The sequence below is a fragment of the Spirillospora sp. NPDC052269 genome, from assembly GCF_040679435.1.
Lineage (GTDB): Bacteria > Actinomycetota > Actinomycetes > Streptosporangiales > Streptosporangiaceae > Spirillospora.
Map to the genome: position 1 here is coordinate 57,120 of NZ_JBFAUU010000023.1, position 56,512 is coordinate 113,631.

51 protein-coding genes and 1 tRNA gene (2 of these 52 only partly in view) are annotated in these 56,512 nt (G+C 72.3%); 15 read left to right on the forward strand and 37 right to left on the reverse strand.

Translation table 11 applies throughout. From position 1 onward, the window contains the following. Positions 1-371: the end of a right-handed parallel beta-helix repeat-containing protein gene (locus tag AB0L06_RS37255; protein WP_500235913.1), read on the forward strand. 1,387 nt of this gene lie to the left of the window's left edge; only the last 371 of its 1,758 coding nucleotides appear in the window; the start codon falls outside the window, past its left edge; it ends in the stop codon at positions 369-371. 25 nt (positions 372-396) lie between these two features. Here the strand turns inward: AB0L06_RS37255 and AB0L06_RS37260 are convergent, their stop codons facing one another. After that, the gene (locus AB0L06_RS37260) at positions 397-1,305 is read right to left on the reverse strand and encodes a sulfotransferase domain-containing protein (RefSeq protein WP_500235914.1); all 909 of its coding nucleotides are present in this window, start codon (positions 1,303-1,305) and stop codon (positions 397-399) included. Between the two features lie 47 nt (positions 1,306-1,352). Between AB0L06_RS37260 and AB0L06_RS37265 the strand changes: the two genes are divergently transcribed. Then, the gene (locus AB0L06_RS37265) at positions 1,353-2,744 is read left to right on the forward strand and encodes an O-antigen ligase family protein (protein WP_500235915.1); all 1,392 of its coding nucleotides are present in this window, start codon (positions 1,353-1,355) and stop codon (positions 2,742-2,744) included. Here the strand turns inward: AB0L06_RS37265 and AB0L06_RS37270 are convergent. After that, positions 2,685-3,749: a YncE family protein gene (locus AB0L06_RS37270; protein WP_500235916.1), complete on the reverse strand. Its 1,065-nt coding sequence runs from the start codon at positions 3,747-3,749 to the stop codon at positions 2,685-2,687. The genes AB0L06_RS37265 and AB0L06_RS37270 overlap by 60 nt on opposite strands. Positions 3,750-3,796: 47 nt before the next feature. Between AB0L06_RS37270 and AB0L06_RS37275 the strand changes: the two genes are divergently transcribed. Further along, positions 3,797-4,399 carry a dTDP-4-dehydrorhamnose 3,5-epimerase family protein gene (locus AB0L06_RS37275; protein ID WP_500235917.1) on the forward strand — a complete coding sequence of 201 codons (603 nt, stop codon included), beginning with the start codon at positions 3,797-3,799 and terminating at the stop codon, positions 4,397-4,399. A gap of 89 nt (positions 4,400-4,488) precedes the next feature. Then, a complete protein-coding gene (locus tag AB0L06_RS37280; protein ID WP_500235918.1) occupies positions 4,489-5,226 on the forward strand; it encodes a class I SAM-dependent methyltransferase in 738 nt (245 codons plus the stop codon). Here the strand turns inward: AB0L06_RS37280 and rfbD are convergent. The 4 genes from rfbD to AB0L06_RS37300 form a co-directional block, all read right to left on the reverse strand. Further along, positions 5,198-6,100, reverse strand: coding sequence for a dTDP-4-dehydrorhamnose reductase (gene rfbD, locus AB0L06_RS37285; protein WP_500235919.1), 903 nt, complete (start codon positions 6,098-6,100; stop codon positions 5,198-5,200). The two genes, AB0L06_RS37280 and rfbD, sit on opposite strands and share 29 nt — an antisense overlap. Next, positions 6,097-7,077 (reverse strand): dTDP-glucose 4,6-dehydratase, encoded by a 981-nt coding sequence (gene rfbB, locus AB0L06_RS37290; protein WP_500235920.1) that lies wholly within the window; start codon positions 7,075-7,077, stop codon positions 6,097-6,099. Before rfbB ends, rfbD begins: the two co-directional genes overlap by 4 nt. Beyond that, positions 7,074-8,141 carry a glucose-1-phosphate thymidylyltransferase gene (locus AB0L06_RS37295; RefSeq protein ID WP_500235921.1) on the reverse strand — a complete coding sequence of 356 codons (1,068 nt, stop codon included), beginning with the start codon at positions 8,139-8,141 and terminating at the stop codon, positions 7,074-7,076. Before AB0L06_RS37295 ends, rfbB begins: the two co-directional genes overlap by 4 nt. 132 nt (positions 8,142-8,273) lie before the next feature. Next, positions 8,274-8,771, reverse strand: coding sequence for a hypothetical protein (locus tag AB0L06_RS37300; RefSeq protein WP_500235922.1), 498 nt, complete (start codon positions 8,769-8,771; stop codon positions 8,274-8,276). A gap of 265 nt (positions 8,772-9,036) precedes the next feature. Here AB0L06_RS37300 and AB0L06_RS37305 point away from each other — a divergent pair, with 265 nt between their 5' ends. Continuing rightward, positions 9,037-9,948 (forward strand): ArsR/SmtB family transcription factor, encoded by a 912-nt coding sequence (locus AB0L06_RS37305; protein WP_500235923.1) that lies wholly within the window; start codon positions 9,037-9,039, stop codon positions 9,946-9,948. A 35-nt stretch (positions 9,949-9,983) separates the two neighbouring features. On the opposite strand, the gene AB0L06_RS37310 is transcribed toward AB0L06_RS37305, so the two are convergent. The 10 genes from AB0L06_RS37310 to AB0L06_RS37355 all read right to left on the reverse strand — a co-directional run bounded on the left by AB0L06_RS37310 (position 9,984) and on the right by AB0L06_RS37355 (position 20,220). Beyond that, positions 9,984-11,246 carry a sulfate adenylyltransferase subunit 1 gene (locus AB0L06_RS37310; protein WP_500236008.1) on the reverse strand — a complete coding sequence of 421 codons (1,263 nt, stop codon included), beginning with the start codon at positions 11,244-11,246 and terminating at the stop codon, positions 9,984-9,986. Positions 11,247-11,278: 32 nt separating this feature from the next. After that, positions 11,279-12,196 carry a sulfate adenylyltransferase subunit CysD gene (cysD, locus tag AB0L06_RS37315; RefSeq protein WP_500235924.1) on the reverse strand — a complete coding sequence of 306 codons (918 nt, stop codon included), beginning with the start codon at positions 12,194-12,196 and terminating at the stop codon, positions 11,279-11,281. Positions 12,197-12,240: 44 nt separating this feature from the next. Continuing rightward, on the reverse strand, positions 12,241-13,167 hold the full coding sequence (locus AB0L06_RS37320; RefSeq protein WP_500235925.1) for an inositol monophosphatase family protein: 927 nt from the start codon (positions 13,165-13,167) through the stop codon (positions 12,241-12,243). Between the two features lie 93 nt (positions 13,168-13,260). Further along, a complete protein-coding gene (locus AB0L06_RS37325) occupies positions 13,261-14,646 on the reverse strand; it encodes a sugar transferase (RefSeq protein WP_500235926.1) in 1,386 nt (461 codons plus the stop codon). Between the two features lie 198 nt (positions 14,647-14,844). Beyond that, positions 14,845-15,420 (reverse strand): aminoacyl-tRNA hydrolase, encoded by a 576-nt coding sequence (pth, locus tag AB0L06_RS37330; RefSeq protein WP_500235927.1) that lies wholly within the window; start codon positions 15,418-15,420, stop codon positions 14,845-14,847. 100 nt (positions 15,421-15,520) lie between these two features. Beyond that, positions 15,521-16,147 (reverse strand): 50S ribosomal protein L25/general stress protein Ctc, encoded by a 627-nt coding sequence (locus tag AB0L06_RS37335; RefSeq protein WP_500235928.1) that lies wholly within the window; start codon positions 16,145-16,147, stop codon positions 15,521-15,523. Positions 16,148-16,515: 368 nt separating this feature from the next. Next, complete coding sequence (locus tag AB0L06_RS37340) at positions 16,516-17,484, reverse strand: ribose-phosphate diphosphokinase (protein ID WP_500235929.1); 969 nt, start codon at positions 17,482-17,484, stop codon at positions 16,516-16,518. A 40-nt stretch (positions 17,485-17,524) separates the two neighbouring features. Then, positions 17,525-19,006, reverse strand: coding sequence for a bifunctional UDP-N-acetylglucosamine diphosphorylase/glucosamine-1-phosphate N-acetyltransferase GlmU (gene glmU, locus AB0L06_RS37345; RefSeq protein WP_500235930.1), 1,482 nt, complete (start codon positions 19,004-19,006; stop codon positions 17,525-17,527). A 180-nt stretch (positions 19,007-19,186) separates the two neighbouring features. Continuing rightward, positions 19,187-19,258, reverse strand: a tRNA-Gln gene (locus AB0L06_RS37350). A 77-nt stretch (positions 19,259-19,335) separates the two neighbouring features. Further along, positions 19,336-20,220 carry an ADP-ribosylglycohydrolase family protein gene (locus AB0L06_RS37355; protein ID WP_500235931.1) on the reverse strand — a complete coding sequence of 295 codons (885 nt, stop codon included), beginning with the start codon at positions 20,218-20,220 and terminating at the stop codon, positions 19,336-19,338. Between the two features lie 213 nt (positions 20,221-20,433). On the opposite strand from AB0L06_RS37355, the gene AB0L06_RS37360 reads away from it, so the two are divergent. After that, positions 20,434-21,438 carry an acyl-CoA desaturase gene (locus AB0L06_RS37360; protein WP_500235932.1) on the forward strand — a complete coding sequence of 335 codons (1,005 nt, stop codon included), beginning with the start codon at positions 20,434-20,436 and terminating at the stop codon, positions 21,436-21,438. Positions 21,439-21,491: 53 nt separating this feature from the next. Continuing rightward, the gene (locus AB0L06_RS37365) at positions 21,492-22,343 is read left to right on the forward strand and encodes a TetR/AcrR family transcriptional regulator (protein WP_500235933.1); all 852 of its coding nucleotides are present in this window, start codon (positions 21,492-21,494) and stop codon (positions 22,341-22,343) included. Between the two features lie 136 nt (positions 22,344-22,479). Here AB0L06_RS37365 and AB0L06_RS37370 read toward each other — a convergent pair whose 3' ends face one another. Both AB0L06_RS37370 and AB0L06_RS37375 read right to left on the reverse strand, forming a co-directional pair. Continuing rightward, a complete protein-coding gene (locus AB0L06_RS37370; protein ID WP_500235934.1) occupies positions 22,480-22,842 on the reverse strand; it encodes a VOC family protein in 363 nt (120 codons plus the stop codon). Between the two features lie 100 nt (positions 22,843-22,942). Then, positions 22,943-23,752, reverse strand: a complete 810-nt coding sequence (locus AB0L06_RS37375) for a trans-aconitate 2-methyltransferase (protein ID WP_500235935.1) — start codon at positions 23,750-23,752, stop codon at positions 22,943-22,945. Positions 23,753-23,827: 75 nt separating this feature from the next. On the opposite strand from AB0L06_RS37375, the gene AB0L06_RS37380 reads away from it, so the two are divergent. Further along, positions 23,828-24,325: a MarR family winged helix-turn-helix transcriptional regulator gene (locus AB0L06_RS37380; protein WP_500235936.1), complete on the forward strand. Its 498-nt coding sequence runs from the start codon at positions 23,828-23,830 to the stop codon at positions 24,323-24,325. Positions 24,326-24,328: 3 nt separating this feature from the next. On the opposite strand, the gene AB0L06_RS37385 is transcribed toward AB0L06_RS37380, so the two are convergent. The 7 genes from AB0L06_RS37385 to AB0L06_RS37415 all read right to left on the reverse strand — a co-directional run bounded on the left by AB0L06_RS37385 (position 24,329) and on the right by AB0L06_RS37415 (position 30,528). Next, a complete protein-coding gene (locus tag AB0L06_RS37385; protein WP_500235937.1) occupies positions 24,329-24,562 on the reverse strand; it encodes a hypothetical protein in 234 nt (77 codons plus the stop codon). After that, a complete protein-coding gene (locus tag AB0L06_RS37390; RefSeq protein WP_500235938.1) occupies positions 24,562-24,825 on the reverse strand; it encodes a hypothetical protein in 264 nt (87 codons plus the stop codon). The genes AB0L06_RS37385 and AB0L06_RS37390 overlap by 1 nt, the downstream gene beginning before the upstream one ends. Before the next feature lie 78 nt (positions 24,826-24,903). Continuing rightward, positions 24,904-26,688, reverse strand: a complete 1,785-nt coding sequence (locus AB0L06_RS37395; RefSeq protein ID WP_500235940.1) for an ABC-F family ATP-binding cassette domain-containing protein — start codon at positions 26,686-26,688, stop codon at positions 24,904-24,906. A gap of 7 nt (positions 26,689-26,695) precedes the next feature. Further along, the gene (locus AB0L06_RS37400; protein WP_500235941.1) at positions 26,696-27,613 is read right to left on the reverse strand and encodes a 4-(cytidine 5'-diphospho)-2-C-methyl-D-erythritol kinase; all 918 of its coding nucleotides are present in this window, start codon (positions 27,611-27,613) and stop codon (positions 26,696-26,698) included. A gap of 64 nt (positions 27,614-27,677) precedes the next feature. Then, positions 27,678-28,781: a glycoside hydrolase family 26 protein gene (locus tag AB0L06_RS37405; RefSeq protein ID WP_500235942.1), complete on the reverse strand. Its 1,104-nt coding sequence runs from the start codon at positions 28,779-28,781 to the stop codon at positions 27,678-27,680. Further along, entirely contained in the window at positions 28,732-29,685 is a 954-nt protein-coding gene (gene rsmA, locus AB0L06_RS37410) for a 16S rRNA (adenine(1518)-N(6)/adenine(1519)-N(6))-dimethyltransferase RsmA (RefSeq protein WP_500235943.1), read from the reverse strand. The genes AB0L06_RS37405 and rsmA overlap by 50 nt, the downstream gene beginning before the upstream one ends. Positions 29,686-29,724: 39 nt before the next feature. After that, complete coding sequence (locus AB0L06_RS37415; protein ID WP_500235944.1) at positions 29,725-30,528, reverse strand: resuscitation-promoting factor; 804 nt, start codon at positions 30,526-30,528, stop codon at positions 29,725-29,727. A gap of 252 nt (positions 30,529-30,780) precedes the next feature. On the opposite strand from AB0L06_RS37415, the gene AB0L06_RS37420 reads away from it, so the two are divergent. Next, positions 30,781-31,209 carry a hypothetical protein gene (locus tag AB0L06_RS37420; RefSeq protein WP_500235945.1) on the forward strand — a complete coding sequence of 143 codons (429 nt, stop codon included), beginning with the start codon at positions 30,781-30,783 and terminating at the stop codon, positions 31,207-31,209. Between the two features lie 42 nt (positions 31,210-31,251). On the opposite strand, the gene AB0L06_RS37425 is transcribed toward AB0L06_RS37420, so the two are convergent. Both AB0L06_RS37425 and metG read right to left on the reverse strand, forming a co-directional pair. After that, entirely contained in the window at positions 31,252-32,082 is an 831-nt protein-coding gene (locus AB0L06_RS37425; protein ID WP_500235946.1) for a TatD family hydrolase, read from the reverse strand. Then, positions 32,079-33,875: a methionine--tRNA ligase gene (gene metG / locus AB0L06_RS37430; RefSeq protein ID WP_500235947.1), complete on the reverse strand. Its 1,797-nt coding sequence runs from the start codon at positions 33,873-33,875 to the stop codon at positions 32,079-32,081. The genes AB0L06_RS37425 and metG overlap by 4 nt, the downstream gene beginning before the upstream one ends. Positions 33,876-34,082: 207 nt before the next feature. On the opposite strand from metG, the gene AB0L06_RS37435 reads away from it, so the two are divergent. Then, the gene (locus tag AB0L06_RS37435; RefSeq protein ID WP_500235948.1) at positions 34,083-35,714 is read left to right on the forward strand and encodes an ArnT family glycosyltransferase; all 1,632 of its coding nucleotides are present in this window, start codon (positions 34,083-34,085) and stop codon (positions 35,712-35,714) included. An 18-nt stretch (positions 35,715-35,732) separates the two neighbouring features. Here the strand turns inward: AB0L06_RS37435 and AB0L06_RS37440 are convergent, their stop codons facing one another. Then, a complete protein-coding gene (locus AB0L06_RS37440; RefSeq protein ID WP_500235949.1) occupies positions 35,733-37,526 on the reverse strand; it encodes a hypothetical protein in 1,794 nt (597 codons plus the stop codon). 249 nt (positions 37,527-37,775) lie between these two features. Next, complete coding sequence (locus tag AB0L06_RS37445) at positions 37,776-39,173, reverse strand: glycosyltransferase family 2 protein (protein WP_500235950.1); 1,398 nt, start codon at positions 39,171-39,173, stop codon at positions 37,776-37,778. Positions 39,174-39,484: 311 nt separating this feature from the next. On the opposite strand from AB0L06_RS37445, the gene AB0L06_RS37450 reads away from it, so the two are divergent. Beyond that, positions 39,485-41,116, forward strand: a complete 1,632-nt coding sequence (locus tag AB0L06_RS37450) for a hypothetical protein (RefSeq protein WP_500235951.1) — start codon at positions 39,485-39,487, stop codon at positions 41,114-41,116. Between the two features lie 301 nt (positions 41,117-41,417). Here AB0L06_RS37450 and AB0L06_RS37455 read toward each other — a convergent pair whose 3' ends face one another. Both AB0L06_RS37455 and rsmI read right to left on the reverse strand, forming a co-directional pair. Beyond that, entirely contained in the window at positions 41,418-41,720 is a 303-nt protein-coding gene (locus tag AB0L06_RS37455) for a hypothetical protein (protein ID WP_500235952.1), read from the reverse strand. Between the two features lie 116 nt (positions 41,721-41,836). After that, positions 41,837-42,697, reverse strand: coding sequence for a 16S rRNA (cytidine(1402)-2'-O)-methyltransferase (gene rsmI / locus AB0L06_RS37460; protein ID WP_500235953.1), 861 nt, complete (start codon positions 42,695-42,697; stop codon positions 41,837-41,839). Between the two features lie 189 nt (positions 42,698-42,886). Between rsmI and AB0L06_RS37465 the strand changes: the two genes are divergently transcribed. Then, positions 42,887-44,452 (forward strand): dolichyl-phosphate-mannose--protein mannosyltransferase, encoded by a 1,566-nt coding sequence (locus AB0L06_RS37465; RefSeq protein ID WP_500235954.1) that lies wholly within the window; start codon positions 42,887-42,889, stop codon positions 44,450-44,452. Positions 44,453-44,542: 90 nt separating this feature from the next. On the opposite strand, the gene AB0L06_RS37470 is transcribed toward AB0L06_RS37465, so the two are convergent. The 4 genes from AB0L06_RS37470 to AB0L06_RS37485 all read right to left on the reverse strand — a co-directional run bounded on the left by AB0L06_RS37470 (position 44,543) and on the right by AB0L06_RS37485 (position 47,759). Further along, positions 44,543-45,133 carry a DUF305 domain-containing protein gene (locus tag AB0L06_RS37470; protein ID WP_500235955.1) on the reverse strand — a complete coding sequence of 197 codons (591 nt, stop codon included), beginning with the start codon at positions 45,131-45,133 and terminating at the stop codon, positions 44,543-44,545. Positions 45,134-45,302: 169 nt separating this feature from the next. After that, on the reverse strand, positions 45,303-45,932 hold the full coding sequence (locus AB0L06_RS37475) for a DUF305 domain-containing protein (protein WP_500235956.1): 630 nt from the start codon (positions 45,930-45,932) through the stop codon (positions 45,303-45,305). 59 nt (positions 45,933-45,991) lie between these two features. Beyond that, positions 45,992-46,435 (reverse strand): DUF6153 family protein, encoded by a 444-nt coding sequence (locus AB0L06_RS37480; RefSeq protein WP_500235957.1) that lies wholly within the window; start codon positions 46,433-46,435, stop codon positions 45,992-45,994. A 112-nt stretch (positions 46,436-46,547) separates the two neighbouring features. Then, positions 46,548-47,759: an MFS transporter gene (locus AB0L06_RS37485; RefSeq protein WP_500235958.1), complete on the reverse strand. Its 1,212-nt coding sequence runs from the start codon at positions 47,757-47,759 to the stop codon at positions 46,548-46,550. A gap of 100 nt (positions 47,760-47,859) precedes the next feature. Between AB0L06_RS37485 and AB0L06_RS37490 the strand changes: the two genes are divergently transcribed. Then, positions 47,860-48,882, forward strand: coding sequence for a LacI family DNA-binding transcriptional regulator (locus AB0L06_RS37490; protein WP_500235960.1), 1,023 nt, complete (start codon positions 47,860-47,862; stop codon positions 48,880-48,882). A 9-nt stretch (positions 48,883-48,891) separates the two neighbouring features. Beyond that, entirely contained in the window at positions 48,892-49,923 is a 1,032-nt protein-coding gene (locus AB0L06_RS37495) for a magnesium transporter CorA family protein (protein ID WP_500235961.1), read from the forward strand. A 55-nt stretch (positions 49,924-49,978) separates the two neighbouring features. On the opposite strand, the gene AB0L06_RS37500 is transcribed toward AB0L06_RS37495, so the two are convergent. Then, entirely contained in the window at positions 49,979-52,924 is a 2,946-nt protein-coding gene (locus AB0L06_RS37500) for an AfsR/SARP family transcriptional regulator (protein ID WP_500235962.1), read from the reverse strand. Positions 52,925-53,052: 128 nt separating this feature from the next. On the opposite strand from AB0L06_RS37500, the gene AB0L06_RS37505 reads away from it, so the two are divergent. Beyond that, positions 53,053-55,923, forward strand: coding sequence for an AfsR/SARP family transcriptional regulator (locus AB0L06_RS37505; RefSeq protein WP_500235963.1), 2,871 nt, complete (start codon positions 53,053-53,055; stop codon positions 55,921-55,923). A gap of 231 nt (positions 55,924-56,154) precedes the next feature. Here AB0L06_RS37505 and AB0L06_RS37510 read toward each other — a convergent pair whose 3' ends face one another. Further along, on the reverse strand, positions 56,155-56,512 hold the final stretch of the coding sequence (locus AB0L06_RS37510; RefSeq protein ID WP_500235964.1) for a penicillin-binding transpeptidase domain-containing protein. 1,289 nt of this gene lie beyond the right edge of the window; 358 of the gene's 1,647 nt are visible here — the last part of the coding sequence; its start codon lies off the right edge, out of view — the gene reads right to left on this strand; the stop codon is at positions 56,155-56,157.

Consider the following 56,512-nt stretch of genomic DNA (forward strand, 5'->3'; position numbering starts at 1 on the left):
GGCACGCCCCCGACCCCGCGATGACCTGGCGGATCGGCCAGATCACGATCGCCAACAACCTCGTCGCCCTGGGCCGCGACGCCACGCCCTGCCTGCTCTGCGTCGAGGACACCACCCACCAGCGCGCCGCGTCCCAGATCGGCCTCACCGTCAACGGCAACGCCTACTCCCGCCGCGACGCGAGCCACCCGCGCGCCCTGGTCGTCTGGCCCACCGGCAAGGGCGACCCGAAGAGCTTCGACGACAAGGCCGCCTTCCGCGACGCCACCGGCCAGGAGCGGAGCAAGACCCCCCTCCCCCTCCCGGCCGACATCGCCAAGCTCCTGAAGAAGCCCACCGGTACCGCCCACCAGGGCGCCTGGCGCCCCTGATCCGGACGGCCCCTCGACCGGCCCGCTAGGGCTTGGTCCAGGGGAGGTCGCGTTCCAGGAGCCTCTCCAGGTCGGCGTTGAAGGGGGCGTAGTGCTCCGCGAGCGACCGGCGGGTGGCGTCCTTCAGGTCGGCGCTGGGGGCCGGGTTCCAGACCTTGGACGCGGCCTTGGGGAGCGCGGCCGCGGGGAGGCCGAGGAAGGCCGCGACGCCGTCGATGGCGCGCTGCTGGTCGGCGTAGAACTCCTCGGCGACCAGGACGTGGACGCGCTCGGGCGGGAAGTGCAGGAGCCAGCGGCGCAGGTGCGGGGCGTACTCGCTCTGCGCCCGGTACGACTGCTGCTCGTGGGCGTAGCTGCGGTAGCCGGGGACGGTGCGGATCTTCTCCTCCTCGCCCGCGAGCCGGTCGGTCTCGGCGGCGAGGGCGTCCTCGAAGGTCTCCAGCTCCTCGGCGTGCTGGCGGCGGCGCTCGCGGTAGTGCGAGAAGGCGCGTTCGACCGGGTCGCGGAGAACGAGAAGGATCTTGGTGTCCGGGACGTCCAGCCCGGCGCGCTCGGCGGCGAGCGGGTGGAACAGGTAGTAGGGCGAGCCCTCCCCCACCAGGACGGGGCCGCCCGCCCGCTTGGACGCGCCGCGCCGCGCGGCGATCGTCGGGAAGTGCGAGCGGTACCAGGCGTCGCCCTCGTCGTAGTGCGAGTCGAAGTAGTGGACGCCCTTGGTGTCGTTGCGCTTGGGCAGGATCCGGGCGCTCGGGAACAGCGGCATGATCCGCGGATGCTCGAGCAGCCCGTAGTAGAGCGAGGTGGAACCGCCCCGTTTCGCCCCGATCAGCAGGAAGTCGGGGCCGGGCCGGAGCGCGGCGGTCGTCATTCCGTACCGGCGGATCAGGGTGCGTCCGGCGCCGATGACCGGTTCGGGGAGGAGGTCGCGATTCACGCTGACAGCGTAGTTGCGCCCGCGGCCCCGCCTATCCTGTGGGAGCGATGCCTTCCCTTTTCCCCCGTCCGGCCGTGCGCCGCCCCGCCGTGGTCCTCGAACAGGGCCGCCGCTGGGCCGTGCTGCTGCCCATGGCGTTGATGCTGGCCAGCGACTACAAGCTGCGCAGCCGTCCGGTGGACGAGACGGTCGGCGGCAGCCCGGACCTGACGGTCTTCCTGGAGATCGCCGTCTACGGACTCGCCGCCCTGTACCTGTACCTCCGGTTCGGGATGCGGCCGCCGGTGCGCCGGACGACCGGGCTGCTCTTCGCCGCCTGGGCGTTCAGCGGGTACGTGGCGATGTCGGCGCTGTGGTCGCCGTTCATGTCCCTCGGGGCGGTCCGCGGCGTCCAGCTGATGGTCACGATGGCGCTCGTCCAGGTGCTCGCGACGCGGGCGACGGTCGCCGACCTGCACCGGCTGGCGCACGCGTTCGTGATCGTGGTGCTGGCGTCGGTGGTGATCGGCGTCGCGCACCCGTTCCCCCGGACGCCGCAGACCCTCACCCGGTTCAACTGGCTGTACGTGCACCCGGTGATCGCGGGCGTGTACCTCGGCGTCGCGGTGCTGCTGATCTTCGGGCTGCTGATCCGCAGCCGGGTGTACGGGGAGCGGGCGCGCGGCTGGCCGCCGCTGGTGTACGCGGGCGTCCTGCTGGTGCTGATGGGCGCGCTGGTCGCGACCGGGACGCGCGGCGCGGCGGCGGGCGCGGCGGCGGGGCTGCTGGTGCTGATGGCGACGGCGCGCGGCCCGCGCGGCCGGATCGACCTGGTCGTGGTGGGCGGGGCCGTCGGCGCGGTCGGCGTGCTCGCCTTCTCCGACAAGATCATGGGCTTCGTGGCGCGCGGCGAGACGGCCGACAAGCTCGCGTCGCTGAACTCGCGCACCGACCTGTGGACGCTCGCCATGCGCGCCTACAGCGAGAAGCCGATCTTCGGCCACGGGCTGGGCGCGTCCCGCGGGCTGTTCCTGCAGGACATCGGCCTCGGCGGCGGGCACAACGCGTTCATCAACGCCCTGGTCGACAACGGGACGGTCGGCACGGCGCTGTTCGTGGCGCTGCTGCTGACGCTCGGCACGGTGCTGCTCATCCTCGTCCGCCGCAAGGACCTGCGCGGCGACGCGGGCACGCTGCTCGGCATCCTGGCGTTCTTCCTGGTGGACGGCATCACCACCGAGGGCCTCGCGATGCCCGCGAACGTGTCCGGGATCTGGCTGCTGCTCCTGGTCGCCTGGACCGAGGCCCTGCGCCGCAGCCGCCCCTGGGCCCCGGAACCCGTCGAGCCCGTCGAGACGGGCGGGACGACCACGACGGGCGGGACGCGGATCATCGTGTCCTCAGTCGCGGACGCGTCGCCGCCGGCCCCGCAGGTAGAGTCCCCCACCCAGCGCCCCTAGCAGGGCGAGCCCGGCGAGCGACCCCATACCGAGCACGCCGCCCGGCATCGTCTCCTTCGCGGGGTGGTAGGCCCCCACGGGATCGGACACGGCCCGTCCGGCGGGCGCGCTGGACGTGCCCGCCTTCGGCCGGCCGCCGTCCGCGAGGGGCAGCGCGAGGACGCGCGGGTGCGCGCCCGCCTCGGCGATCAGCACACGGCCGCCGTCCGGCGCGACGGCGATCGCGTCGCCCTTCGCGGCCGTTTTGAGCACCTGGGTGACCCTGTCGCGGATCCCGGCGAGGACGCGGACGTCGCCGGAGCCGCGCAGGACGACCCGTCCGTCCGGGGCGAACGCGCCGCCGCGCACCCCGAACGGCAGCCGCCGCACCCGGGTCAGCCGGTTCACGACGCGCGAGCCGAGCGCGGCGGGCAGCGCGTAGACGGACGCGGCGGTCGCACTCCGGGTCACGACGTAGAGCCGCTGCTCGGCCGGGTCGCCGATGATCGTTCCCGCCTCGTGCGCGCCGTCCGGGTAGGCGACCTGGTACTTCCTGGCGGCGAGCGCGGCGTCCGCGAGCCTGGCCGGTTCCGGCACCCGGTACAGGGTGAGGGTGTCGTGCCGGGCGCCCGAGGCGTTCAGGTCGGCGAGGTAGAGCATGCCCGCGCCGCCGTCGCCCTTGACGACCGCGAGCGTGTCCCAGCCGCGCGTGCCCGGGACGGTGAAGGACGCCTTCGTCTTCCCGTCGTCGCCCACGGCGAACAGGCGGTTCCTGCGGGCGTCGAGCGTCCACCACACGTCCGGATGGGCGATGCCCCGCACCAGCGCCCCCGGGTCGGAGAGCCGCGCGTCGGAGGGGCGGAAGGCCACCGAGGCCTGCGGTGTGGAGGTCGGGACCGGGTTCGGTGCGGCGGCCGCCGGGGCCTCGACCGCGGCGACCAGCCCGGCGACCGAGACCGCCAGGGCGCCCGAGCGCAGCGCGGCGGACGTGCCGGTCCGCGCACCGGCGGAGGTGCTGGATCGCACGACGTGACCTGCCTCTCCTCGACCGACCGTGTGGCATTCTTGCGCATGTGGAACCACTTGGCATCAAGGGGGCGTTCATCGTTACGCCCCGCGTGCACGGCGACGACCGCGGCTCCTTCCACGAGTGGTTCCGGGCGGACGCCCTGCGCGAGCGACTCGGCCACGACCTGAGGCTGGAGCAGGCGAACTGCTCGGTCTCGGCGCGCGGCGTCCTGCGCGGCGTCCATTTCGCGGACGTCCCGCCGGGCCAGGCCAAGTACATCTCGTGCGTGCGCGGCGCGCTGCTGGACGTCGTGGTCGACCTCCGCGTCGGCTCCCCCACCTTCGGCCGGTCCGAGGCCGTCCGGCTGGACGCGGAGAACCGGCGCTGCATGTACCTCGCCGAGGGCCTCGGGCACGCCTTCGTCGCCCTCGAGGACGACACGACCGCGATCTACCTGTGCTCGGAGCCCTACAACCCGCCGCGCGAGCACGGCGTCCACCCGCTCGACCCCGACCTCGGCATCGCCTGGCCGGACGGCCTCGACCTCGTCCTGTCGGACAAGGACGCCGCCGCGCCGTCCCTCGCCGAGGCCCTGGCCGCCGGTCTCCTCCCCGACTACCAGGACTGCCTCGCCTACTACGACAAGCTCGGCGCCGCGTTCTCCTGAGCCGCGCCGCCGGCGTCCGGCAGGCCGTCGCGGGACAGGCCGTCGCGTTCCCCCCGGGTCGTCCGATAGGGGCAACTATGCTCCGAGCGGTGACCGAACGGACGAACGAGAACGCCATCAGACAGTGGAACGGTGTCCCTCGCGAGGCGTTGGAGGCCATGGAGCCGGACGGGGACCTCGCCAAGCGGCACCTCATCAACCCGGTGCTGCTGCGCCTGCTCGGCGAGGTGCGCGGCCGCCGGATCCTGGACGCCGGATGCGGCCACGGCTACCTCAGCCGCATGCTGGCCGCGCGCGGCGCCCGCGTGACCGGCGTCGAGCCGACCGACACGATGTACGGCTACTGCCTGGAGAGGGAGCGGGAGCTCGGCCAGGGCATCCGCTACGTCCAGTCCGACCTGGAGGGGCTGCCGGAGGTCGGTGACGGCTTCGACGCCGTCGTGTGCAGCATGGCGCTGCCCGCCATCCCGGACTGGAGGCCCGCCATGCGGGCCTGTGTGGACGCCCTGGGCCCCGGCGGGCTGTTCGTGTTCACTGTGAACCATCCAGCCTTCGAGATGCTCCTGACGTCATGGCGGGAGCACGGCGAGTACCGGCTGCGGCGCTATCTGGAGGAGTACGAGATCCCCCAGTCGTACGCCTCGGACTTCCACCGCCCGATCTCCGCCTACCTCAACGAGATGGCCGCGCTCGGCTGCCGCCTGCTGGAGCTGGCCGAGCCGGGCCTGAACCCGGAGGCCGCCCGCGAGGCCGCCGAGAGCACCCCCGGCATCGAGGGCTACGTCCACCTGCCGAACTTCATGATCGTCGCGGCCTCGAAGGGGTAGCGGCGGAGAAGGCCGGCGGCGGACGGGGGCAGCGGCCGAGGGCCAGATGCGGCCAGGCGGCGTGCAGCGCCTCGCGCCAGTCGCGCATCGGCTCCAGGCCCGCGCGGGCCCAGGCGCCGTGCCCCAGGACGGAGTTCATCGGCCGCCGCGCCGGACGCGGGAACCGGTCGGTCGTCGTCGGCCGGACCCGCTCCGGGTCGTGCCCGAGCAGCGTGAACACCTCGCGGGCCAGCCCGTACCAGGTCGTCTCGCCCGCGTTCGTCCCGTGGTAGTTCCCGTAGGGCGCGCCGGACGCGGCCAGCCGGACGATCTGGTCGGCGAGGTCGCCCGTCCAGGTGGGCTGGCCGATCTGGTCGTCCACGACGTCCACGAACTCGCGCTCGGCGGCGAGCCGGGCCATCGTGGCGACGAAGTTCCCGCCGTGCGCGCCGTACAGCCAGGCCGTCCGGACGACGTAGGTGGACTCGTGCTTGCGCGCGGCCTCCTCGCCCCACATCTTCGAGAAGCCGTACTCGTTGATCGGCGCGGTCTCGTCGTCCTCGTCGGAGGGCTCGTGACCGGGGAAGACGTAGTCGGACGAGATCTGCACCAGCCGCGCGCCCGTGGCCTCGCACGCCTCGGCGAGGAGACCCACGGCCGTGGAGTTGACGTTGAAGACCCGGTCGTCCTCCTCGGCGGCGTCCACGTCCGTCCAGGCGGCGCAGTTGACCACCACGTCCGGACGATGCGCCGCGACGGCCTCCTTCACGGCATAGGGGTGGCTGATGTCCAGGGACGCGCGGTCGAGCGCGACGACGTCCGCGCCCTCGGCGGCCAGGCGCGCGACGAGGTCGGTGCCCAGCATCCCCCGGGCACCGGTGACCAGCCATTTCACAAGGCTTCCCCGATCCGCTTCTTCAGCGGCTCCCACCAGTCGCGCCGGTCGGCGTACCACCGGACGGTCTCGGCGAGCCCGTCCTCGAACGCGATCTGCGGCGCGTAGCCGAGGGCGCGGAGCCTGGTGTCGTCCAGCGAGTACCGGCGGTCGTGGCCCTTGCGGTCCGGGACGCGCTCGACCCGGTCCCAGTCCACCCCGAGGGCGTCCAGCAGGTGCTGCGTGAGCTGGAGGTTCGTGAGTTCGGCCGTCCCGGCGATGTGGTAGACCCCGCCGGGCTCGCCGCGCTCGGCCACCACCTGGATGCCCCGGCAGTGGTCGGCGGCGTGGATCCAGTCGCGGACGTTCCCGCCGTCCCCGTACAGGGGGACGGACAGGCCGTCCATCAGGTTCGTCACGAACAGCGGGATGACCTTCTCCGGGAACTGGTACGGCCCGTAGTTGTTCCCGCAGCGCGTGATCGACACCGGCAGGCCGTGCGTGACGGCGTACGCCCGCGCGATCATGTCGCCGCCCGCCTTGGCCGCCGAGTACGGCGACCGGGGCGCGAGCGGCGCGGACTCGTCCCACGAGCCCTCGTCGACGCTGCCGTACACCTCGTCCGTCGACACCTGGACGACCCGGGACACGCCCGCGTCCAGGCACGCCTGCATGAGCGCCTGGACGCCCTGCACGTTCGTCCGGACGAACTCCCCGGCGCTCGCGATCGACCGGTCCACGTGCGACTCGGCCGCGAAGTTGACGACGACGTCGTGGCCGGGCACGAGGTCCGCGAGCAGCGCTTCGTCGCACACGTCCCCGAGCACGAACCGGTACCCGCCCGCGACCGGGTCCAGGTTCGCGAGGTTGCCCGCGTACGTCAGCCGGTCGAGGACGGTCACCTCCGCCCCCGCGAAGGCCGGGTACGCCCCCGACAGGACGTCGCGCACGTACTGGGACCCGATGAACCCGGCCCCGCCGGTCACCAGAATTCTCATTGTCGAATCTGCACCTTGCTGTGGTCGCCGAGGACGAGACGGTGGGCGCGGGGGACGTTCGGCGCGGGCGTCACCTCGGCCTCGCGGCCGATCAGCGAGCACTCGATCCGGCCCACCCCGTCGATGGACGCCCCGCGCAGCACGATGGAGTACTCGATCTCACTGTCGATCACCCGGCAGTCCCGGTCGATCGAGGTGAACGGCCCGAGGTAGGAGTCGCGCACCACCGACCCCGCGCCGACGATCACCGGCCCGACGATCCGCGACCCGGTCACCGTCGCGCCCGCCTCGACCACGACCCGCCCGATCAGCTCGGACGCGCCGTCCACCGAGCCCTCGACCGACGGCTCGACGCCCTCCAGCACCAGCCGGTTGACCTCGAGCATGTCGGTGACGTTGCCGGTGTCCTTCCAGTATCCCGAGATCACCGTGGACTCGACCCGGCGGCCCGCGTCGATCAGTCCCTGGATCGCGTCGGTGATCTCCAGCTCGTCCCGCCAGGACGGCTTGAGCCGCGCGACCGCCTCGTGCACCCGGGGCCCGAAGATGTAGACGCCGACGAGCGCCAGGTCGCTCTTGGGCTCCCGGGGCTTCTCCTCCAGGCCGACGACGCGTCCGGCGTCGTCCAGCTCGGCGACGCCGAACGCGCGCGGGTCGGACACCTGGGTGAGCATGATCTGCGCGTCCGGGCGCTCGTCCCGGAACCGCTGGACGATCCCGTCGATCCCGCCGACGACGAAGTTGTCGCCGAGGTACATCACGAAGTCGTCGTCCCCGAGGTACTCGCGCGCGATCAGCACGGCGTGGGCCAGCCCGCGCGGGGCGTCCTGGGGCAGGTAGGTGACCTCGAGCCCGAACCGCGAGCCGTCCCCGACCGCGTCCTCGATCTCGGCGGCCGTGTCGCCGACGACGATCCCGACCTCGCGGATCCCCGCGTCCCGGATCGCCTCCAGCCCGTAGAACAGCACCGGTTTGTTGGCCACCGGGACCAGCTGCTTGGCCGAGGTGTGCGTGATCGGCCGCAGCCGCGACCCCGATCCGCCCGCCAGCACGAGCGCCTTCACCTGACACCCCCGCCGGTCCAGGGGGGAACGAGACGGTTCAAAGTGGCTCCAGAGACCCCGAAGGAAACACCTTCGACATTACCGGCCCTCGGGACGACCCCGGCCGCGCTCACCCCTGGCCACAACCAGCCATCACACAGTGAGCACGGGGCTCGTGAGAGTGCGCATGATCCCCGACCGCGTGAACGCGGCGTTGGCCACGTGGACGCCGGACGCGATCGGGACGGACACCGAGACGCTCCAGGCCTTCCCGACGACCTGGTCGCAGGACGACGGCAGGTCGCCGAGGGCGACGCACAGCTCCATGCCGTCCACCGCCGGGCCGGACGCCGAGGCGGTCACGACGATGGCCGTCCTGGTCGTCCTGATGCACGTCCGCCCGGTGCCGCCGGGGAGGTTCAGGCTGCTGCACCCACCGCCGGCCCCCGCGTGCGTGTGCGCGTGCGCCGGACGGGCCGGGCCGGCGAGGGCCGTCATGGCCAGTGTGAGGGCGGTCGCGATCCCCATGGCCAGTTCCGCATGGCGCATGGCCGCCTCCATGGGGGCGGAACCGAACGGCGCGTTCGACGCGGGCATGGGCTGGGCAGGCCTCCAGCTCCAGCGTCCGAGGCCCCAGGGGATTCTGTCCATGGGACGTCCTCCAGTGGCCACCCGCGGACCCGCGAGGACGGCTCGGGCGGCCGCCACGTTGGCTCCGACGGCCGCCCGGAGCGATGTTCCCCGCTCAAACACCGCTCAGGAGCGAGTCTCCGGGGTGGCGGCACGCGCGGTCCATGGATTAGGGGCAGGGCCTAATACGTGGACATTTGCGTCCGGCCTGAAGTGGCCGCCCACGGAAGGGGGTCCATGGCGGATGATCTTTCCTGGGGGGATTCCCGGGGAGAGGAGTCCGGCGGTGCCGAGCATTTCCTTCGACGCGGCCGATCTGGCGAACACCCGGTTCGCCATCTCGCCGCTCGGACATCTGGTGCACGGGGTCCAGGGCAGCGCGTGCAGCGCCCGGTCGGGCCTGCGGCAGCAGTGGTGGCGGACGGCCAGGCGGCACGTCCCCGAGGGCAGCGTCCGGCTGGTCGCGCTCCTCAACGCCGACCCGACGAGCCTGCCCTCGTGGTCGCTGCCGCCCGCGATCGACGGCGTCCTGGAACCGACGTTCGACCAGGAGCTCGAATATCTGGAGTCGCTGGGGCCGTACGACACCCCGGGGCTGCTGGACGCCGTGCGCGCGCTGTTCCGGGCCTGCATGGCCGACGACTGGCCGGACATCCGGCGGCGGCTGCGCGCCGACCTCGGCCACCGGACGGAGACGATGCTCAGCGGTGGCCCCACCGCCGTCCTGAGCACGCTGCACCCGGCGATGACCTGGCAGGACGGCCGGCTGATCGTCACCACCAGCGCGTCCGGCCTGCGCCGCCACCCGGACGGCAGCGGACTGCGGCTGATGCCGTGCGCGTTCGGCCGGGACGGCCTGCACCCGATCATGGACGCCACCGAGCACCCGATCCTGGTGTACTCGGCGCTCCCGCAGGAGGCGCCCGCCCCGGCGCGCGACCGGGACCTGCTGGTCGTGCTGCTCGGCGCGGGACGCGCGCGGGCACTGCGGGCGCTCGCCGGGTCCCCCGCGTCCACCAGCGAGCTGGCGCGGCGGCTCGGGGTGTCCGCGCCGACCGCGTCCGTCCACGCGGCGACGCTGCGCGAGGCGGGGCTGACCGCGTCGATGCGCGACGGACGCAGCGTCCTGCACCACGTCACGCCGCTCGGCATCGGCCTGCTCGCGGCCAACCCCGTCCCGCAACTGGCCCGCGGCTAGCGGGCCGGGTCAGCGGGCCGGATCAGCGGGCCGGATCAGCGGGCGGAGATGATCATCCCCGCCGCGACGGTGTTGTTGGTGGCCTCGTCGATCAGGATGAATCCGCCGGTCAGCCGGTTGCGGGCGTAGTCGTCCACGAACAGCGGCTGGGTGACGCGGAGGCCGATCCGGCCGATCTCGTTCAGGCCGAGACCGTCCGCCTCCTCGTCGCGGTGCAGGGTGTTGACGTCCAGCCGGTAGTTCAGGTCCTTGACCATCGCGCGCGCGGTGCGGGTGCTGTGCTTGATGATCAGCTTGGTGCGCGGGGTGAGCCTCCGGTCCGGGGTCATCCAGCAGACCATCGCGTCCAGGTCCTGCGCGACCTCGGGACGGTTGTTCGGACGCGCGATCATGTCGCCGCGGCTGATGTCGATGTCGTCGGCGAGCCGCAGCGTCACCGACATCGGCGCGTACGCCTCGCGCACCGGGCCGTTCGGCCCGTCGATGTGCGTGATCGTCGTGGTCAGCCCGGACGGCAGGTGCACGACCTCGTCGCCCGGCTTCAGCACGCCGCCCGCGACCTGCCCCGCGTAGCCGCGGTAGTCGTGCAGCTCGGGGTCGGTGCTCTTGTGCGGGCGGATCACGTACTGCACCGGGAACCGCACGTCGATGAGGTTCCGGTCGGACGCGATGTGGACGTGCTCCAGGTGGTGCAGCAGCGAGCTCCCCTCGTACCAGGGCATGTTCACCGACCGCTCCACCACGTTGTCGCCGTGCAGCGCCGAGATCGGCACGAACGTCAGGTCGGTGATGTCGAGCTTGGCCGCGAACGCGGTGAACTCGTCGACGATCCGCTCGTAGACGGCCCGGTCGTAGTCGACCAGGTCCATCTTGTTCACCGCGACGACCAGGTGCGGCACCTTCAGCAGCGTCGCCAGGAACGCGTGCCGCCGGGACTGCTCCAGGATGCCCTTGCGCGCGTCCACCAGGATGATCGCGAGGTCCGCCGTGGACGCCCCGGTCACCATGTTCCGGGTGTACTGGATGTGCCCCGGGGTGTCGGCGATGATGAACTTGCGGCGCGGCGTCGCGAAGTACCGGTACGCCACGTCGATGGTGATGCCCTGCTCCCGCTCGGCCCGCAGGCCGTCGGTGAGCAGCGCGAGGTTGGTGTACTCCTCGCCCCGGTCGGCGGAGGTCCGCTCGACCGCCTCCAGCTGGTCCTCGAAGATCGACTTGGAGTCGAAGAGCAGCCGGCCGATCAGCGTGGACTTGCCGTCGTCGACCGAGCCCGCCGTCGCGAACCGCAGGATGTCCATGGGCTTCCCGGTCGCACCCATTGCAGCGCTCACTAGAAGTACCCCTCCTTCTTGCGGTCCTCCATGGCGGCCTCGGAGGCCCGGTCGTCGGCGCGGGTCTGCCCGCGCTCGGTGATCCGGGTGGCCGCGATCTCCTCGATGACCTGCTCCAGCGTCGACGCCGCCGACTTCACCGCGCCCGTGCAGGACGCGTCGCCGACCGTGCGGTACCGGACGGTCGCCTCGAACTCCGGCTCGTCGTCGCCGCGCCTGGCGAAGCCGGTCTGCGCGTCCAGCAGCATGCCGTCGCGCTCGAACACCCGGCGGGTGTGCGCGAAGTAGATGGGCGGCAGCTCCAGCTCCTCGCGCCGGACGTAGTCCCAGATGTCCAGCTCGGTCCAGTTCGAGATCGGGAACACCCGGACGTGCTCACCCTGCCGGATGCGCGTGTTGTACAGGTTCCACAGCTCGGGACGCTGGTTCTTCGGGTCCCACTGCCCGAACTCGTCGCGGAACGACACGACGCGCTCCTTGGCGCGGGCCTTCTCCTCGTCGCGGCGGGCGCCGCCGAACGCGGCGTCGAACCGGTGCTCCTCGATCGCGTCCAGCAGCGTCGTGGTCTGCAGCCGGTTGCGGGACGCGCGCCGGCCGGTCTCCTCCGCGACGCGTCCCGCGTCGATGGACTCCTGCACGGACGCGACGACCAGGCGCAGGCCCAGCTCCTCCACGCGCCGGTCGCGGTACTCGATGACCTCGGGGAAGTTGTGCCCGGTGTCGACGTGCATGACCGGGAACGGGACGGGTGCGGGCCAGAACGCCTTCTGCGCCAGGCGCAGCATCACGATGCTGTCCTTGCCGCCGGAGAAGAGCAGGACGGGCCGCTCGAACTCGGCGGCCACCTCCCGGATGATGTGGATCGACTCGGCTTCCAGCACGTCCAGTTGGGACAGCAGGTAATCGGAACGCTGCATGGGTGGCGACTTCCTGACTTCGGGGCGGCGCAGGTCGGGGCTGGTCATGAGGCGGTGTCCGGCAGGTCCCGGATGCCGTCCAGCAGCGTCGACGACGATCCGGGGTGGCACACCAGGATATCCGGCAGCCGGGGATCGGCCAGGTTGTAGACCAGTGGCGACCCGTCCACACGCGACGCGTGCGCGCCCGCCGCGAGCGCGACCGCGGCCGGGGCCGCCGAGTCCCACTCGTACTGGCCGCCCGCGTGGACGTAGCCGTCCACCTCGCCGAGCAGCACGGCCGAGATCTTCGCGCCCGCCGACCCGATCGGCACGAGGCCGAGCTCGACCGGCACGAGCTTCGCGAGCTCGTCGAGGAACGCGGGCGGACGCGACCGGCTCACCGCGATCCGCAGCCGCCCGGGCTCGGCGGGCTCCGGCACGACCAGCTCCCCCGCCTCCGCCCGCGCGGAACCGAGGGTGCCCGCCGTCCAGCCGGACGCCGCGGGGCCCGTGGGCAGGACGGCCGCGCCGGACGCCGTGGTGTGGAGGGTCACGCCTCGCGCGGGCAGCGCGACCGCGCCCGCCGCGAGGTGGTCGCCGGTCCAGAGCGCGACGTGGACGGCCCAGTCGAGCCGTCCCTCCTCGCTGAACTCGCGGGTGCCGTCGAGCGGGTCGATGATCCAGACGCGCGGCGCGGCGAGCCGGTCCTCGACCGCGGTGTTGGCGGTCGGCGCGGCGGACGATCCGGCGGACCGCTTGCCCGCGACCGACGCCCGTCCCTCCTCGGAGAGCACCGCGTCGTCCGGACGGCGCTCGGCGAGCCTCGCCATCAGGTACTCGTGCGCCCGCAGGTCACCGGTGTCCTTGAGCGTGCGCGCGTCGCCGAAGCCCAGCTCGTCGCGGACGGAGAGGAGCAGCCGCCCCGCCTCCGTCGCCAGCTCGGCCGCCAGCGCGTGGTCCGTCGTCCGGTCCGTTCCGAGGTCCGTCATCCCGTCCGTCCCCTATTCCCGACTCAGCCGATCAGTTGGGTCAACAATGCCATGTCCACCGGAACCGGACACATCTGGACCCATCCCAGCGGCTCAGTACGCGCCCGAACCCCTGACCACCGCCGACCACGTCTTCCACATGATCTGGAGGTCCATCGCCAGCGACCAGTTCTCCACGTACCGCAGGTCGAGCCGGACCGACTCCTCCCAGCTGAGGTCGGACCGCCCGCTCACCTGCCAGAGCCCGGTCAACCCGGGCCGGACCACCAGCCGCCGGTACACGTCGCCACCGTACCTGGCGACCTCCTCCGGCAGGGGCGGACGCGGTCCCACCAGGGACATCTCACCGCGCAGGACATTGATCAGCTGGGGCAGCTCGTCCAGGGAGTAGCGCCGCAGCAGCCGGCCCACCCGGGTCACCCGGGGATCGGAGCGGATCTTGAACAGGACGCCGTCGTGCTCGTTGTCGTCCATCAGCTCGGCCTTGCGGTTCTCGGCGTCCACGACCATCGTGCGGAACTTCAGCACGGTGAACTCGCGGCCGCCGCGCCCGACCCGGACCTGCCGGAACAGCACCGGCCCGCGGTCGGTCAGCTTCACCGCCGCGGCGACGGTCAGCATCAGCGGGCTCAGCACGAGCAGGGCCAGCCCCGCGCCGACCCGGTCGAGCAGCCCCTTGAGCGCCTTGCGGACGCCGTCCAGCTCCGGATGCTCCACGTGCAGCAGCGGCAGCCCGGACACCGGGCGGATCGAGATGCGCGGGCCCGCCACGTCCATCAGCGCGGGCGCGACGGCGAGCTCCACGTCGTCCCGCTCGATCTGCCAGGCCAGCCGGCGCAGCGCCACGCCGTCCATCTCGGGACAGGCCAGGACGGCGACCGAGTCGGCCCCGACCCGCTCCACGACCTGCGCGACCTGGCCGAAATCACCTTCGACCGGGACCTTGCGGACCGGGCCGCCCCGGTCGCTCGGCGGCAGGCACACCGCCACGACGTCCATGCCGTGGTACCGCTTCTGCCGCAGCAGGCGGATCAGGTCCGACAGCGCCGCGCGGTGCCCGACCGCGACGACCCGGCGCATGCAGTCGCCCTTCCAGCGCCGCCGGTGCAGCCGCTTGCGCAGCCGGAACCGCGCGACCAGGGTCAGGAGGACGCCGAGCGGCAGCGCGATCGCCACGTAGCCGCGAGCGATCTCGATCTTGAACGCGTAGGAGAGCATCGCGACGGACGCGGCGAGCAGGAACCCCGCGCGCAGCACGCGGTGGAACTCCTCGTACCCGACGCCGGTGTAACGCGGCCGGTAGGCCCGGCACAACGCGAGCCCGACCAGCCAGAACATCGGCAGGATCAGGCTGAACCCCAGGTAGGGAACGTCGTCATCGGACGGAACGCCGGGGAACCTCACCGCGAACGCCACACCCGCGCCCAGGAGCATGGCCAGCGCGTCGAGCGCCACCGCGGCCCGCTGGTAAGCCCGCATCCATCGCTGGACACCAGACCGTGCCCGGGCCGCCCCGGAGGACTCGGCTTCCGAGAGAAGCCCGTCCACCACGGTCATGCACTGATCACCGCCTTGCTCGCCTGCCCCGGAGAGTGGTTCACACCTCGGTGACGGCCGAATACCGCACGAGGTTCACATGCGCCCAGATGCACCACGTTGTGATGCATCTTACGGGCGTCACGAAACGTGGAAGACGTTCTGTGCGGCGTCCAGGCCGTCCGTGAGCAACGCCTCCACGGCGTCACCTGCGCGTTCGGCGTTCAGATCGAGTTCCTTGCGCTCGGTCGACGAGAAGTCCTTGAGGACGAAGTCGGCGGCGTCCATCCGGCCGGGCGGACGGCCCACGCCGAAGCGAACCCGCAGGTAGTCCTTGTCGCCGAGGGACTTGGTGATGGACCGCAGCCCGTTGTGCCCGTTGTCCCCGCCGCCCTTCTTGAGGCGGATCGCCCCGTACGGGATGTCGAGCTCGTCGTGGACGACGATCGTGCGCTCGAGCGGGACCTTGTAGAAGTCGCGCAGCGCCTTCACCGGGCCGCCCGAATCGTTCATGTACGAGCGCGGCTTGGCGAGGATGACGCGGGCGCCCGCGAGCCGCCCTTCCAGGACGTCCGCGCGCCCCTTGTGCGACTTGAACCGGCCGCCGACGCGTCCGCCCAGGACGTCCAGCACCATGAACCCGGCGTTGTGCCGGTTGCCCGCGTAGGACGGCCCGGGGTTGCCCAGTCCCACGACCAGCCACAGATCAGTGCTCACCACGGTTCCTCGGAGAAAAGGGCACGGCCCCTTCCGGTGCGGACGCACCGGAAGGGGCCGTGCTCAAAGTTGCTGAACGAGCGTCAGACCGGACCGGTCGTCACTCGGCGGCGGCCTCGGCGGCCTCAGCCTCGGTCGGCACCTCGGCCTCGGCCTCGGCGGCCTCGCCCTCGGTGTCGCCCGCGGACACCGACGCGTCGTTGATCTGCAGGATCAGCGCCTCGGTGTCGGTGACCAGCGTGACGCCGGCCGGAAGCTTCACGGCGGAGGCGAGCACCTGGGTGCCGATCTCCAGGCCGTCGATCGAGACGTCCACGGCGGACGGGATGTGGGTGGCCTCGGCCTCGACCGACAGCTGGACGGTCTCCTGGGCCACGACGCCGCCGGCGATGACGTCGCCGACCACGTTCACCGGGATGTCGACGTTGACCTTCTCGCCGCGCTTCACCGCGAGCAGGTCGACGTGCTCGATGGAGCCCTTGACCGGGTCGCGCTGGACGTCCTTCGGCAGGGCCAGCTCGGCGTCCTTGCCGTCGAACTGGATCGACAGCAGCACGTTGGCGGTCTTCAGGGCGAGCATGAGCTCGTGACCCGGCAGCGCGATGTGCACGGGGTCGGTGCCGTGGCCGTAGAGGACGGCGGGCACCTTGCCGGCCCGGCGGGTGCGCCGCGCGGCACCCTTACCGAACTCGGTGCGCGGCTCGGCGGCGATGCGTACCTCGGACACGGCGAAAACTCCTCGTTGTTGCGATCCACGGCCGACCACACGGTCGTCCGCTACGGACAGTGCGAAATCAGGCGTTGCTCGATGCGTCATGCGATGCGTCATGCGCCTCGAAGACTCGTTCGCGTTCCCCCGGGGAGTGCGGAACCTGCCCAGGTTCCACTGCCAGGGCCGCACTGAACCGACCCGGGGACATACGCGGATTCACAGAGTCTAGCCGATGGCCGGAACGCCTCAGTCCACCGGCCGCCGCATCGCGCGGGCGCCGGACGGGCCCATCGGGACGATCCACCCGTGATCGCCGGAGCGGCGGCCCGTGGAACGCGCGAACGCCCGGCCCGCGAGGCGGACCGGGCGTTCGTCGGGGTCGATCAGCTGTGACCGCCGAACAGGCTGGTCACCGAGCCGTCGGAGAACACCTCGTGGATCGCGCGGGCGACCAGCGGGGCGATCGACAGGACGGTCAGCTTGTCGAACTGCTTGTCCTCCGGGATCGGCAGCGTGTTGGTCAGCACGACCTCGGAGATCCGGGAGTTCTTCAGCCGGTCCACGGCCGGGCCGGACAGCACGCCGTGGGTGGCGGCGACGACGACCTTGGTCGCGCCCTGCTCGAACAGCGCGTCGGCGGCCTTCACGATCGTCCCGGCGGTGTCGATCATGTCGTCGACGACCACGCAGGTGCGGCCCTTGACGTTGCCGACGACGTCGAAGACCTTGACCTCGTTGGCCACGTCCGGGTCGCGCTTCTTGTGGATGATCGCCATCGGGACGCCGCCGAGGCGGTCCGACCAGCGCTCGGTGACGCGCACCCGGCCGGCGTCCGGCGCGACCACGGTGACCTGGGACAGGTCCAGCTTGTCCTCGAAGTGGTCGGCCAGCAGGTCCAGTGCGAACAGGTGGTCGACCGGGCCGTCGAAGAAGCCCTGGATCTGCGCGGTGTGCAGGTCGACGGTGATCAGCCGGTCCGCGCCCGCGGTCTTGAACAGGTCGGCCATCAGCCGGGCCGAGATCGGCTCGCGGCCGCGGTGCTTCTTGTCCTGCCGCGCGTAGCCGAAGAACGGCGCGACCACGGTGATCCGCTTGGCGGAGGCGCGCTTCAGCGCGTCCACCATGATCAGCTGCTCCATGATCCACTGGTTGATCGGCGCGGTGTGGCTCTGCACCACGAACGCGTCGCTGCCACGGACCGACTCCAGGAACCGGACGAAGGTCTCGCCGTTGGCGAAGTCGTAGGCGGAGGTCGGCGTCAGCTCGACGTCGAGGTTCGCCGCGACCTCTTTTGCCAGTTCCGGGTGGGCGCGGCCGGTGAAGAGCATCAGCTTCTTCTGGCCGCTGGTCATGATCCCACTCACTTGGACGACTCCCCCTCAGTTGCGCCGCTCACTCGCCGGCCTCGCTCTCGTCCCGCTCCGGGATCTCTTCCCGCTCCGGGTCCGCGTTCTCGCGGGCCCGGCGGGCCGCCTCGGCGTAAGGGGTGCCGGAGCGCCTGCGCTCGACCCACCCCTCGATGTTGCGCTGCCGCCCGCGGGCGACGGCGATGGCGCCGTGCGGCACGTCACTGGTGATCGCCGACCCTGCGGCGGTGGTCGCCCCGTCGCCCAGCTCGACCGGTGCGATCAGCACCGTGTTGCTGCCGACGAACGCGCGGGTCCCGATCACGGTCCGGGACTTGGTCACGCCGTCGTAGTTGGCGAAGATCGTGCCCGCGCCGATGTTGGCGCCCGGCCCGATCTCGGCGTCCCCGGCGTAGGTGAGGTGCGGGACCTTCGCACCCTCGCCGACGTGCGAGTTCTTCATCTCGACGTACGTACCCGCCTTGGCCTTGCGGTCAAGCCTGGTGCCGGGACGCAGATAGGCGTAGGGCCCGACGCTGGCCTCCGGGCCGATCTCGGCCTCGACGCAGACCGCGTTGACCACGCGGGCGTCCTCGCCGACCGTGGTGTCGGTGAGGGTGCAGCCGGGGCCGACCTCGGCGCCCGCGGCGAGCCGGGTGGCGCCGTGGAGCTGGGTGTTCGGGTGGACGACCGCGTCCGGTTCGATGGCGACCTGGACGTCGACCCAGACGGACGCGGGGTCGACGATGGTCACCCCCGCGCGCATGAAGCCTTCCAGGAGGCGGTCGTTGAGCTGGCGGCGGGCCTGGGCGAGCTGGACCCGGTCGTTCACGCCCTGCGTCTCCACCCAGTCCGGGACGAGATGGGCGCCGGCGCGGTGGCCGTCCCCGCGCAGGATCGCGACGACGTCGGTGAGGTACTCCTCGCCGCTGGCGTTGTCGGTGCTGACCCGCTTGAGCGCGTCGGCCAGCAGGGCGCCGTCGAAGGCGTACATGCCGACGTTGATCTCGCGGATCCCGCGCTGGGCGTCGGTGGCGTCCTTGTGCTCGACGATGCCCGTGACCGCGCCGTCCTCCTCCCGGAGGATGCGGCCGTAGCCGGTGGCGTCGGGCATCTCGGTGGTCAGGACGGTCACGGCGTTGCCCTCGCCCTCGTGCGTGCGCACGAGCTCGGCGAGGGTCTCGCCGCGCAGCAGCGGGTGGTCGCCGTTGGTGACGACCACGGTCCCGTGGAGTTCCCCGGCGTGCTCCAGCGCGGTGCGGACGGCGTGACCGGTGCCGCCCTGACGCTCCTGGACGACCGGGACGGCGTGCGGCGCGGCCCCCTCGAGATGCTCGGTGACCTGCTCGCGCCGGTGGCCGACGACCACGAGCGTCCGCTCGGGGTCGAGGGCTCCCGCCGCGGCCAGGACGTGGCCGAGCATGGAGCGCCCGCACAGCTCGTGCAGGACCTTGGAGGTACGGGACTTCATCCGGGAGCCCTCACCTGCGGCGAGGACGATGACGGCAGCCGGGCGGCTGGCACTCACTAGGAGGCTCCTCGGCATCGCGGACGGGTGTCGTGTCGAGATGCGCGCCTGCGCTCGTTCACCTGCCGTCGACCGGGATCCGGAGAACGGCGGGGCAGGTCAGAGCGCACCCGACACCCGAAGGATACCGTCCGGCCCGGATCTGTCAGCCAGCACCCGAGCCGGGAGGAAGCCGGTCAGCTCCGGCGCAAGGATTCGAACCTTGTCTAAGGGCACCAAAAACCCTTGTGCTGCCACTTACACCACGCCGGATCGCCCGGCGGGGACGACCGCCCCGCCGATCAGCACAAGGATACCGAAGCCGGGCCCCGCCTCCGGTACCCCTTTTTTCAGGCCCCGAGCCATTCGGGCAGGGGCTCCCGGGCCTCCAGCCACGCCGCGGGCGGGGCCGTCCGGACGCCCAGGATCCCGCCCACGATGGCCGCGGTGGTGTCCATGTCGCCCCCGACGGACGCGCACGCGCGGACGGCCCGCTCGTATTCGCCCAGGTGGGTGGCGACGACCCACAGGCAGAAGGGGACGGTGTCCTGCGCGGAGATCCGGGAGCCGTTCCCGAGCTCGTGCGCGGCCTCCTTGGGCGCATCCGCCGCCGTCCGGTGCAGCAGGTTCAGCGCGCGCCGCAGACCGCGCCGGACGTACTGTCCGGAACCGGGCGTGTGGTCGAGAGCGATTTCGATCACATCTCGGGGGGACGGGTCGTCCGCGCGGGCGACGTGGGCCGCCGCGACCGCGACCGCCACGGCCCCGGCGACGCCCTCCGGATGGACATGGGTGACCTCCGCGGACAGCTCGGCCTCCTGGGCGGCGCGGTCCGGGTCGTCCGCGAAGTAGGCGCCGAGCGGGGCGACGCGCATCGCCGCGCCGTTGCCGTAGGAGCCCTTGCCCTCGAAGGAGTCGCAGGCGGCGACGCGCCAGTCGTGGCCGGACCGGACGCGGGTCAGCAGTTCGGCCGCGCCGACGCCGTACCGGCGGCCGACGTCCATGCGCTCGGCGAAGCGGGCGGCGAGGTCGTCCTGCTCGATCCGGTCGTGCCGGGCGAGGACGTCAACGATCGTGCAGGCCATCTCGGTGTCGTCCGACCAGCCCCAGGGCGCGGGCGGCAGGTCGCGGTCGGGTACGAGGTCCCGGTTGTCGAGCTCGAAGAAGCGGTCGCCGAAGGCGTCGCCCACCGAGAGTCCGTCCAGGGACGCGAGGGCGCGGGTGAGGGGTGCCATGCGGGCTCCGTCCGGGTGAGGGGTCCGAGCGTGCGGGCTGCCCTGATGGGCGGGTGCGGCGCGGGGTGACCACATGGTGACCGTAACGCGACTTTCGGGCGCTGTGAGCGATTTTACTTTCGGGCGCTGTTTACTTACGGGAGCGTAGGTTACGTTGACGTAGGTAGGCGCTCCAGGAGAAAGCGCTCTCTGAGCAGGAAGAAGTGGTGACGCATGTCCTCAGCCCCCGTCGTCGACGCAACGGAGCGACGCAAGGCGCAACCGGAATTCGACGCCGAGCCCCAGGGGACGGCGGAGAAGGTTCTGGTGGCGGTCTTCACCGGTGTCCCCTTCCTCGCGCTCTTCGCCGCGGTCCCGATGCTGTGGGGCAGCTTCCTCGGCTGGACGGACGTCGTCCTCGCCGCGATCTTCTACGTGCTCACCGCCGGCGGGATCACCGTCGGGTACCACCGGTACTTCACGCACGGGTCCTTCAAGGCCAACCGCGGCCTGAAGATCTTCCTGGCACTGGCCGGCAGCCTCGCCATGGAGGGCCCGGTCATCACCTGGGTCGCCGACCACCGGCGGCACCACAAGCACTCCGACATGGAGCTCGACCCGCACTCGCCGTGGCGGTTCGGCTCGGACTGGAAGGCCCTCACCAAGGGCCTCGCCTGGGCGCACTACGGCTGGCTGTTCGACGGCAACCGCACCAACAAGCGCCGCTACACCCCCGACCTGCTCAAGGACCGCGACATCGCGGCCCTCCACCGCTGGTTCCCGGGCCTGGTCGCGGTGACCCTGATCCTGCCGGGCGTCCTCGGCGGCCTCATCACCTGGTCCTTCCAGGGCGCGGTCACCGCGTTCTTCTGGGCCGGGCTCGTCCGGGTCACCCTCGTCCACCACGTGACCTGGTCGATCAACTCGATCTGCCACACCTTCGGCGCCGAGCACTTCGAGTCGCGCGACAAGTCCCGCAACGTGTGGTGGCTGGCGATCCCGTCGCTGGGCGAGTCCTGGCACAACCTGCACCACTCCGACCCGACGTGCGCGCGGCACGGCGTCCTCAAGGGCCAGATCGACATCAGCGCCCGGATCATCTGGGCGTTCGAGAGGCTGGGCTGGGCGACGAACGTCCGCTGGCCCAACGCCGAGCGCCTCGCCTCCCGCCGCCTGGACCGCTCCGCGATCGCCGAAACGGTCGCGGATGCCGCCCCGGGCGGCGAGAGGGCCGCGTGACCGTCACAATTGACGACGTGACTGAACCCGCCCCAAGGTCGCGCAGGAAGCGCATGACCGGCAAGGAAAGACGCGAGCAGCTCCTCACGATCGGACGGACGCTGTTCGCCGAGCGGGGCCTGGACGGCACCTCGGTGGAGGAGATCGCCGCCGCGGCGGGGGTCTCCAAGCCCGTGGTGTACGAGCACTTCGGCGGCAAGGAGGGCCTGTACGCGGTCGTCGTGGACCGCGAGTTCGAGCGGCTGCTCGCCCTGGTGACCGACGCCCTGAACTCGGCGGTCCACTACCGCTCGAAGCTGGAGAAGGCCGCCCTCGGGCTGCTCGAGTACATCGAGGAGAGCCCCGACGGGTTCCGCATCCTGGTGCGGGACTCGCACGGCGGCACCGGCACCGGCTCCTACGCGAGCCTGCTGAGCGAGATCGCCGGTGAGGTCGAGCACATCCTCGCGCAGGAGTTCAAGCGCCACGGCTACGACGACAAGGCCGCGCCCATGTACGCGCAGTCGCTCGTCGGGATGGTCGCGCTGACCGGCCAGTGGTGGCTGGACGTGCGCAAGCCCGGCCGCGAGGAGGTCGCCGCCCACATCGTCAACCTCGCCTGGAACGGCCTGTCCGGCCTCGAACCGCGCCCCTTCCTCGACCCGAGGCAGCGCCGCAAGGAGCAGGAGCGGATCGAGAGGCTGCGGGAGAAGGCCAGGGCCAAGGCCGACAAGGCCGAGGCGAAGGCCGGACGCGCCGAGGAGAAGGCCGCCGCGAAGGCCGAGAAGGCCCAGCGCAGGGCCCGCCGCGAGGACGGCTCCGACGACGAGGGCGTCCCGCCGGAGACGGACGAGACCGCGACCGAGACCTCGACAGAGGCCGAGATCGTCAGCGACCCCTTCCTCGACCCCGCGGCCACCCACTGAGGCGCGCCCCAGACGAAAGGGCGGCCCCGCACCACGCGGGAGCCGCCCTTTACTTTTTCTTTGCCATGCACCGTCCGGCCGTCACGCGGACCGGAGGAACGCGCTCATGCTCCGCGGCATCACGCCCGTCCGGCCGTCACGCGGGTTGGAGGAACTCCAGCCGGTTGCCGGCGGGGTCGGTGGCGTAGAAGCGCCGGTAGCCGGGGAACAGGCCGTCCGGGATCACCTCGTGACCGGCCGCGCGGAGGACGTCCGCCAGCGCGTCCAGGTCGTCCACGAGGAAGGCGGGATGGGCCTTCTTCGGCGCGCGGAACTCCGGGTCGGCGCCGACGTGCAGCTCCAGTCCGGGACCCCGGAACCAGGCGCCGCCGCGCTTGGCGAGCTCCTCGGGCTTCGGGATCTCGGTGAACCCCAGCACCCCGGCGTAGAAGGCGCGCATGGCGTCCTCGGATCCGGCCGGAGCCGCGATCTGGACATGGTGGTAGCCCTTGATGGCCATGGGGTTCTCCCTGGAAGGTATGGGACGCCGTCCGCCGTACGGGGTGACGCACCGCAGGGGAACGGAATCGCTTCCCCCGTCCGGCGGACGGCATCCTGCTCTAGGGATCGGCGCGCTTCGCGGCGACCACGAAGATGCGCCGGAAGGGGAACACCGTTCCGTAGGGGGTCCGCGGGTACGCCTCGCGGAGCAGGTCCCGGTACTCGCGGGCGAACCCGTCCGCGTCGGACGGGCTCAGGGCGGTCAGGACGGGCCGCAGCGCCGTCCCCTTGACCCACTCCAGCACCGGGTCGTCGCCCTGGAGCACCTGCGAGTAGGTGGTCTCCCAGGCGTCCACGCGGCAGCCGAGCCGGGCCAGGACGTCGAGGTAGCCCGACGCGTCGAGGACCGGGTCGGGCCGGACGATCCCGCCGAGCCGGTCGCGCCAGCGCGGCGACTCGCACAGCTCGCGCAGCAGGACGTGGCTCGGGGCGCCGAAGTTGCCCGGCACCTGGAAGGCGAGGACGCCGCCGCCGGTCAGCGCGTCCAGCCAGCGCGGGAACAGCTCCGCGTGCTCCGGGACCCAGTGCAGGACGGCGTTGGCGACGATCAGGTCGACCGGACGCTCCGGACGCCAGTCCGCGACGTCCCAGACGCCGAAGGCGAGCCGTCCGGGGATCTCGTGCGCGCGAGCGGCCTGGATCATCTCCAGGGAGCTGTCGTAGCCGTCGATCACGGCGTCCGGCCAGCGGGCCGCCAGGGCGGCGGTCAGCTCGCCCGGACCGCAGCCGAGATCGACCACGTAGCCCGGGCGCTCCAGCCCGGCACGCGCGACCAGCTCGAAGAACGCCCTGCCGCGTTCGCCGCCGAAGGCCCCGTACTGCTCGGGGTCCCAGACGGCCGCGGGCGGGCGACGCATATCTCTCGACATCAAGACAGATGATGCCCCGCCGCTATCTTGATGTCAAGAAAGTCGTCTCGATATCAAGACAGGTAGGGTGACCTCATGCACGACGAGGTCGATCGGCTCGTCGAGTCCTGGCACACCGAGCGCCCGGACCTCGACGTCTCCCCCCTGCTGGTCCTGAGCCGGGTCTCCCGCCTGGCCCGCCACCTGGACCGCGCCCGCCGCGCCGTGTTCGCCGAACACGACCTGGAGTCGTGGGAGTTCGACGTCCTCACCGCGCTCCGCCGCGCCGGAGCGCCCTACGAGCTCTCCCCCGGCCGCCTGCTGCGCGCCACCCTGGTCACCTCGGGCACCATGACCAACCGGATCGACCGCCTCACGGCCGCCGGCCTGGTCGAACGCCATCCGGACCCGGCCGACAAGCGCGGCGTGCTCGTCCGGCTGACCGACGCGGGCCGCACCCGTGTGGACGCCGCCTTCTCGGCCCTGCTGGAACGCGAGCACGAGTTCCTGGACGGGCTCAGCACCGCCGACCGCGAAACCCTCGGCGGGCTGCTGCGCACCCTCCTGGTGCCCTTCGACACCGACCAGGACTGACCGCTAGGCCCGCTCGATCTCGTACAGATAGACGTCCAGATCGTCGCTGATCGTGAAGCCGATCACGTGATCGCCCGCCCGGAGGTGCCAGGAGCCTTCGCCGTCCGGCGTCGCGGAGTCGGGAACGCCCTCGCGCATGATGGCGATGACGGCCCGGGCGACCTCGGCCTGCGCTGCTTTGGAGAGCTGCTCGTAAGCCTGATGGGCCAGCCGCTCCCACTCAACGTAGTAGGACACTAGGAGTCCGCCTCGGCCCGGGCCGCCCGCCCGTCGGCGATCTCCGTGAGCAGTTCCTCGCGGACGCCGTCGGGAAGGTTCGAACCCTCGACGAACTCCTCCGCGCTCATGCGGATGACCTCGCCGCGCCCCCTCCGCCGTTCCGTCTGGATCGCGTTCTTGCGCAGCCGCCGGTACTCCTCCAGGGGGACGATGACGGCGGACTCGCCGCCGAGACGGATCACCTGGTGGTCGTCGCCCTCGGGCAGCACACGCTCAGCCATGAGTCCCATGCTAGGTGCCATGGGGTCGACGCTAGGGGAGGCGGCCCTGTTGCGACTCAGGAATGCCTTAATGTCCGGTTATTCGACGTCCTCGGCGAGCATGAGCCACTCTTCCTCGACTTCGGCGGCTTCGGTCTGGAGGGCCTTGAGCTCGGCGTCGAGCTCCTGGAGCCTGCCGTAGTCGGTGGCGTGCTCGGCGAGCTTCTCGTGCAGGGCGGCCTGCTGCTTGGCCAGCTTGTCGAGGCGGCGTTCCAGGCGGTCGAGCTCCTTGCGGGCCTTCCAGTCCTGGCTGCTGCTCTTGGGCTTGGCGGCGGGCTGGGGCGCCTGCGCGGCCGCGGCCGCGGCGCGGACGGCCTCGGCGGTCTTGGTGGTCGCCCCGCCGGACGCGCGCCGGTCGAGGTACTCGTCGATGCCGCCCGGCAGGAACGAGATCCTGCCGTTGCCCAGGAGGGCGACCACGTGGTCGGTGACGCGCTCCAGGAAGTACCGGTCGTGGCTGACGACGACGAGGGTGCCCGGCCAGCCGTCGAGGATGTCCTCGAGCTCGGTGAGGGTCTCGATGTCGAGGTCGTTGGTCGGCTCGTCCAGCAGCAGGACGTTCGGCTCGCCCATCAGCAGGCGCAGGACCTGCAGGCGGCGGCGCTCGCCGCCGGACAGGTCGCCGACCGGCGTCCACTGCCGGTCGCCGCGGAAGCCGAGGCGCTCCAGCAGCTGGGACGCCGTCCACTCGCGCTTGCCGACGGTGATCCGGCGCTTGATCTCCTCGACCGACTCCAGGACGCGCCGGGACGGGTCGAGCTCGTCCAGGTTCTGGGAAAGGTGCGCCAGCTGGACGGTCTTCCCGCGGACGACCTTGCCGGACGCGGGCTGGACGTCGCCGTCCAGCAGGCGCAGGAGCGTCGACTTGCCGCTGCCGTTCACGCCGACCAGGCCGAGCCGGTCGCCGGGCCCGAGCTGCCAGGTCAGCCGCTCGAAGATGTCGTTGCCGCCGACCGTGACCGTCACGTCCTCGAGGTCGAAGACGGTCTTGCCGAGGCGGGCGGTCGCGAACTTGGTCAGCTCGACGGTGTCGCGGAGCGGCGGCTCGTCGGCGATCAGCGCCTGCGCGGCGTCCACCCGGAACTTGGGCTTGGACGTGCGGGCCTGCGGGCCGCGGCGCAGCCACGCCAGCTCCTTGCGCAGCAGGTTCTGCCGCTTGGCCTCGGTCGCGGCGGCGATCCGGGAGCGCTCGGCCTTCGCCAGGACGAACGCCGAGTAACCGCCCTCGTACCGCTCGACCTTGCCGTCCACGACCTCCCAGGTGCGGTCGGTGACCTCGTCCAGGAACCAGCGGTCGTGGGTGACGACCAGCAGCGCGACCCGGCGCTCCTTCAGGTGCCGGGCCAGCCAGGCGATCGCCTCGATGTCCAGGTGGTTGGTCGGCTCGTCCAGGACGAACAGGTCGGACTCGGGGACCAGCAGGCGCGCGAGGGCCACCCGGCGGCGCTCACCGCCGGACATCCCGGCGATCGGGGCGTCGAGCGGCAGGTCCGACAGCAGGCCGGAGAGGATCTCCCGGACCCGCATGTCGCCCGCCCACTCGTGCTCGGCCCGGTCGCCCAGCACCATGGAGCTGACGGTCGCGCCCTCCGGGAACTCGTCGCGCTGGGTGAGGTAGCCCATGCGGAGACCACGGGTGTGGGTGACGCGGCCGTCGTCCGGCTCCAGAAGGCGGGCGAGGATCGCGACCAGGGTGGACTTGCCGCCCCCGTTGCGTCCGACGACGCCGATCCGGTCGCCCTCGTCCAGGCCCAGGGACACCCCGCTCAGAAGCGGGGACGGTCCGTACGACTTGCTGATGTTCTCAACATTGATCAGATTCACGGCGGTCTCAGACTACCGTCGCGCCGGGAACGGGACCGTGCGCGCGGACGACCTGCCGGGCCACGCCCGTCTGGGCGAGCGCGGCGGCCAGGTCGGCCGCATGGCCGGACGACTCGGCGAGGAACGCCGTGGTCGGGCCGGATCCGGAGACCAGCGAGCCGATCGCGCCCAGCTCCCGGCCCGCGTCCAGGGTGCGGCGCAGCGAGGGGCGCAGCATCAGCGCGGCGGGCTGGAGATCGTTGGTCAGGGCCGCGCCCAGGGCTCGGGCGTCCCCGGCCGCCAGGGCCTTCATCAGCGCCTCGGACGGCTGCGGCCATGGCACCGGCTCGTCCAGCGCCGCGCGCATCCGGTCGCACTCGCCGTAGACGGCCGGGGTGGACAGGCCGCCGTCCGCCGTCGCGAACACCCAGTGGAACGTGCCGGACGTCTCGACCGGCGTGAGCCGCTCGCCCCGGCCGAGGCCGATCGCGGTGTCGCCGAGCAGCGCGAACGGCACATCACTGCCGATCTTGGCGGCCAGGTCCGGCAGGGTCGGGAGGGCGAGGTCGGCCTTCCAGAGCCGGGCGCAGGCCAGCAGGGCCGCGGCGGCGTCGGCGCTGCCGCCGGCCATGCCGCCCGCGACCGGGATCGCCTTGCGGATGCGCAGCTCCACGTTCGGCTCGACGCCGAGGCTCTCGGCCAGCAGCCGGGCGGCGCGCAGGGCCAGGTTGTCGCCGTCGACCGGGACGTCCTCGATCGCGACCTGCGCGTCCGGGGCGGCCTCGACCGTCACCACCGGCGCGTCCGCGGGGAGGGCCGTCACCTCGTCGAACAGCGACACGGCGTGGAAGACGTTGACCAGGTCGTGGTAGCCGTCGTCGCGGAGGGGCCCGACGCCGAGCTGGAGGTTCACCTTCGCGGGGACGCGCACCGTCACTGGAGTCACGCTTACCGAGCGTACGGTAAGCGCGACCCGCCCCGAGCCGTCAGGCCCCGGAACCCGGGGCCTTTCAGGAGCCGGGGGTGACGGGGAGGTTGCGGGGGTTGAAGAACGGCATGGTCGCCAGCTCGCGGAGCGCCGAGACGGCCCGCTTGTCGCCGGAGACCGAGAACCGGTGCGCCTGGTCGCGCGGCTCGCTCGCGTCCTCGTCGGAGTCGTAGTAGGCGACGGCCTTCACCTGCGGGTGCTCCTGCAGGTACTTGCTGGCGTTGCGCAGCCACTCGGCCCGCCGCGAGCCGTAGGACGCCGGGACGCCGAACTCGCCGATCATGACCGGGCGCGGGTGGTGCTGCGCCCACTCCAGGAACTTGCGGGCCGCCTCGGACAGGTCGCGGTACTCGTAGTCGGCGCCGGGGTAGACGTCGGCGCAGACCCAGTCCACCTCGTCGTCGCCCGGGTAGTAGTCGGGCGCGACGTCGGGGAAGCCCCGCGCGGACGGGCACCAGACCCACGCGACGTTGTCGACCTTCTCCTCGTTGAAGATCAGCCGCAGGTGCTTCCAGGCCGCGACGTAGTCCACCGGCTCGTGGATCTTGGCCGCGGCGGCCCGGTCCATGTCCCGCTGCCAGCGCAGGAACACCGGCTTGCGGGCCGCCTTCAGGGCCCGGGCGCGCTGCCGGACCATGTCGTCGAATTTGCCCTCGAGGATCTGCTTGGTGTCCCCGGACGACCAGCTCAGCAGCAGGTACCGGTCACTGGCCAGGACGGCCTTGTCGGCGTCGTCCGGGAAGTCGGCCTTCCAGCCGTGGTAGCTCTGCGCGATGTCCAGCTTGCGGCCGAGCTGCTGCTCGAAACCCTCCAGCGCGGTGATCGACGCCGTGGACGAGGACGACTCGTCCGGGCTGGCCGTCGCCGACTTCGTCGGGCTCGGGGCGCCGCTGGGGAGCGCGGTGCGCTCGTCCGGGGAGACCCAGGCGCCGAAGTAGGCCCCGCGCTGCGGCGGGGTCGGCGCGACGCCCTGCTTGACCGTGGTGGTGATCCGCGGTGTGGCGCGGGCTCCGTCCGAGCAACCCGCCGCGGCCAGCGCGAGCACCGCCGCGACCGCCGTCCCCGTCAGGACGCGGTCACGTGCCCGCACCGCCCGGTAGGCCCCCGTCACCCGCGCGCTCAGCATGGTCCTCCGCCTCTTCCGGTTCCGGCGAGCGCCCCTGGCCGCGCGTCTCGCCCACAGGACGATACTGGGCGATGCGGGCGAACGCGGCCACGTCGAGCTGCTCGCCCCGGGTCTTCGGGTCGACTCCGGCGGCGCGCAGGGCCTCCTCGGCGGCCGGGGCGGAGCCCGCCCAGCCCGCCAGCGCGGCCCGCAGCGTCTTGCGGCGCTGGGCGAACGCCGCGTCCACCACGGCGAACACCTCCTTGCGGGAGGCGGTGGTCTCCGGCGGGGACGTCCGGGTGAAGGCGACCAGCCCGGAGTCCACGTTCGGAGCCGGCCAGAAAACGGCGCGGCCGACCGGACCGGCCCGGCGGGCGTCCCCGTACCAGGCCAGCTTCACCGACGGCACGCCGTAGATCTTTCCGCCGGGGGCGGCGGTCATCCGGTCGGCGACCTCGGCCTGCACCATGACCAGCACCCGCCGCAGCGACGGCAGCTTCTCCAGCAGGTGCAGGACGACCGGGACGGCCACGTTGTAGGGCAGGTTCGCGACCAGCGCGGTCGGCTCCGGCCCCGGCAGTTCTGTGATCTTCAACGCGTCCCGGTGGACGACCTCCAGCCGGTCCGCGAGATCCGGCTCACGCGCCGCGACGGTGATCGGCAGCGCGCGGGCGAGCGCCGCGTCGATCTCGACGGCCACCACGCGCCGGACCTCCGGCAGCAGCGCCAGCGTCAGCGAGCCGAGGCCCGGCCCGACCTCGACCACCACGTCGTCCGGCGCCAGCTCCGCCGACCGGACGATCCGCCGGACGGTGTTGGCGTCGATGACGAAGTTCTGGCCGAGCGTCTTGGTCGGCCGGATGCCGAGCGCCCCCGCCAGCTCGCGAATGTCGGCCGGGCCGAGAAGTCCCTGAGATTCCCCCACGTCCCCAAGTCTTCCAGGTGCCCGGGGATGCTCCGGCGCTCAGGAGAACAGGAAGTGCCCGCAGTTCGGCCACTGGCCCTGCCAGCGGCCGCCCACGCGCTTGTAGAGCAGCTGCGCGCGGTAGGTCTGCTCGGCGGCCGGCGCGTCGCTCGGCTTGCCCGAGCCGCCCACCGACGCCCAGGACGGGAGGGAGAACTGGTAGAGCCCGTAGTACCCGGCCGGGTTGACCGAGCGCGGGTTGCCGCCGGACTCGCATTTGGCCAGTCCCGCCCAGTTCAGCTTGGCCGCGTCCCCGCCCCCGCCGCTCTCCGGCCCGACGCCGAGGATCCGCGGGACGGCCTTCTGCTTCAACTTCTGGAAGATCACGGCCTTGACCTTCTTGCCCTTCCGCTTCACCCACGCGGTCTGGACGATCTTGATCTCCGGCTTGCCCTTCCGCAGCTCCTTCTGGCTGAACGGCGCCAGCGACGACATCTTCTTCTTCACCGTCGGCGGATCCGTCGTGACGGTCTTCGTCTGCGGCTTCGACAGCAGCCGCGTCACCTTGATCGTGTTCTCGGGAGCGGCCGTCTTCGCCGGATTCACCAGGTCGAACCGCCCCAGCGCGATATGCGCCTGGTCCAGCACCTGCTGGACGGTCTGCCCGGTCGTCATGACCTCGGTGCGGGCCGTGTCCACCATGATCACGATCTTCTTCGGCGGCGGCCCGGACGGCGACGCGGCGTTGTCCCCCGCCGCGGCCTTCGCGGGCGGAGCGGCCTTCGACCCGCCTCCTCCGCCGCACGCGGCGGCGAGCAGGGTGACGGCGGCCAAGGGCACGACGAGACTCGAGGGACGGCGCACGAGGATCTCCTCCGGGGGGCGGGACGGTCGTTCGAGGGGTCGCCGCGTCCGGACGGCTCTGAGGGGGGCGTCCGGCACGGCCTTGGGGGGGGTGCCGTCCCGATGGGCGAGAACCTAGCGCCACCATCGCCCCACACGCCACCACTAGCCCGGAACATCACCCCACATTCCAGACCGAAATCCCCAAAACCTCTCCACTGTCGTGGCGGTAGCCTTCGTTCTCATCCGATTGCGGACGTCCTGAGGAGCCTCATGCGCGCGCTGCGTTCTCGGGCCGCGGTGATCCTCTACGTGGCCGCCCTGGCGTGCGCCGTCTGGCCCGTCGCGGTCGGGTACACGGTGCTGGCAGGCGAGAAGGCCACCGCGCGCGTCCTGTCCTGCCATCGCACGCACACCGGCCGCGTCCACAACACGACCTGCACCGGCGCGTGGGTCGCGTCGGACGGCTCCCCCGGCGAGGGCGAGATCTACAACGTGGACGAGCACGACTACGGCCACGACATCACGATCCGCCTCGGCCCGTTCGGGCCCTACGGGCACGGGTGGGCACGGCACGTCCCGCCCGCGACCGCCGGCTTCGGCCTCGGGATCGCCGCCTGCCTCGGCGTCCTGGTCATGCTCGTCCTGGACCGCCGGAAGAAGGACGCCGCCGCCGCGTGGCGCGCCTCCCAGAAGCGCTGAGCCCAGCGGTGAAGACCTGGGGTGCCTGTCGGCTCTTCGGGGCTACCAGGGGCCGAAGACGCGTTCGCCGTTGGCGGCGATGGCGTGGCAGAGGTCTTCCAGCCGGACGCCCTTGTAGTCGGCCATGAAGCGGACCGTGTGCGGGATCAGGTAGGACGCGTTCGGCTTGCCCCGGTTCGGGACGGGGGTGAGGAACGGGGCGTCGGTCTCGACCAGGATCAGCTCGAGGGGCGCGACCATCAGGGCGTCCCGCAGGGACTGGGCGTTCTTGAAGGTGATGTTGCCCGCGAAGCTCATCACGTAGCCGCGCTCGGCGCAGATCTCGGCCATCGCGGCGTCGCCGGAGAAGCAGTGGAACACCGTCTTCTCGGGCGCGCCCTCCTCGTCCAGGACGCGCAGGACGTCGTCGTGCGCGTCGCGGTCGTGGATCACCAGGGCCTTGCCGCTGCGCTTGGCGATCTCGATGTGCGCGCGGAACGAGCGGTGCTGGTCCTCCTTGGGGGCCCAGTCGCGATAGTAGTCGAGCCCGGTCTCACCGATCGCGCGGACCTTGGGACGCCGCGCCAGGTCGGCGATGTCGTCGAGGACCGCGTCGGTGATGCCGGTCGTGTCGTTGGGATGGATCGCCACGCCCGCGTACACGTCGTCGAACTCGTCGGCGGTGTCGGCGCACAGCCGCGAGGACGGCAGGTCGACCCCGATCGTGACGATCCGGGCGATGCCCGCCGCCTTCGCGGACGCGACCTGCTCCTGGACGGGCAGCCCGACCAGGTCGAGGTGGCAGTGGCTGTCGAAGACGTCCACCGGCAACCGGTCGGGCAGCGGCGGGAACGGGCGGGCGGCCTCGCCGTTCCCGCCCGCTCCCCCGCTCACTCGCCCTCCAGCCGGGCCAGCTCCTCGGTGACGACCGAGTCGTCCAGCTTGGTGAACAGCGGGGTCGGCTTGGTCAGCGGCACGCCCGGGGTGATCGGACGCGACTCCCAGACGGCCTTCTCGACGGTGTAGTCGCCGGTCAGGATCGGGTAGTCGGGGCCGCCGTCCTCCGAGACGGTCTCCAGCCGCGGCTGCGCGGCCCACACGCCGTCGCCGCCGAGCATCTCGTGCACCTTCTGCGACGAGGACGGCAGGAACGGGGTGAGCAGCGTCTTGGCGTCGTCGACCACCTGCAGCGCGGTGTGCAGGATCGACTGGACGCGGGCCGGGTCGTCCTTGAGCTTCCAGGGGGCCTGGTCGGACAGGTACCGGTTGGCGTCGCGGACGACCTCGAGCGCCTCGGTGATGCCGTTCTTGAACCGGGACCGCTCGAGCTCGGCGCCGACCTTGCCGAACGCCTCGCGGCTGCGCGCGAGCAGCGCCCGGTCGGTGTCGTTCAGGTCGCCCGCCTCGGGGATGGCGCCGTAGTTCTTGGCGGCCATGTTCACCGACCGGTTGACCAGGTTGCCCCAGGCCGCGACCAGCTCGTCGTTGTTGCGGCGGACGAACCCCGACCAGGTGAAGTCGGTGTCGTTGTTCTCCGGCCCGGCGACCGCGATGTAGTACCGCAGCGCGTCGACGTCGTACCGCTCGAGGAAGTCCTTCACGTAGATGACGACCTGGCGGGACGAGGAGAACTTGCGGCCCTCCATCGTCAGGAACTCCGAGGACACGACCTCGGTGGGCACGTTCAGCGCGCCGAGCGAGCCGGGCGTGCCGCCCTTGTCGCCCTGGCCGTTGTAGCCCATCAGGATCGCCGGCCAGATCTCGGCGTGGAAGACGATGTTGTCCTTGCCCATGAAGTAGTAGGACAGGGCGTCCGGGTCCTGCCACCAGGCGCGCCACGCCTCGGGGTCGCCGGAGCGGCGGGCCCACTCGACCGAGGCCGAGAAGTAGCCGATGACGGCGTCGAACCAGACGTACAGCTTCTTGGAGGGGTTCTCGCGCCAGCCGTCCAGCGGGATGGGCACGCCCCAGTCGAGGTCGCGGGAGATCGCGCGCGGCTGCAGGTCGTCCAGCAGGTTGAGGGCGAACTTCAGCACGTTCGGCCGCCACTGGCCCTGCTTGGACTTCAGGTACCGGCCGAGGACCTCGGTGAAGGCCGGGAGGTCGAGCATGAAGTGCTCGGTCTCCACGAACTTCGGGGTCTCGCCGTTGATGCGCGACACCGGGTTGATCAGGTCGATCGGGTCGAGCTGGTTGCCGCAGTTGTCGCACTGGTCGCCGCGCGCGCCGTCGTAGCCGCAGATCGGGCAGGTGCCCTCGATGTAGCGGTCGGGCAGGGTGCGGCCGGTGGACGGCGAGATCGCGCCCATCGTGGTCTTGGGGAAGATGTACCCGTTGTCGTACAGGCCCTTGAAGACCTCCTGGACGACCGCGTAGTGGTTGCGCGTGCTCGTCCGGGTGAACAGGTCGTAGCTCATGCCGAGGCCGCGGAGGTCCTCGGCGATGGCGAGGTTGTAGCGGTCGGCCAGCTCGCGGGGGGTCACGCCCTCCTTGTCGGCCTGGACCTGGATCGGCGTGCCGTGCTCGTCGGTGCCGCTCACCATGAGGACCTGGTTGCCCGCCATCCGCTGGTAGCGGCTGAACATGTCGGCGGGCAGCGCGAAACCGGAGACGTGCCCGAGGTGGCGGGGCCCGTTGGCGTACGGCCAGGCGGGCGCGGTGAGGATGTGTCGGCTCGACGAGGACATGGTTCAAGGGTAGAGGGCCCGGTCGGGCCGTCCGAACGGATATCCCCGCCTGTGGATGACCGATTCCGAACGCCTGATCACAGAGGGGCGGACGCTTGCTGAAAGGTCACTGACGGTTCGGCGTCGTCGCGGGCCCTCGGCGGCGGGGTCCCGCTACCCTGCAGAACTGGCCGATGACGTGCGGAGATGCTGGAGCGGAGCAGGGTTTTGGTAGACGCGGAAACGGCCCCCACGGCCGTCTCTGGGGCCCCGGCCGACACTCCCCGGGCGCGCGCGGGGGGCTGGCTGCGGCGGCACCGGCTGGTGCTGGCCCTGATCGCCCTGGTCGCGGCCTGCGGGGTGGGCCTCCAGTACGTCCTGATGGTCCCGCCGTTGTACTTCGACCCGTACTACGTGTGGCTCGCGGCCCGCGACTGGCCGAACGTCCCCCTTGAGCAGTGGCCGTTCTCCGAGGTCCCGCACCAGGTGACGCGGGTCGGGCTGGTGCTGCCCGCCCGGCTGGCGCAGGAGGTGCTCGGGCCGGGGCAGATCGCCTACTTCACGGTCACGGCGCTCGGCGTGGCGCTGTTCCTCGTCGGCTGCTTCCTGGCCGTCCGGTCGCTGTTCGGGAACCTGGCGGGGCTGGCGTCCGTGCTGGTCATCCTGGTGAACCCGCTGTTCACGATGACCAACCCGTTCGGGCACGAGCTCGGCTGGTCCACCGGCGTGATGCTGCCGGACATGCCCGGCGCGGGCCTGTTCTCGCTCGGCATGGCCGCTCTGGTCACCTCGTCCCGGCGGACGGGACGCGCCCAGACGCGCTGGCTTCTCACCGCGGGCGCCTTCTACGGGCTGGCGTTCCTGAGCCGCGAGTTCGTGGCGTTCATGTTCGTCGCCATCCCGATCTTCCTCGTCCTGCTGCGGATCCCGTGGCGGCGCAACGTCACGGTCGGGATCCCGATGGCCGTGATCCTGGCGGCCGACCTCGTCCACAACCAGATCGTCTGGGGCAATCCGCTCGCCGGGCTGATCTCGGCGGCCGAGCACGGCGGCCTGTCCCGCGACCACGTGACGCGGAAACTGGCAGCCGAGTCGTTCACCCGCGCCTTCCACGACTGGAGCGCGCTCGGTTCGGTCTTCATCGTCGCGATCGCGCTCGGGGTGGTCGGCTGGCTGGTCACGCGGGACCGGCGGCTGCTGCTCGCGCTCGTCTGGTTCCTGGCCCTCGCCGTCCCGATCACGCTGCTCTCCGGGGTTCTGGACCCGAAGTCGATCTCGCTCCGCGCCTGGCTGCCCCGCTACTGGGACGCCGTGCTCCCCGCGATCCTGGCGGCCGGGTTCGGCACGATCGCCCTGTTCTGGCGGCGTGTCCCGGATCGTTCCAGGCGCCGCCTCGGGCCGTCCGCCGCGGTCGTCGCGGTCGCGGTGGCCGCCGCGTACGTGGTCGTGTGCGTCCGGGCCGTCCCGGACCTGCCGCGCGACACCGCCTGGAACGAGCTGCGGACCTGGCTGCGCGGACGGAACGACATCACGACGATCTACTCCGACCGGCGGCTCGCCCAGACGCTGACCTTCTACGTCCGCGACCCCTGGGGGAAGAGGACCTGGGACGGGCGGATCGAGTCGTGGCCCCACGACCACTACAGCCTGCCGGTCGAGGCGTTCAGCGCCCCCGTCCTGTGGACGCGCTGGCGCGGCCAGGAGTCGCAGGTCCTGGGCGGCTGGCGGCCCACGCAGACGAAGGGGTGGCAGCGGCTCTGGAAGTCGTCCGACGGCGTCCTGCAGGTCTGGGACCACCCGTCCACGCTGGGCCGGACCCCGCCGGTCATCACCCCGCCGGACCGCTCGGACCTCCACTGATCCAGGCCGGACGGGGCGTCAGCCGTGGCGCCAGGCCACCCAGCCGCCGTCGGGGCTGGTCCGGGTCGTGACGATGTGCCAGCCCGCCGGGGGCGTCCCGCGCCGCCAGGACCTCTCCGGCGGGGTCTTCCCCGTCCAGCCCATGATGATCAGGTCGGCGCGGCCCGCGGGCGGCTTGTGTCGTTTCCCGTCGAACTCGACGGTCCTGTGCCACCAGACGTCGTAGATCATCGGCAGCCGGAGCTTCCACGGGACCTGCCAGTCCACCGCGACCCGCTCGTGCGGCGCGGCCAGGCCGTCCAGCCGGGCGATCGGGGTGAACTCGCGGACGAGCGGCCGGGAGATCTCCGCGGTGGCCGTCCCGGTCATGCCGAGCTCGACCGCGACCAGCGTCCCAGCGAGGACGATCATGGCCTTCCGCCCGCGCAGCGCCCACACCACAAGGACGGTCAGCAGGAGCAGCAGCAGCCCGGCGGCCGTGGCCCGCCACAGGTGGAACCGCTGCCAGTCCAGGGTCAGGAAGGACGTCTCGGGGAAGTCGAACGGCGTGAAGACGTACTTGGCCAGGCGGTCGCCCGCGTACAGGAAGACGGCCGCGCCGGACACGGCCGTGAGCGCGGCCGTCCCGCCCACCGCGAACGCCAGCGTCCGCCGGGACGCCCGGACGAGCACCGCGATCCCGGCCCCGACCAGCAGCGGCGCGAAGCAGGCCAGGTAGCGCCCGTACACGTAGTTCCCCACGCGGATCTCGTCGGGCAGCGCCGCGGACGTCGCGATCGCGATCCCCGCGATGGACGCCAGGACGCCCAGCGCCAGCATCCGCAGCCGGGCCTCGGTGCCGCGCCGGAAGGCCAGGGAACCGCAGCCGAGCAGCCCGATCCCGGCCAGGCCGCCCGTCCCGACGATCAGGTACCACAGCTGCCCGACGGCCAGCGAGAACGTCCAGGCGAGCCCGTCCGCGCCGGTCAGCCGCTGGCGCAGGTTGCCCGCGAGATCGTTGTCGCCGTTCGGGTAGAGCACCTCGAAGAGATGGTCGTTCAGCCTGCTCCCGGCGAGGAAGAGCGCGCCCAGCACCAGCGCCGCGAGCGCCGTCTGCCAGAAGGGACGCCACCGCAGCACGGCCGCCACCAGGAGCAGAACGGCGTGGACGGCGATGATCACGATCCCGCGCGAGTGCGCGGCGCACGCGTACCCGGCCAGCAGCGAGGCACCCACCGCCGCGGCGGCCTGGACACGCGGGCTCCCGCCGGTGAACCACGTGTGCGCGAGGAGCAGCCAGCCCAGCACCACCACAGGCAGGATGGCGTCGGTCAGCACGAACTCGCTGTAGAAGACGGTGGCGGGCAGCAGCGCGACGACGTTCGCGAAGAGGAACGCCCGTCCCGGGGTGAGCCCGAAACGCCGCAGAAGCACGTATCCCAGCGGCAGCACCAGCGCCCCGATGAGCGCGTTCACCGCCAGGCACAGCCGGTAGACCGTCTCCGGGTCGTGGACGAGCTCGAACACGGGCATCAGGAGCACCGGATAGCCGCCCCGGTACACCGTGCCGTAGGACATGTCGGCGGGCGGACCGCCGGTCAGGACCCGCGCGGCGAACAGGTAGCCCGTCTCGTCCGGTGTGGCGACCGGCATCGACTGCCCGCTCGCGAACGCCAGCCGGACCGCGACCTGGACGACCCAGGCCACCACGAGGAGCAGCCCCCAGCGTCGTCCTCCGGAACGCCCGGCATCCGCGTCGGCGGACGTCCTGGACGCCTCCGGCCGCGCGGCCTTCGCAGTGGTCTCGGCCGCGGCGGCGGGGTCGGTCAGCATGGGACCCGGGGCCTGGCGCGGACGGTCGCAAACGGTTGATCCATTGCCCCATCAGGCTGCCACAACACCGCGAATGCGACGTCTTCGGCCAGGAAACACTCAGCAACTTCTCGGCATAAGCGACGATCGTCCATCCGGCCGTCACCGGGCCGTCATCTCCGGGACGCGAACGAGCCCCGGGCCATGGGCCCAGGGCTCGTCAGGGGTGTGAGATCGCGCGGCGTCGAGTGCCGCGCGCGGCGCGGAGGGTCAGGCCTCGGACTTCTCCGGGTCGCCCTTCTCCCCGTCGGCGGACACCTCGGCGCCCTCGCCGGCCTTCGCGGTCGCCTTCGCCCCGGCCTTCGCAGCGGGCTTGGCCTTCGCCGCGACGCCGACCTTCTCGACCGCCTTCTCGGCGTTCGCCTCGGCGGCCTTCTCGGCGGCCTTGCGCTCGACGGCGACCTTCTCGACCGCGGCGTCCACGACGCCGGCGGCCTCGTCGGCGACGTCCACCAGCGGCGGGGCCTGACGGCGGCGGATGCCGAGGATGGAGACGAACATCGCACCGAAGATCGTCTGGAAGCTCATCACCAGGGCGGTCGCGGACGGCACGACGATGCGCAGCGAGTGCCGCGGGTCGAGCTCACCGAAGTTGTTGACCCGCCAGTGCATGACCGAGGCGACCAGGCCGGCCAGGCCCCCGACGGCCAGCAGGCCGCCGATCACCAGGCCCTTCTCCATGCTCAGCCAGGACGTCAGCTTGCGCACCCGGTTGTCGGTCGGCAGGAAGCCCTCCTGCGCCGCGTACACCTTGGTGAGGATGGCGAAGATCACCGCTTGGAAGCCGATCACCATCGCCGCGCCCGCGCCCACGAGGGTGTCGACGTCGAAGGCGATGTCGCCGATCCGGACGGGACCGAACGCCAGTGCGATCCCGGCGACGAGTCCGAGCGTCATGAAGACGAGACCCGGGATCAGGAACAGCCAGCGCGGACTGTAGAGCATGAGGAAGCGAAGATGACGCCAGCCGTCCCGCCAGGTGTTCAGGTGCGGAGGACGCGACCGTCCGTCCTGCGAGAGCGTGGTCGGCCGCTCGCGGATGTCGAGCTTGGCGAGGGTGGCCTTGACGACCATCTCGCTGGCGAACTCCATGCCGCCCGTCTGCAGGCCGAGGCGCAGGATCGACTGCCGGTTGAAGGCGCGCAGCCCGCAGTGGAAGTCGCCGACCTTGCTGCCGAAGAACAGCCGGCCGACGAAGCTCAGCACCGGGTTGCCCAGGTAGCGGTGCAGCGGCGGCATGGCGCCCTCGGCGACCCCGCCCTGGAAGCGGTTGCCCATGACCAGGTCGGCGCCGTCGCGCAGGTCCTCGAGGAAGGGCCCGAGGGTGGCGAAGTCGTACGAGTCGTCGGCGTCGCCCATGGCCACGTACTTGCCGCGGGCGGCGCGGATGCCGCCCATCAGGGCGTTGCCGTAGCCCTTGTCGGCGACCGGGACCACGCGGGCCCCGGCCTCACGGGCGATCTGCTGACTGCCGTCGGTGCTGCCGTTGTCCGCGATGACGACCTCGCCATCGATGCCCTGCTCCTCGAAGAACGCCAGCGTCTTGCGGATACAGGTCTCGAGGGTCTCGGCCTCGTTCAGACATGGCATCACTACGGAGAGTTCCACGCGATCTCCTTCGTTACCCCTGGTGACCGTCTGCGGCACTTTCAACTACTCTCGACGTGTTCCGCGGGACGGCGTGTCATCGTTCATGATGCCCGCCGGAGACGGATGTTGCGGGCCACAAGGTCCGAGAGCGCCCGTATCGTGTTGCCTGTCGGCAACTCGAGGGCCCACTCCGCCGTGGCCGCCGGCGGCACTCTAGGGCCACAAGCATACGGGCACCACTGCCCGAGAGAAGTGGGGCCACTGTGACGCAGGCGGGGGAACGGGGATCCGCCGGGTCCGGTCCAGCAGCTAAGGCAGGAGGCGCCGCGATGGCGAAACCCCCGGTGGACGGGGTGCCGGAGGGTCCGGTTCTGGGGAACGGGGACGCGCCGGCGGCGGGGACCGGGCAGGACGTCACCGAGACCGAGATCCAGGCGGTGATCGACGCCGCCGAACAGGAGACCGCGAACGCGGGCGCTCCGGACGATGACCAGCGGGTCTCCGCGGCAGGGCGGCTGCGCCGGGCGCGGACCTTCTTCTCCAATCTGGTCCGCCGTAACCCACTTTTCACTGTGATCCTCGTCATAGCCGCGGCGCTGCGCGGGATCGCGATGGTCGGCTACCGGCCCGCGATGTTCTTCAACGACAGCTTCGACTACCTGCACGTCGCGATGAGCCCGTACCCGCACCAGCTGCGGCCCGACGGCTACTCCTTCTTCCTGTGGATCCTCAAGCCCTTCCACAGCTTCGCCCTGGTCGTCGGCGTCCAGCACCTCATGGGCCTCGGCATGGGCGTGATGGTCTACGCGCTGCTGCGGCACCGCTTCAACCTGCCCGACTGGGGCGCCACGCTCGCCGCCGCCCCGGTGCTGCTGGACGCCTACCAGATCCAGCTGGAGCAGCTCGTCCTGTCGGACGTCCAGTTCACCTTCCTGACCCTGGCGGCGGTCACGCTGCTGCTCTGGAAGGACCGTCCGTCCTGGCGGGTCGGGGCGCTGATCGGCCTGGTCATCGGCATCTCCTGGCTGACCCGCTCGGTCGGCCTGCCGGTGCTGGTGGGCGTGCTCGGCTACATGGCCGTCCGGTGGATGAACTGGCGGGTGCTGGCCGCGACGGTCGTCGCCTGCGCGCTCCCGGTCGTGGCCTACATGTCCTGGTACAAGGCCGAAGAGGGCAAGTTCGCGATCACCGAGAGCAACGGGTTCTTCCTGTACGCCCGGGTCTACAAGTTCGCCGACTGCCACAAGATCAAGAACCTGCCGGTGGAGGAGATGATCCTCTGCACCGAGAAGGACACCCGCCTGCCGAACTCCCAGGACGGCATCTGGAACGAGGCGTCCCCGCTCAACCGCTACACCGGCACCCGCTGGGACCCGGAGAAGAACCGCCTGGGCAACGACTACGCCAAGCGCGCGATCCTGGCCCAGCCCGGCGACTACGCCAAGACCGTCGCGCACGACTTCTTCCGCGTCTTCGACTGGAAGCGGACGGTCTTCCCCGACAAGGCCACCTACTCCCAGTACGAGTTCGGCACCCGCCCCCGCGCCCTCCCGACCTGGCAGATGGGCAGCGGCGCCTCCGCCGCCGAGGAGGCCGACGCCTACGAGCACGGCTCGGCGAGCACCCGCCTCACCCACCCGTTCTCCGACGTCATCCGCGTCTACCAGGACCACGTCTACCTGCGCGGCACGATGCTGGGCGTCCTGCTGATGATCGGCCTGGGCGGCATGGTCCCCCTCTGGCGCCGCTTCGGCGGCCCCGCCCTGCTCCCCTGGGTCCTCGCGATCGGCCTCCTGCTGGCCCCCGCCGCCACCGCCGAGTTCGACTACCGCTACGTCCTCCCGGCCGTCCCCCTGGCCGCCCTGGCAGCGGGCATGGCCTTCACCGCCGAGGCAAGGGCCAAATACGCAAGCCCGCTCTTCTGGCGCAAGAAGAAGCCCGAGCCGGCGACCGCACAATAAACAGGCCGACTTAAAACTTCCCCAAAAAGAGCGAACGCAAAAATAACCTGGCGAAAACCTGAACGCCGCCGCCCCCCGCTCTCACCCCAAGAGAACGCGCACGCAAAGTGACGCGAACAGGCGCACCCTGCGTAACCAAAACCCCGCGACGACCGCAACCGGCGCGAGCGCGCTGACAACCGCGCGGGGGCAACGCCGAAGGCGAGCCCCCGCGCGGTTGATCGCGAAGCGATGCCGCGCTCGCACGAGCATCCGGGCCGCGTCCGAGCCGCCAGGCGAGGACGCGGAGCCGGAGGCTCAATCAATACGCGTGCAGGCGGCGGAGCCGGAAGACCAGCTCGAGGTCGTCGCCCTTGCGCGTCGGGGGGACGGCGCGGTGGCGACGCCACGGGGCCGGCCAGGCCCGGACGCGGGCGCGATGACAGTCGGGACACAGGTGCTCGGTCCAGGGTGTGGTGCAGGAGTGGCCGTCGTGCTCGTAGGCGACCGCCTCACCACCGTGCCCGTCCGCGACGTGCCGGACCTCGAACTCCTCGTCCCAGGTGCGGTCGCAGTTCTGGCACTCGTACACCCAGACCTCGTGGTTCGACCATGCGTCGTGCACGATCCCCACCCCCTCGGTGAACGCTTTTCAGGCGGGTTCCATCCTTCTCCCGATCCGGAGCCCGAGGTGTTTATTACCCATAATTCTACTGTTCGATCAGCTCGGCGGCCGGGTGACTATTCAGTGGCGTTGATGACGGCCTCATAGACGACCCGTTTCGGAACACCGTTCTCTTTCGCGATCTCGGCGATCGCCTCTTTGCGGGTCACTCCCGCCGCTTCGGTGCGGGCGGCGACGGCGGCGGCGAGGTCGGCGGGCTCGGTGAGGCCCTCGCGCTCGGGGGCGCCGCCGACGACGACGGTGATCTCGCCGAGGACGCCGTCCTGCGCCCAGGCGGTGAGGTCGGCGAGGGGGCCGCGGCGCACCTCCTCATAGGTCTTGGTCAGCTCCCGGCAGACTGCGGCCGGACGGTCCGGGCCGAACGCCTCGGCCATCGCGGCGAGGCTGTCGGCGAGGCGGCGGGGCGACTCGAAGAAGACCATCGTGCGCTGCTCGTGCGCGAGCGAGGCGAGGCGGCGGGCGCGCTCGCCCTGCTTGCGCGGCGGGAAGCCCTCGAAGCAGAACCGGTCGGTGGGCAGGCCGGAGACCACCAGGGCGGTCGTCACGGCGGACGGCCCGGGCAGCACGGTCACCGGGACGCCCTCGGCGACGGCCGCGCGGACGAGCCGGTAGCCCGGGTCCGACACGCCCGGCATCCCGGCGTCGGTGATCACCAGGACGTCGCGTCCGGCGAGGAGCTCGGCGAGCAGGCCGTCCACGCTGGCCCGCTCGTTGTGCTCGTGGTGCGCGAGGACCCGGCCGGTGATCTCCACGCCGAGGTCGGCGGCGAGCCGGCGCAGCCGCCGGGTGTCCTCGGCCGCGACGACCGGGACGTCCGCGAGCGCGGCGAGCAGGCGGCGCGAGGCGTCCTCGGGGCGGCCGATCGGCGCCGCCGCCAGCAGGAGGGTTCCGGTGTTCGTCTGGGCCTCGGTGGTCATGTCCCCATTCTCGCGGGTCGGCGACGCGCCGACGCCGCGGCCTGCTCTCCGGGCGCGTCCGGAGCCTCGCCCGGCGGGGGTGGAGGCCTTCCCTCCCGGCGGGTCCGGCGGGAGAGAAGGGCCGGGGGAACGCTGGGCGCGGCCCGGAAGGTCCACGTTTGGGCTCGGGGGCTCACCTACGATGGTCGAATGGCGATGACGGACCTGACGCCCGCCGAGTCCCCGGCGGAGCCGCAGCCCGCGTACCCGTCGAGGCTGCGCGACTGGCTGGCCCCGCCGATCCCGGGCGGCGCCCTGGCCGGCTGGCTGGGCCCGCTGCTGGTGACCGCGCTCGCCGGGCTGCTCCGCTTCTACCGGCTCGGCTCGCCCAAGGCGGTGGTCTTCGACGAGACCTACTACGCCAAGGACGCGCTGTCGCTGCTGAAGTTCGGCTATGAGCACACGACGGTCAAGGACGCCGACAAGATGCTCATCGCCGACCCGCACGCCAACATCTGGACGGACGGCGGCAGTTTCGTCGTCCATCCTCCGGCGGGCAAGTGGATGATCGCCATCGGCGAGTGGCTGTTCGGCGCCACGCCGTTCGGCTGGCGGTTCATGCCCGCGCTGTGCGGGACGCTCGCGGTGCTGATCCTGGCCCGGGTCGTCCGCCGGATGACCGGGTCGACGCTGCTCGGCTGCGCCGCGGGCCTGCTGCTCGCGCTGGACGGCCTGTCGTTCGTGACCGGGCGGGCCGCGCTGCTCGACGTCTTCGTGATGTTCTGGATCCTGGCCGGGTTCGGCTGCCTGGTGGTCGACCGGGACAAGTCCCGGCAGCGCCTCGCCGACCTGATCGAGCGCGGCGAGACGTCGGTGTACGGGCCGTTCGTCCTGCACGGCTGGCGGATCGCCGCCGGGCTCTGCCTCGGCATGGCCGTCGCGACCAAGTGGACGGGCGTCTTCTACATCGCGGCGTTCGGCCTGATGGTCGTCCTGTGGGACTACGGCGCGCGGCGCGCGGCCGGGGTGCGGGAGCCGCTGGCGGGCACCCTGATGCTGGACGCCGTCCCGGCGTTCTTCCAGCTCGTGGGGGTCGCGCTGGTCACCTACCTGGTCACCTGGTCGGGGTGGATCTTCACCTCGGGCGGCTGGGACCGGGGGACGCCGTCGTCGAACCCGCTGTGGCGGCCGTTCGAGGCGATGCCGAAGCTGTGGAAGTACCACAAGGAGATGCTGCACTTCCACAACGGCCTGCACGACCACCACCCGTACCAGTCGTGGCCGTGGGACTGGCCGGTGCTGCGGCGTCCGGTGGCGTTCTACTACACCGAGCCGTCGGGCTGCGGGGCGTCCAAGTGCTCCAGCGAGATCCTGGGCATCGGCACCCCGGCGCTGTGGTGGGGCGCGATCGCCGCGCTGATCGTCGTGCTGGGGATCTGGCTGGTGACCCGCGACTGGCGGGCCGGGGCCGCCATCCTCGGCTTCACGGCCGGCTGGCTGACCTGGTTCCCGTCGGCGTTCGACGACCGGACGATGTTCCTGTTCTACGCCACCCCGATGGTCCCGTTCATGATCATCGCTGTGGTGCTGGCGCTCGGCCACCTCATCGGGCCGTCCCGCCTGCCCGGACCGCGCCGGGTGCTCGGGGCGGCCGCGGCGGGCGCGTTCCTGCTGGTGGTGCTGGCGAACTTCGCCTACTTCTATCCGATCCTGTCCGCGCAGGTGATCCCGTTCGACGCCTGGCACGACCGGATCTGGTTCAAGTCCTGGATCTGACCGCCGGGAGGCGGACGGTCCCGGCCGCTGTGAGGCGGCGGCCGGGAACCGGGGCCGGAACCGGAAACCCGGACCGGTCGGGACGTCCGGTCAGGACTTGAGCAGGTCGCCCATCTCGGCGATCTCGGCCTGCTGCGACTTGATGATCGCGCCGGCCAGGGCCTTCGCGTCGGGCGACACACCGTTCTTCTGCTCGTCCTCGGCCATCGTGACCGCGCCCTTGTGATGGTCGACCATCAAGGTCAGGAACTGCTCGTCGAGGTCCTTGCCGGACGCCTTGCCGTAGTCGGCCATCTGTTTCGCGGACATCATTCCGCCCCTGTCCTGGTCCACGCCCTCCATGCCGTGGTCATCCTCGCCCGGGACGGACTCGCCCCAGCCCTTCAGCCAGCCGGACATCTTCTCGATCTCCGGGGCCTGGGCCTTCTCGATCCGGCCCGCGAGGGTCTTCACCTTCGGGTCGGCGCCCTTGGCGATGACGGTCTTGGACATCTCCACGGCCTGCCGGTGGTGCGGGACCATCATCTGGACGAACGACACGTCCTGCTCGCCGTGCGGGCCCTTGGCCGCGGCGGCGCTCGACCCCTTGTCGTCCTTCTTCTTGTCGTCCCCGCCGCAGGCGGTGGCGCCAAGGCCGAGAACGACCGCCATGCCGGCGGCCATGATCCACTGCTTCGTCATTCGTCGGTCTCCATGCGCTCGGTACATGAGGGGATGTGCTGAGTCGGGCCGGACCCTACAGGCGCATCACACGGAGCCGGTGGAGAAACGGGCGAATGTGGATCAAGCTGCCAGCCCGGCCGCCGGTCGGCGGACCGGCGGCCGGGCGGAGCGTCGGGCAGGGCGGACGTCAGGACTTCAGCATGCCGTTCATCTCGGTGATCTCGGCCTGCTGCGCCTTGATGATGGCGTCGGCCAGAGCCTTGGCCTCAGGCGCGGAGCCGGCCTTCTGCTCCTGCTGGGCCATGGTGACCGCGCCCTTGTGGTGCTCGATCATCATGGTCAGGAACATCCGGTCGAGATCCTTGCCGGACGCCTTGTCGTAGTCGGCCATCTGCTTCTCGGTCATCATGCCGTCCATGCCGTGCCCCATGCCGGCCATGTCGTTCCCGCCGCCGGCGCCCGGGACGGACTCGCCCCAGCCCTTCAGCCAGCCCGACATCTTCTCGATCTCCGGGGCCTGGGCCTTCTCGACCCGTCCGGCGAGGTTCTTCACCTTCGCGTCGCCGCCCTTGGTGAGGACGGTCTTGGCCATGTCCACGGCCTGCCGGTGGTGCGGGATCATCATCTGCGCGAACATCACGTCCTGCGCGTTGTGCCCGCCCTGCGACGCGGTCGCCGAGCTGCTCGGCATCGACATGCCCGACATGCCCTCGTGGCCGGACGTCTTACCGTCCTTCTTGTCGTCCCCGCCGCAGGCCGCGGCGCCGAGGCCGAGCAGAACCGCCATGCCGACGGCCACGATGTGCTGCTTCTTCATTTGTCGATCTCCTGTGCTCTGTGTTGTGCGCATGGCTGTGCCGAGGTCGGACGGACCTCTCACAGCCGCATCACGCAGAGCCGGTGAAGATCGGGTGGACGGGCCCGGGGCGGGCCGCGACGACGCGTCCAGCGAGCGCCGGCGGGGAACCGCGCGGGCAGCAGGGCGACGGACCGTCCGGCCAGGGCGACGGCGATGACGCCGAACACCAGAAGGGCCAGGCAGACCGTCCCGCCGAGGCATCCGCCCATGTCGTGGAGCATGCCCACGTGGGCCCTGATCTCCAGGCCGCCGGGCAGCGCGGCGGACGGCGTGTGGTGCGCCGTCGCGCCGGCGTCCGTCCTACCGGGGCCGGTCATGGCGGACCCCGTCATCTGGACGGGGTCGGAGAAGTGGATCGGGGACGGGCTCGCGGACAGTCCGTGCATCAGGAACAGCCCGGCGAGCAGGGCGCTCAGGAGCAGCGTCAGCGCCGCGCTCCTGGATACCCCCCACCCGTTCATGCCGCGATCCTACCGGGCTGCGGTGAAAGCGGCACAGGAAGGGCGCATCCGTCTTCTGTGGCCCCGCCCACGTCAAGGAGTGGCGCGGCGCGCCGGTATCCCGAGGGGTGGCTCAGGAGACCGGCGCGCCGCGGGTCAGGGCGTCCGAATGGACGGGTGGCGGACGGAGGGTGCGGTGGCCCGCGAGGCAGACGACCAGGGCGAGCAGGCCGCCGATCCCCGCTCCGGCGAACGCGCCGGGCACGCCCGCGAGGTGCTCGCCGTATCCGGAGACGAACGAGCCGAGGGCGCTGCCCGCGCCGATCGAGGCGACGATCCAGGCGAACGCCTCGGTGACCGTGCCGACGGGCGCGAGCCGGTCGACCAGGGAGAACGAGCAGGCCAGCGTGGGGGCGAGGAACACGCCGCTGACGAACGCCAGGACGGTCATGAGCGGCAGGCCGGGCGCGAGGGCGAGCGGCGCGTACCCGGCGGCGAGCAGGACCAGGAGCCAGGGAAGCCGCTGGTGCAGCTCGCCCGGCCAGCTCCGGGCGCCGTAGACGAGGCCGCCGGCGAGCGCGCCCGCGGACATCGCGGCCAGGAGCACCCCGGACGCGACCTCCGAGTCGAGCCGTTCGGCGTAGGCGACGACGGCGACCGCGTACACGCCGAGCGCGATCCCGGCCATGCTCAGCGAGGCGAGCAGGACGCGCAGCCCGGACGAGCGCAGCGGACCGGCCCAGTCCCCCGACCTCGGCTCGCCCCTCCAGACGCGGGACGGCTTGGCGGTGATGACCACGAGCGTCCCGACGATGCCGAGGGCGCCGGTGAGCAGCAGCGCGGTCGGGGTGTTGATCGCGGCGGCGCCCACGACCAGCAGCGGCCCGACGGTGAAGAGGATCTCCTGCGCGGCGGCGTCCAGCGCGTACGCGGCGTGCACCTGGTCCGGGCCTGCGAGGACGGACGGCCAGAGCGCGCGCAGCCCGGCCTCCAGCGGCGGCGTCGCGAACCCGGCGAGCACCACGGCCAGGACGGTCACCGGGAGCGGGTCGGCCCCGAACGCGGCGAGCAGCGTGAATCCGGCCGCTGACGCGATCGCGCCCGGGAGCAGCACCGGGGCCTGCCCGAACCGGTCCATCAAGCGGCCGAGGACGGGCTGCCCGACGGCCGTGGCGAGGCCGAGCACCGCGCCGAGAGTCCCGGCGAGGGGGTACCCGCCTCCCGCCGCGCGCACGTGCAGGACGACCGCGAGCATCGCCATGCCGTTGGGCAGGCGCCCGAGCAGGGTTCCGCCGAGCAGCCGCGCCGCGAACGGGGCACGGAGGAACTCCACGTAGCCGCGCATCACACTCCGAGGGGTAAGTCATACGTATTACTGGGACGGCTCATCATACGTACCACGATGGGGTGGTCTGCGTCGAGACGGATGGCGCTAGCCTGCTGACATGCCGATGACCAGCCGTCCGACGAGCCGGGACGTGGCGAAGGCGGCCGGAGTGTCGCAGTCCACGGTCTCGCTGGTGCTGGGCGGGAAGTGGCCGGGGCGGGTGTCGCCGGCCACGGCCGCCGCCGTCCAGGACGCGGCGGAGCGGCTCGGGTACCGGCCGAACCGGGCGGCGCGCAGCCTGCGGCTCGGGTCCACCCGGACGGTGATGCTCGTCGTCCCGACCCTGAACGCGCCGTTCTTCGGCGCGGTGTACGAGGGCGCGGCGCGGGTCGCGGCGCAGCACGGGTTCGGGGTCGTCGCCTACCCCTGGCCGGAGTACGCGGGCCCGGCCGACAGCCCGTTCGCCGCGCCGGACGAGGCGATCGACGGGATCCTCGCGTCCTCGCTGGCCGAGGACGCCCTGAGCGGGTTCGCCAGGACGCCGGTCGTGATGCTCGACTCGGACCCGGCGGCCGAGGCCCCGACCGTGGTGTTCGACGTCCAGGGCGGGATGCGCGCGATCGTGGACCATCTCGCCGGTCTCGGCCACCGGCGGTTCGGGCACGTCGCGTCGTCCATCGACCAGTGGACGTTCCACGCGCGCGGACGGGCCCTCGCGGACGCCGTGGAGGCCGTCCCGGGCGCGACGCTCGTCCGCGAGGACGCGGCGCTCGACGTCGCGGACGCCAAGGACGCGGCCCTGCGGCTGCTCGGCGGCGGCGGCCCGGACCGTCCGACCGCGCTGATCTGCGACGACGACGTGATGTCGGCCGGGGCGTACAAGGCGGCGCGGGCGCGCGGGCTGGAGATCCCCCGCGACCTGTCGGTGACGGGGTTCGACGACGTCCTGCTGGCCGCGGCGCTGGAACCGGAGCTGACGACCGTCCGGCTTCCGGCGGGCGAGCTGGGCGCGGCGGGCATGGACGCGCTGCTGCGGCTTCTGGAGGGCGGGCGTCCCGGGTCCCTGTCGCTGCCGGGCGAACTGGTCGTCCGGGGATCGACCGGGCCCGCGGCGAGGGGGACGGCGCCGATCCGTGGGTAAAGGAACGGCATGACCGCGCAGCCTCCGGAGCGGGACGCCGAGGGCGAGACCTACGCCGAGCCGCCGCACACCCGCGCCTGGCAGGGCGGGGTCATGTCGGCCGAGGGGTTCCCGGCCGACGACGTCAGCGAGTTCCTGAAGCTCGACGACACGGTCGTCTGGCTCGACCTGTGCGGGCCGCAGCACACGGCGCTGCGCGTGATCAGCCGCGAGTTGAGCCTCGATCCCGTCGCGGTGGAGGACGCCGTCTCCCGGCACGAGCGCACCAAGCTGGACCGCTATGCCGACTACCTCTTCCTGAACCTCTACCTGCCGGTCGTCGACGGCGCGGACATGCGGCTCTTCGAGCTGTCGGCGTTCGTGACGGACACGGCGATCGTGACCGTCCGGCCGGAGCCGGGGTTCCCGGTCGACGAGCTGGTGCGGCGCTGGGACCGCAGCCCCGACATCACCCGCGGCGAGTCCGCGTCCAACACGGTCGGGCTGCTGCTCTACGCGCTGCTCGACCTGGTCGTCGACCACCAGCTCGCCGCGGCGCAGGCCTTCGACGACGAGGCGGACGCGCTCGAGGAGCTGATCTTCGACGACGCGTTCCCCGTGCGGGAGATCCAGGAGCGCAGCTTCAAACTGCGCAAGAACCTGTTCATGCTGCGCCGGATCTCGCTGCCGATGCGCGAGATCCTCAACACCCTGCTCCGCCGCGACGTGCGGCTCGTCGCGCAGCCGCTGATCCCCTACTACCAGGACGTCTACGACCACGCGCTGCGCGTCGGCGAGTACACCGACGGCCTGCGCGACCTGATCGCGAACCTGCTCGACACCCGGATCGCCCTGCAGGGCAACCGGCTGAACGAGGTGATGAAGAAGGTCACCAGCTGGGCCGCGATCATCGCCGTCCCGACCGCCATCACCGGGTTCTACGGGCAGAACGTCCCGTATCCGGGGTACGGACACGGCTGGGGCTTCTGGTTCAGCTCGCTGTCGATCGTCGTGCTGAGCCTGTGGCTGTACCTGCTGTTCAAGCGGCGCGACTGGCTCTGACGCGCTGAACTTTGAGGGGTCGAGTTTCTGAGGAACCGAACTCAGAAGGGCCGTTCTAGGGTTCGCGGTGGGCGCGGAGGCCGTTCAGGAGGGCGCGGACCTCGTCGGCCTCGGCGACGCCGAGCCGGGTGAAGACGTCCAGGGCCTCGTTCCAGGAGGCGCGGGCCGCGGCGGTGTCGCCGAGGGCGGCGTGCGCCCTGCCGAGTGCGACGCGGGCACGTCCGACCTGGAACTCCTCGCCGATCTCGCGGCCGATCGTGAGGGACTGCCCGGCCGTGGCGAGCGCCTCCTCCGGACGGTCGCGGCGCAGCTGGGTCTCGGCCAGCCGCAGCAGGACGTAGGACTCGCGGGCGCGCAGCCCCTGCGACCAGCAGATCGCGAGCGCGTCGTCGTAGCGGGCGACGGCCTCGTCGAGCCATCCGGCGCGGTCGAGGGCCATGCCGAGGGTGTAGAGCGCGTACGCCTCGCCCGCGCCGTAGCCGAGTTCGCGGGCGAGGTCGCGCGCGGCCTCGGCCCAGTCGATCGCCCGCTCGGGCTCGTCCAGCTCGACGTGCGTGTAGGCGAGACTGGCGAGGCGTTCCATCTCCCCGGCACGGTCGCCCAGCTCGCGGCCGAGCGTGAGGGCGCGCTCCAGATGCCCGGCGGCCTCGCGCGGGCGCAGCCGGTAGAACGCGACGTGCGCGAGCAGGTCGTGGGACGCGACGCGCAGCGCGATGTCGCCGACGAACCCGGCGAGCTCGGCGGCGCGTCCGGCGGCCTCCTCCGCCTCGTCCAGGCGGCTGGTGTGGACGGTGACCCGGCCGAGGACGTAGCGGGCCCGGCCCTCCGCGTACGGCCCGGGACCGCGGTCCGCGAGGGCGCGCGCGGCGGACTCGATCTCGCACCAGCGGTAGCCCTCCTCGATCAGCGGGTCGAGGGCGAACAGCAGGTCGGCGGCCGTGGCGGGCGCGGTGCCCTCGCGGGCGACCTGCCGGATGACCGGGAGCATCATGTCGAGGTTGCGGAACGTCCAGTCGCGGGCGCGGGCCGCGGACTCGAACCCGCCGGGCGCGGACGCGGTCTCGGCGATCCCGGACGTGAACAGGCCGGGGCGGACGAGCCCGGTCACCACGCGCTGGACGGTCAGCAGGTGGGTCAGCAGCCGGACGGGCACGACGGCCCGCGCGTCCTCGTCGTCCAGCCGTCCGGCGGTCTGCCGCGCGAACAGCCAGAGCAGGTCGTGGTAGCGGTAGCGGCCGGGCGCGGTCGAGTCGAGCAGGCCGAGGTCGACGAGGGACTCCAGGAGGTCCTCGACCGCGAGCACGTCGGTCTCGCCGAGGGCGGCGGCCGCGGCCTCCACCGACAGGCCGTTCGCGTCGGGGAGGGCGAGCAGGCGGAACGCGCGGGCCTGCGCGGGGTTCAGCTGGTCGTAGCCGAGCCGGAAGGTCGCCTCGACGGCGAGCGAGCCGATCCGCAGCTCGGCGAGGCGGCGGCGGCCGTCGGCGAGCCGGGCGGCGAGGGTGCCGACCGTCCAGGTCGGCCGGGCGGCGAGGCGCGCGGCGATGATCCGGACGGCGAGCGGCAGCAGGCCGCACAGTCCCACGACGTCGACGACGGCGGCGCGTTCGGCGGCGACCCGGTCCCGGCCCGCGATCCTGCCGAACAGCTCGATCGCCTCGACGGGATCGAGGACGTCCAGGTCGACGTGCCGGGCGCCGGGCAGGCCGCCCAGGCGGGCGCGGCCGGTGATCAGGACGGCGCAGCCGCGTTCGCCGGGCAGCAGCGGACGGACCTGCGCGGCGTCGCGCGCGTTGTCGAGCAGGATCAGGACGCGCCGGTCGGCGAGGTGGGAGCGCAGGAGCGCCGACCGGTCGGCCGTGCCGTCCGGGATCCCGTCCTTCGGGACGCCGAGCGCGCGCAGGAATCCGGCGAGGACGACGCAGGGGTCGAGCGGGTGCTCCGAGACGCCTTGCAGGTCGACGTAGAGCTGCCCGTCGGGGTAGGCGGCGCGGACGGCGTGCGCGACGTGCACGGCCAGCGCGGTCTTCCCGACGCCGCCGACGCCGCACAGGCCCAGCACCAGTGGCGCGGTGCGCTCCTCGGCGGGGGCGGTCAGGGCGCGGGCGAGCTGGTCGGCGAGGGCGGTTCGTCCGGTGAAGTCGGGGAGGTCGGCCGGGAGCGCGGCGGGCTTCGGCAGGTCGGACCGCTCGGGCTCGGGCCCGGGTTCCGGGGCGGGCAGCGGCGCGGCCTCATGGTCGTCGCCGCCCAGGGACGGGTCGTTGCGCAGGATCCGCTGGTGCAGGTCGGCGAGTTCCGGACCGGGCCGGACGCCCAGCTCGGCGTCGAGGACGCGCCGGGCCTCGCCGAACGCGGCCAGCGCCTCGGCCTGGCGCCCGTGCCGGTAGAGGGCCGTCATCAGCAGGCCGTGGACGCGTTCGTCCAGCGGGTTCTCCCCGGCGAGCAGGCCGAGTTCGGCGACCGCCGCCGCGTGCCGTCCGAGGGCGAGGTCGAGGTCGAGGCGGACCAGCAGGACGTCGAGCCTGCGTTCGGCGAGCCGGGTGCGCCAGGCGTCGGCGTCCGGGCCGGGGACGCCGGCCAGCGGGACGCCGGTGAAGGCGCGCAGCGCGGCGTCGAGCAGGTCGCGGCGGACGGCGGGGGACCCCGCGCCGCCGGCCTTGGCGACGCCCGTCTCGAAGGCCCGGGCGTCCACGGCCTCGTCCGGGACGACCAGGGCGTATCCGTCGCCGTCCGACAGCAGGATCTCGGGCCGGGACCGGTCGCGTTCCAGCACCTGGCGGAGCCGGGACGCGTAGGTGCGGACGGTCCCGACGGCGCGGGCGGGCGGTCCGTCGCCCCAGAGCGCGCCGACGATCCGGTCCATCGGCAGGCCACGGCCCTCCGCGGCGAGCAGCGCGGCGACGAACGCGCGCTGCTGCGGGCCGCCGAGGGGCAGCTCCGCGCCGTCCCGGAAAGCGCGCACCGGGCCCAGCACGGCGAACCGGAGGTCCCGATCGATGTCCATAAACGCCCATTCTGGCCTAAATGTGGCGATCTCTAGGCCATGTCCGTCGAGCCGGGCCCGTGACCGGACCCGGGGCCGTGAGGACGGCCCGGGTCCGGTCATGAGCTGCGGCGATCTACTCTTTCCCGATGGAGACGCAGACCGGACCGCTGTGGTTCGGCCTTCTCGGCCCGCCGCTCGGCCGGCGCGGGGACGCCGAGCTCGATCTCGGCTCGCCCCAGCAGCGCGCGCTGCTCGCCGTCCTGCTGCTCCGCGAGGGCGCGGCGGTGTCCGCGCCGGAGCTCGTCTCCGCCGTCTGGGACGGCGATCCCCCGCCGCGCGCGCTCGGCACGCTGCGCACCTACGCGTCCCGGCTGCGCCGCCTGTTCGAGCCCCGGCGCATCGCGGGCGGAGCGTCCGATGTGCTGGTCACGGTCGGCAGCGGGTACGCGCTGCGCCTCCCGTCCGAGGCGACGGACACCCTTCGCTTCACGCGCCTCGTCGCCGAGGCCGAGCAGGCGAGCGCGAACGGCGACCTCGTGCGCGCACGAGAACTGCTCATCGACGCGCTCGGACTCTGGCGAGGCGAAGCGCTCGCCGGGATCCCCGGGCCGTTCGCCGAGGCGCAGCGCGTGCGGCTGACCGAGCGGCTGGTCGCCGCGCAGGTGTGCAAGCTCGAACTGGACGTCCAGATGGGCCACCACGCCGAGGCCGTCGACGAGCTGAAGCGGCTGATCTCCGAGTACCCGCTGCGCGAGCGGCCGCGCGAGCTGCTGATGCTCGCCCTGTACCGGTCGGGTCGTCCGGCCGAGGCGCTCGACGTCTACCTCGACACGCGCCGGGTCCTCGTGGATGAACTGGGCATCGAGCCCGGCGCCGCGCTGACCGCGTTGCACCGGCGGGTCCTCGCCGCGTCCTCGCCCACGCCCGCGACGAGCGCGCGGCCCGCGCAGCTCCCGGGCGCGGTCGCCGACTTCACCGGACGGACCGCCCAGATCGACGAGCTGCGCCGCGCCCTCGCCGAGACCGGCGTCGCGACCGTCGCCGGAGTCGCGGGCGTCGGGAAGTCGGCGCTCGCCCTGCGCGTCGCGCACCTCCTGCGCGCCGACCACCCGGACGGCCAGCTCTTCGCCGACCTGCACGGCGCCTGCGATCACCCCGCCGACCCGCACCTCGTCCTCGGCGCGTTCCTGAAGGCCCTCGGCGTCGCGACGGACGCCGTCCCGAACGACCTCGGCGACCGGACGGCCCTGCTCCGGCGCGTCCTCTCCGGACGACGCGTCCTCATGGTCCTGGACAACGCCCGCGACACCGCCCAGGTCCTCCCCCTGCTCCCCTCCGGCCCCGGCGCCACCGTCATCGTCACCGGCCGGGCCCGGCTGGACGCCCTCCCCGGGGCCCGGCCCGTCGACCTGGACGTCTTCGCCCCGGAGGAGTCCCGGGAGCTGCTCGTCCGGATCGCCGGAGCCGACCGGATCGCCGCCGAACCGGACGCCGTCCGCGACCTGCTGGAGGCGTGCGGGCACCTGCCGCTCGCCGTCCGCGTCGCCGCCGCGCGGCTCGCCGCCCGCCCGTCCTGGACCGTCCGGTCACTGGTGGACCGGCTGGCCGACCGCCGCCGCCGCCTCACCGAGCTCCGCGTCGCCGACCTCGCCGTCGAGGCGGTCTTCCAGCTCGGCTACAAGCAGCTCGGCCCGGCGCTGCGGCGCGCCTTCCGGCTGCTGGCCCTGCCGGACGGGCCGTCCTTCTCGGTGCGCGCGGCCGCCGCCGTCCTCGCCGTCCCGCCCGGAAAGGCCGCCGAACTCTGCCGCGACCTGGAGCGGGTCAGCCTGCTCCGCTCGCCCTCCCCCGGCCAGTACCGCTTCCACGACCTGCTCCGCCTGTACGCCCGCCAGCGCGCCGAGGCCGACGAACCCGCCTCCGAACGCGCCGCCGCCCTCCGCCGCCTGGTCGACTTCTGCCTCACCACCGCCCGCGCCGCCCACCTGATGATCAACCCCGGCGACGGACGGGCGCAGGCGGCGGGCTCACCGGACACGTCCTTCCCGGATCGGGGAGCCGCACGGGACTGGCTGTTCACCGAGGCTCCGGCCTTGCTCGCGGTGATCGCGCAGGCCGCGCGCGCCGGGCTGACCGAACCCGCCGCCGACCTTCTGCTGCTCACCGACACGCTCGTCAACTCGGGATTCCACGCGCGCGCGTGCGAGCAGGCGGCGCGTGCGGTGATCGAAGGCTCGCTGGAACACCGGGACCCGCGCGCCGAAGGCCGTGCCCACCTGCTGCTCGGCAGGCTCTACTACAACGCCGACCGGCTCCCGGAAGCGGAGGCGGCCTGCCGGGTCGCCCTGGATCTCGCGCGCGAGACCGGCGACACGTGGACGGCCGCGGACGCGCTCAGCCGTCTCGGCAACAGCGCCTACCTGCGCGGGCGCCACGAGGAGGCGCTCAGGTTCGACCACGAGGCGCTCGCCGCGTTCCGCGCGCACGGGGACCGGCACGGCGAGGGCGTCACGCTGGCCGCGCTGGGCCGCGCCCTGCTCGACGTCGGACGCGCCGACGAGGCCGCCGAGGCCGTCACCGCCGGACTCGCGCTGCATCGCGGACTCGGCGGCGTGTACGGCATCGGGTACGCGCTCTACCAGGCGGGAGTCGTCCTGCGGGACGTCCGGGAACGCGCCGAGGTCCTGGAGATGCACCTCGAGGCGCTGGAGCGCTTCCGCTCCGGCGGGTACCGCGTGTGGGAGGGCCTGTCGCTGTTCCGCGTCGCGCACGCCCGGCTGGAACTCGGCGACGCCGAGACCGCCGAGGCGGACGCCCGGCGCGCGCTGGCCGTCCTGAGTGAGATCGGCGACCGGTGGGGCCAGGCCATGGCGCTGGACTCCCTCGCCCGCTCCCTCGCGGCGCGCGGCGACACCGGCACCGCCCGGACGCACTGGGCCGAGGCACTGGGGATCCTCGAGGAGAAGGGCTCCCCGGAGGCCGGCGCCGTCCGCGCCCGCCTCACGTCCGTGCCCGACTGACCGGCGCTCCGGCCCCCGTCGTGGCGGGTGCCGGCGGGTCGCCCGCAACGCCAGAAGGGCGTACCCGCCGGCACCCGGCACTGGGGGGTCGGGCCGGGCGCGCCCGTAGCCGACGGAGATCCAGACCCCGCCCCCGCCAAGAAACGAGGTCGACCGTCATTCGCGCCCGGCCCGTCTTCGTCCAGCCTGCCGAATCCCGATCAACAACCGTTCAACGCCGTCGATCCGGGCTCAGCCGACCGACCTCAGGAACGTCGCGGCGATCGGGGCGGCCGCCTCGGCGCCGGTCCCGCCGCCCTCGACGATCACGGCGAAGGCCAGGTCACCGCGGTAGCCGATGAACCAGGCGTGCGTGGGCGGGTTGTCGCCGCCGCCGAACTCGGCCGTGCCGGTCTTGCCCGCCGTCCCGGACGGGAAGCTCACGACGTGCGCGGTGCCCTCGGTGACGACCGCGGGCATCAGCGAGTGCAGCGCCGTCTTGACGGCCGGGTCGAGCCGGTGCGGCGGCTCCGGCTTGCGCCCGCCCGCGTCGGCCGCCTTCGAGGCGAGGTCGGCCGGGACGACCCGGGGCGTCCGCCACGTGCCGTCC

Excerpts from the sequence above, each read along its gene's own strand:
- AB0L06_RS37375 (WP_500235935.1), bottom strand. The coding sequence starts at position 23,752 with ATGTCGAGAGATATGCGTCGCCCGCCCGCGGCCGTCTGGGACCCCGAG.
- AB0L06_RS37325 (WP_500235926.1), bottom strand. The coding sequence starts at position 14,646 with ATGCGGGCTTACCAGCGGGCCGCGGTGGCGCTCGACGCGCTGGCCATG.
- AB0L06_RS37370 (WP_500235934.1), bottom strand. The coding sequence starts at position 22,842 with ATGGCCATCAAGGGCTACCACCATGTCCAGATCGCGGCTCCGGCCGGA.
- AB0L06_RS37300 (WP_500235922.1), bottom strand. The coding sequence starts at position 8,771 with ATGGACAGAATCCCCTGGGGCCTCGGACGCTGGAGCTGGAGGCCTGCC.
- AB0L06_RS37500 (WP_500235962.1), bottom strand. The coding sequence starts at position 52,924 with ATGGACATCGATCGGGACCTCCGGTTCGCCGTGCTGGGCCCGGTGCGC.
- AB0L06_RS37265 (WP_500235915.1), top strand. The coding sequence starts at position 1,353 with ATGCCTTCCCTTTTCCCCCGTCCGGCCGTGCGCCGCCCCGCCGTGGTC.
- AB0L06_RS37380 (WP_500235936.1), top strand. The coding sequence starts at position 23,828 with ATGCACGACGAGGTCGATCGGCTCGTCGAGTCCTGGCACACCGAGCGC.
- AB0L06_RS37450 (WP_500235951.1), top strand. The coding sequence starts at position 39,485 with ATGGCGAAACCCCCGGTGGACGGGGTGCCGGAGGGTCCGGTTCTGGGG.
- AB0L06_RS37465 (WP_500235954.1), top strand. The coding sequence starts at position 42,887 with ATGGCGATGACGGACCTGACGCCCGCCGAGTCCCCGGCGGAGCCGCAG.
- AB0L06_RS37470 (WP_500235955.1), bottom strand. The coding sequence starts at position 45,133 with ATGACGAAGCAGTGGATCATGGCCGCCGGCATGGCGGTCGTTCTCGGC.
- AB0L06_RS37405 (WP_500235942.1), bottom strand. The coding sequence starts at position 28,781 with ATGCTGAGCGCGCGGGTGACGGGGGCCTACCGGGCGGTGCGGGCACGT.
- cysD (WP_500235924.1), bottom strand. The coding sequence starts at position 12,196 with ATGCAGCGTTCCGATTACCTGCTGTCCCAACTGGACGTGCTGGAAGCC.
- AB0L06_RS37320 (WP_500235925.1), bottom strand. The coding sequence starts at position 13,167 with ATGACGGACCTCGGAACGGACCGGACGACGGACCACGCGCTGGCGGCC.
- AB0L06_RS37480 (WP_500235957.1), bottom strand. The coding sequence starts at position 46,435 with ATGAACGGGTGGGGGGTATCCAGGAGCGCGGCGCTGACGCTGCTCCTG.
- rsmI (WP_500235953.1), bottom strand. The coding sequence starts at position 42,697 with ATGACCACCGAGGCCCAGACGAACACCGGAACCCTCCTGCTGGCGGCG.
- AB0L06_RS37360 (WP_500235932.1), top strand. The coding sequence starts at position 20,434 with ATGTCCTCAGCCCCCGTCGTCGACGCAACGGAGCGACGCAAGGCGCAA.
- AB0L06_RS37440 (WP_500235949.1), bottom strand. The coding sequence starts at position 37,526 with ATGCTGACCGACCCCGCCGCCGCGGCCGAGACCACTGCGAAGGCCGCG.
- AB0L06_RS37365 (WP_500235933.1), top strand. The coding sequence starts at position 21,492 with ATGACCGGCAAGGAAAGACGCGAGCAGCTCCTCACGATCGGACGGACG.
- AB0L06_RS37490 (WP_500235960.1), top strand. The coding sequence starts at position 47,860 with ATGCCGATGACCAGCCGTCCGACGAGCCGGGACGTGGCGAAGGCGGCC.
- AB0L06_RS37505 (WP_500235963.1), top strand. The coding sequence starts at position 53,053 with ATGGAGACGCAGACCGGACCGCTGTGGTTCGGCCTTCTCGGCCCGCCG.
- AB0L06_RS37495 (WP_500235961.1), top strand. The coding sequence starts at position 48,892 with ATGACCGCGCAGCCTCCGGAGCGGGACGCCGAGGGCGAGACCTACGCC.
- AB0L06_RS37485 (WP_500235958.1), bottom strand. The coding sequence starts at position 47,759 with ATGCGCGGCTACGTGGAGTTCCTCCGTGCCCCGTTCGCGGCGCGGCTG.
- AB0L06_RS37355 (WP_500235931.1), bottom strand. The coding sequence starts at position 20,220 with ATGGCACCCCTCACCCGCGCCCTCGCGTCCCTGGACGGACTCTCGGTG.
- metG (WP_500235947.1), bottom strand. The coding sequence starts at position 33,875 with ATGTCCTCGTCGAGCCGACACATCCTCACCGCGCCCGCCTGGCCGTAC.
- rfbB (WP_500235920.1), bottom strand. The coding sequence starts at position 7,077 with ATGAGAATTCTGGTGACCGGCGGGGCCGGGTTCATCGGGTCCCAGTAC.
- AB0L06_RS37310 (WP_500236008.1), bottom strand. The coding sequence starts at position 11,246 with ATGGACATCCTGCGGTTCGCGACGGCGGGCTCGGTCGACGACGGCAAG.
- AB0L06_RS37475 (WP_500235956.1), bottom strand. The coding sequence starts at position 45,932 with ATGAAGAAGCAGCACATCGTGGCCGTCGGCATGGCGGTTCTGCTCGGC.
- AB0L06_RS37390 (WP_500235938.1), bottom strand. The coding sequence starts at position 24,825 with ATGGCTGAGCGTGTGCTGCCCGAGGGCGACGACCACCAGGTGATCCGT.
- AB0L06_RS37340 (WP_500235929.1), bottom strand. The coding sequence starts at position 17,484 with ATGACCAGCGGCCAGAAGAAGCTGATGCTCTTCACCGGCCGCGCCCAC.
- AB0L06_RS37420 (WP_500235945.1), top strand. The coding sequence starts at position 30,781 with ATGCGCGCGCTGCGTTCTCGGGCCGCGGTGATCCTCTACGTGGCCGCC.